This window comes from Streptomyces sp. NPDC050619 (genome assembly GCF_040654815.1).
Classification (GTDB): domain Bacteria; phylum Actinomycetota; class Actinomycetes; order Streptomycetales; family Streptomycetaceae; genus Streptomyces.
On the sequence record NZ_JBFAIR010000024.1, the window covers coordinates 56,686 to 114,356 of the forward strand.

53 protein-coding genes and 1 pseudogene (2 of these 54 only partly in view) are annotated in these 57,671 nt (G+C 70.5%); 14 read left to right on the forward strand and 40 right to left on the reverse strand.

All coding sequences use genetic code 11. From position 1 onward, the window contains the following. Together AB0I77_RS33315 and hisI are read right to left on the reverse strand one after the other, a co-directional pair. Nucleotides 1-839, reverse strand: partial view of an anthranilate synthase component I gene (locus AB0I77_RS33315; RefSeq protein WP_363286470.1) — the 5' portion only. Its footprint begins 640 nt before the window's first position; only the first 839 of its 1,479 coding nucleotides appear in the window; it begins with the start codon at nt 837-839; the stop codon falls past the left edge of the window. Nucleotides 840-850: 11 nt separating this feature from the next. Beyond that, complete coding sequence (hisI, locus tag AB0I77_RS33320; protein ID WP_363286471.1) at nt 851-1,246, reverse strand: phosphoribosyl-AMP cyclohydrolase; 396 nt, start codon at nt 1,244-1,246, stop codon at nt 851-853. 84 nt (nt 1,247-1,330) lie between these two features. On the opposite strand from hisI, the gene AB0I77_RS33325 reads away from it, so the two are divergent. Then, the gene (locus AB0I77_RS33325; protein ID WP_363286472.1) at nt 1,331-1,966 is read left to right on the forward strand and encodes a TIGR03085 family metal-binding protein; all 636 of its coding nucleotides are present in this window, start codon (nt 1,331-1,333) and stop codon (nt 1,964-1,966) included. Nucleotides 1,967-2,042: 76 nt separating this feature from the next. On the opposite strand, the pseudogene AB0I77_RS33330 reads toward AB0I77_RS33325, so the two are convergent. From AB0I77_RS33330 to AB0I77_RS33345, 4 genes and pseudogenes are all read right to left on the reverse strand, one after another. Next, nucleotides 2,043-2,378: pseudogene (locus AB0I77_RS33330) on the reverse strand (MFS transporter); the annotation flags it as partial. 35 nt (nt 2,379-2,413) lie between these two features. Further along, nucleotides 2,414-3,973 carry a hydantoinase/oxoprolinase family protein gene (locus AB0I77_RS33335; protein ID WP_363286473.1) on the reverse strand — a complete coding sequence of 520 codons (1,560 nt, stop codon included), beginning with the start codon at nt 3,971-3,973 and terminating at the stop codon, nt 2,414-2,416. After that, nucleotides 3,970-5,055 (reverse strand): DUF917 domain-containing protein, encoded by a 1,086-nt coding sequence (locus AB0I77_RS33340; protein ID WP_363286474.1) that lies wholly within the window; start codon nt 5,053-5,055, stop codon nt 3,970-3,972. The genes AB0I77_RS33335 and AB0I77_RS33340 overlap by 4 nt, the downstream gene beginning before the upstream one ends. Continuing rightward, nucleotides 5,048-6,484, reverse strand: coding sequence for a cytosine permease (locus AB0I77_RS33345; protein WP_363286475.1), 1,437 nt, complete (start codon nt 6,482-6,484; stop codon nt 5,048-5,050). The genes AB0I77_RS33340 and AB0I77_RS33345 overlap by 8 nt, the downstream gene beginning before the upstream one ends. Nucleotides 6,485-6,642: 158 nt before the next feature. Here AB0I77_RS33345 and AB0I77_RS33350 point away from each other — a divergent pair, with 158 nt between their 5' ends. Next, nucleotides 6,643-7,284, forward strand: a complete 642-nt coding sequence (locus AB0I77_RS33350) for a TetR family transcriptional regulator C-terminal domain-containing protein (protein WP_363286476.1) — start codon at nt 6,643-6,645, stop codon at nt 7,282-7,284. Between the two features lie 233 nt (nt 7,285-7,517). Here the strand turns inward: AB0I77_RS33350 and hisF are convergent, their stop codons facing one another. Genes hisF through hisD form a run of 8 tightly spaced genes read right to left on the reverse strand, consistent with a single transcriptional unit; the run spans nt 7,518 to nt 13,249 of the window. Next, the gene (gene hisF, locus AB0I77_RS33355) at nt 7,518-8,273 is read right to left on the reverse strand and encodes an imidazole glycerol phosphate synthase subunit HisF (protein WP_363286477.1); all 756 of its coding nucleotides are present in this window, start codon (nt 8,271-8,273) and stop codon (nt 7,518-7,520) included. Continuing rightward, nucleotides 8,270-8,683: a RidA family protein gene (locus AB0I77_RS33360; RefSeq protein ID WP_363286478.1), complete on the reverse strand. Its 414-nt coding sequence runs from the start codon at nt 8,681-8,683 to the stop codon at nt 8,270-8,272. The genes hisF and AB0I77_RS33360 overlap by 4 nt, the downstream gene beginning before the upstream one ends. Beyond that, complete coding sequence (gene priA, locus AB0I77_RS33365) at nt 8,680-9,405, reverse strand: bifunctional 1-(5-phosphoribosyl)-5-((5-phosphoribosylamino)methylideneamino)imidazole-4-carboxamide isomerase/phosphoribosylanthranilate isomerase PriA (protein WP_363286480.1); 726 nt, start codon at nt 9,403-9,405, stop codon at nt 8,680-8,682. The genes AB0I77_RS33360 and priA overlap by 4 nt, the downstream gene beginning before the upstream one ends. Beyond that, nucleotides 9,402-10,070, reverse strand: a complete 669-nt coding sequence (hisH, locus tag AB0I77_RS33370; protein ID WP_363286481.1) for an imidazole glycerol phosphate synthase subunit HisH — start codon at nt 10,068-10,070, stop codon at nt 9,402-9,404. The genes priA and hisH overlap by 4 nt, the downstream gene beginning before the upstream one ends. Beyond that, on the reverse strand, nt 10,067-10,231 hold the full coding sequence (locus AB0I77_RS33375; RefSeq protein WP_363286482.1) for a hypothetical protein: 165 nt from the start codon (nt 10,229-10,231) through the stop codon (nt 10,067-10,069). Before AB0I77_RS33375 ends, hisH begins: the two co-directional genes overlap by 4 nt. Next, a complete protein-coding gene (gene hisB / locus AB0I77_RS33380) occupies nt 10,228-10,821 on the reverse strand; it encodes an imidazoleglycerol-phosphate dehydratase HisB (RefSeq protein WP_046261880.1) in 594 nt (197 codons plus the stop codon). Before hisB ends, AB0I77_RS33375 begins: the two co-directional genes overlap by 4 nt. Further along, nucleotides 10,818-11,927 (reverse strand): histidinol-phosphate transaminase, encoded by a 1,110-nt coding sequence (locus AB0I77_RS33385; RefSeq protein WP_363286483.1) that lies wholly within the window; start codon nt 11,925-11,927, stop codon nt 10,818-10,820. Before AB0I77_RS33385 ends, hisB begins: the two co-directional genes overlap by 4 nt. Then, nucleotides 11,924-13,249, reverse strand: a complete 1,326-nt coding sequence (gene hisD, locus AB0I77_RS33390) for a histidinol dehydrogenase (RefSeq protein WP_363286484.1) — start codon at nt 13,247-13,249, stop codon at nt 11,924-11,926. The genes AB0I77_RS33385 and hisD overlap by 4 nt, the downstream gene beginning before the upstream one ends. Nucleotides 13,250-13,440: 191 nt before the next feature. Here hisD and AB0I77_RS33395 point away from each other — a divergent pair, with 191 nt between their 5' ends. The 4 genes from AB0I77_RS33395 to ybaK all read left to right on the forward strand — a co-directional run bounded on the left by AB0I77_RS33395 (nt 13,441) and on the right by ybaK (nt 17,473). Next, complete coding sequence (locus tag AB0I77_RS33395; protein WP_363286485.1) at nt 13,441-15,021, forward strand: oxidoreductase; 1,581 nt, start codon at nt 13,441-13,443, stop codon at nt 15,019-15,021. Nucleotides 15,022-15,170: 149 nt separating this feature from the next. After that, complete coding sequence (locus tag AB0I77_RS33400) at nt 15,171-16,193, forward strand: hypothetical protein (protein WP_363286486.1); 1,023 nt, start codon at nt 15,171-15,173, stop codon at nt 16,191-16,193. Nucleotides 16,194-16,204: 11 nt separating this feature from the next. Then, nucleotides 16,205-16,945 carry an LON peptidase substrate-binding domain-containing protein gene (locus AB0I77_RS33405; RefSeq protein WP_363286487.1) on the forward strand — a complete coding sequence of 247 codons (741 nt, stop codon included), beginning with the start codon at nt 16,205-16,207 and terminating at the stop codon, nt 16,943-16,945. Between the two features lie 27 nt (nt 16,946-16,972). Then, on the forward strand, nt 16,973-17,473 hold the full coding sequence (gene ybaK / locus AB0I77_RS33410) for a Cys-tRNA(Pro) deacylase (RefSeq protein WP_363286488.1): 501 nt from the start codon (nt 16,973-16,975) through the stop codon (nt 17,471-17,473). 24 nt (nt 17,474-17,497) lie between these two features. On the opposite strand, the gene AB0I77_RS33415 is transcribed toward ybaK, so the two are convergent. From AB0I77_RS33415 to AB0I77_RS33430, 4 genes are all read right to left on the reverse strand, one after another. After that, on the reverse strand, nt 17,498-18,232 hold the full coding sequence (locus AB0I77_RS33415; RefSeq protein ID WP_363286489.1) for an AAA family ATPase: 735 nt from the start codon (nt 18,230-18,232) through the stop codon (nt 17,498-17,500). A 34-nt stretch (nt 18,233-18,266) separates the two neighbouring features. After that, nucleotides 18,267-19,088 carry an ABC transporter permease gene (locus tag AB0I77_RS33420; RefSeq protein WP_363286490.1) on the reverse strand — a complete coding sequence of 274 codons (822 nt, stop codon included), beginning with the start codon at nt 19,086-19,088 and terminating at the stop codon, nt 18,267-18,269. An 82-nt stretch (nt 19,089-19,170) separates the two neighbouring features. Then, on the reverse strand, nt 19,171-20,136 hold the full coding sequence (locus AB0I77_RS33425) for an ABC transporter ATP-binding protein (protein ID WP_363286491.1): 966 nt from the start codon (nt 20,134-20,136) through the stop codon (nt 19,171-19,173). 132 nt (nt 20,137-20,268) lie between these two features. Beyond that, the gene (locus tag AB0I77_RS33430; protein ID WP_363286492.1) at nt 20,269-21,501 is read right to left on the reverse strand and encodes an NYN domain-containing protein; all 1,233 of its coding nucleotides are present in this window, start codon (nt 21,499-21,501) and stop codon (nt 20,269-20,271) included. A 224-nt stretch (nt 21,502-21,725) separates the two neighbouring features. On the opposite strand from AB0I77_RS33430, the gene AB0I77_RS33435 reads away from it, so the two are divergent. After that, the gene (locus AB0I77_RS33435; protein WP_363286493.1) at nt 21,726-21,890 is read left to right on the forward strand and encodes a hypothetical protein; all 165 of its coding nucleotides are present in this window, start codon (nt 21,726-21,728) and stop codon (nt 21,888-21,890) included. 99 nt (nt 21,891-21,989) lie between these two features. Here the strand turns inward: AB0I77_RS33435 and dnaE are convergent, their stop codons facing one another. After that, the gene (gene dnaE / locus AB0I77_RS33440; protein WP_363286494.1) at nt 21,990-25,529 is read right to left on the reverse strand and encodes a DNA polymerase III subunit alpha; all 3,540 of its coding nucleotides are present in this window, start codon (nt 25,527-25,529) and stop codon (nt 21,990-21,992) included. Between the two features lie 237 nt (nt 25,530-25,766). On the opposite strand from dnaE, the gene AB0I77_RS33445 reads away from it, so the two are divergent. From AB0I77_RS33445 to AB0I77_RS33460, 4 genes are all read left to right on the forward strand, one after another. Beyond that, nucleotides 25,767-27,101: a DUF2252 domain-containing protein gene (locus AB0I77_RS33445; protein WP_363286495.1), complete on the forward strand. Its 1,335-nt coding sequence runs from the start codon at nt 25,767-25,769 to the stop codon at nt 27,099-27,101. A 68-nt stretch (nt 27,102-27,169) separates the two neighbouring features. After that, nucleotides 27,170-27,862: a hypothetical protein gene (locus AB0I77_RS33450; RefSeq protein ID WP_363286496.1), complete on the forward strand. Its 693-nt coding sequence runs from the start codon at nt 27,170-27,172 to the stop codon at nt 27,860-27,862. Between the two features lie 76 nt (nt 27,863-27,938). Further along, complete coding sequence (locus AB0I77_RS33455) at nt 27,939-28,778, forward strand: thioredoxin domain-containing protein (protein WP_363286580.1); 840 nt, start codon at nt 27,939-27,941, stop codon at nt 28,776-28,778. Nucleotides 28,779-28,872: 94 nt separating this feature from the next. Continuing rightward, nucleotides 28,873-30,534 carry an alkaline phosphatase D family protein gene (locus tag AB0I77_RS33460; protein WP_363286497.1) on the forward strand — a complete coding sequence of 554 codons (1,662 nt, stop codon included), beginning with the start codon at nt 28,873-28,875 and terminating at the stop codon, nt 30,532-30,534. A 7-nt stretch (nt 30,535-30,541) separates the two neighbouring features. On the opposite strand, the gene AB0I77_RS33465 is transcribed toward AB0I77_RS33460, so the two are convergent. After that, nucleotides 30,542-31,111, reverse strand: coding sequence for a dienelactone hydrolase family protein (locus tag AB0I77_RS33465; RefSeq protein WP_363286498.1), 570 nt, complete (start codon nt 31,109-31,111; stop codon nt 30,542-30,544). A 107-nt stretch (nt 31,112-31,218) separates the two neighbouring features. Here AB0I77_RS33465 and AB0I77_RS33470 point away from each other — a divergent pair, with 107 nt between their 5' ends. Next, entirely contained in the window at nt 31,219-32,337 is a 1,119-nt protein-coding gene (locus AB0I77_RS33470) for a mechanosensitive ion channel domain-containing protein (RefSeq protein WP_363286499.1), read from the forward strand. Between the two features lie 45 nt (nt 32,338-32,382). Here the strand turns inward: AB0I77_RS33470 and AB0I77_RS33475 are convergent, their stop codons facing one another. From AB0I77_RS33475 to AB0I77_RS33490, 4 genes are all read right to left on the reverse strand, one after another. Beyond that, the gene (locus tag AB0I77_RS33475; RefSeq protein WP_363286500.1) at nt 32,383-32,850 is read right to left on the reverse strand and encodes a GNAT family N-acetyltransferase; all 468 of its coding nucleotides are present in this window, start codon (nt 32,848-32,850) and stop codon (nt 32,383-32,385) included. Beyond that, nucleotides 32,847-33,791, reverse strand: a complete 945-nt coding sequence (locus AB0I77_RS33480; protein WP_363286501.1) for an RluA family pseudouridine synthase — start codon at nt 33,789-33,791, stop codon at nt 32,847-32,849. Before AB0I77_RS33480 ends, AB0I77_RS33475 begins: the two co-directional genes overlap by 4 nt. A gap of 51 nt (nt 33,792-33,842) precedes the next feature. Beyond that, nucleotides 33,843-34,454 (reverse strand): signal peptidase II, encoded by a 612-nt coding sequence (lspA, locus tag AB0I77_RS33485; RefSeq protein WP_363286502.1) that lies wholly within the window; start codon nt 34,452-34,454, stop codon nt 33,843-33,845. Between the two features lie 70 nt (nt 34,455-34,524). Then, a complete protein-coding gene (locus tag AB0I77_RS33490) occupies nt 34,525-35,562 on the reverse strand; it encodes a TraR/DksA family transcriptional regulator (protein WP_363286503.1) in 1,038 nt (345 codons plus the stop codon). 617 nt (nt 35,563-36,179) lie between these two features. On the opposite strand from AB0I77_RS33490, the gene ileS reads away from it, so the two are divergent. Beyond that, the gene (ileS, locus tag AB0I77_RS33495) at nt 36,180-39,326 is read left to right on the forward strand and encodes an isoleucine--tRNA ligase (protein WP_363286504.1); all 3,147 of its coding nucleotides are present in this window, start codon (nt 36,180-36,182) and stop codon (nt 39,324-39,326) included. A gap of 218 nt (nt 39,327-39,544) precedes the next feature. On the opposite strand, the gene AB0I77_RS33500 is transcribed toward ileS, so the two are convergent. The 16 genes from AB0I77_RS33500 to rsmH all read right to left on the reverse strand — a co-directional run bounded on the left by AB0I77_RS33500 (nt 39,545) and on the right by rsmH (nt 57,336). Continuing rightward, nucleotides 39,545-40,762, reverse strand: a complete 1,218-nt coding sequence (locus tag AB0I77_RS33500; protein ID WP_363286505.1) for a DivIVA domain-containing protein — start codon at nt 40,760-40,762, stop codon at nt 39,545-39,547. 52 nt (nt 40,763-40,814) lie between these two features. Further along, nucleotides 40,815-41,105, reverse strand: a complete 291-nt coding sequence (locus tag AB0I77_RS33505) for a YggT family protein (RefSeq protein WP_363286506.1) — start codon at nt 41,103-41,105, stop codon at nt 40,815-40,817. A 71-nt stretch (nt 41,106-41,176) separates the two neighbouring features. Then, nucleotides 41,177-41,836, reverse strand: coding sequence for a cell division protein SepF (gene sepF, locus AB0I77_RS33510; protein ID WP_363286507.1), 660 nt, complete (start codon nt 41,834-41,836; stop codon nt 41,177-41,179). Between the two features lie 130 nt (nt 41,837-41,966). Beyond that, entirely contained in the window at nt 41,967-42,686 is a 720-nt protein-coding gene (locus tag AB0I77_RS33515; RefSeq protein WP_363286508.1) for a YggS family pyridoxal phosphate-dependent enzyme, read from the reverse strand. 7 nt (nt 42,687-42,693) lie between these two features. Next, entirely contained in the window at nt 42,694-43,434 is a 741-nt protein-coding gene (gene pgeF / locus AB0I77_RS33520; protein ID WP_363286509.1) for a peptidoglycan editing factor PgeF, read from the reverse strand. Continuing rightward, the gene (gene ftsZ, locus AB0I77_RS33525; protein WP_363286510.1) at nt 43,431-44,627 is read right to left on the reverse strand and encodes a cell division protein FtsZ; all 1,197 of its coding nucleotides are present in this window, start codon (nt 44,625-44,627) and stop codon (nt 43,431-43,433) included. Before ftsZ ends, pgeF begins: the two co-directional genes overlap by 4 nt. A gap of 279 nt (nt 44,628-44,906) precedes the next feature. After that, nucleotides 44,907-45,701: a cell division protein FtsQ gene (gene ftsQ, locus AB0I77_RS33530; protein ID WP_363286511.1), complete on the reverse strand. Its 795-nt coding sequence runs from the start codon at nt 45,699-45,701 to the stop codon at nt 44,907-44,909. A gap of 26 nt (nt 45,702-45,727) precedes the next feature. Then, entirely contained in the window at nt 45,728-46,825 is a 1,098-nt protein-coding gene (gene murG, locus AB0I77_RS33535; RefSeq protein ID WP_363286512.1) for an undecaprenyldiphospho-muramoylpentapeptide beta-N-acetylglucosaminyltransferase, read from the reverse strand. Between the two features lie 6 nt (nt 46,826-46,831). Continuing rightward, entirely contained in the window at nt 46,832-48,190 is a 1,359-nt protein-coding gene (ftsW, locus tag AB0I77_RS33540) for a putative lipid II flippase FtsW (RefSeq protein ID WP_363286513.1), read from the reverse strand. A 91-nt stretch (nt 48,191-48,281) separates the two neighbouring features. Then, nucleotides 48,282-49,706 carry a UDP-N-acetylmuramoyl-L-alanine--D-glutamate ligase gene (gene murD, locus AB0I77_RS33545; protein ID WP_363286514.1) on the reverse strand — a complete coding sequence of 475 codons (1,425 nt, stop codon included), beginning with the start codon at nt 49,704-49,706 and terminating at the stop codon, nt 48,282-48,284. Beyond that, nucleotides 49,688-50,761, reverse strand: a complete 1,074-nt coding sequence (gene mraY / locus AB0I77_RS33550; protein ID WP_363286515.1) for a phospho-N-acetylmuramoyl-pentapeptide-transferase — start codon at nt 50,759-50,761, stop codon at nt 49,688-49,690. Before mraY ends, murD begins: the two co-directional genes overlap by 19 nt. After that, nucleotides 50,758-52,152: a UDP-N-acetylmuramoyl-tripeptide--D-alanyl-D-alanine ligase gene (gene murF, locus AB0I77_RS33555; protein ID WP_363286516.1), complete on the reverse strand. Its 1,395-nt coding sequence runs from the start codon at nt 52,150-52,152 to the stop codon at nt 50,758-50,760. The genes mraY and murF overlap by 4 nt, the downstream gene beginning before the upstream one ends. 4 nt (nt 52,153-52,156) lie before the next feature. After that, on the reverse strand, nt 52,157-53,677 hold the full coding sequence (locus AB0I77_RS33560) for a UDP-N-acetylmuramoyl-L-alanyl-D-glutamate--2,6-diaminopimelate ligase (RefSeq protein WP_363286581.1): 1,521 nt from the start codon (nt 53,675-53,677) through the stop codon (nt 52,157-52,159). Between the two features lie 188 nt (nt 53,678-53,865). Continuing rightward, a complete protein-coding gene (locus AB0I77_RS33565; protein WP_363286517.1) occupies nt 53,866-55,842 on the reverse strand; it encodes a penicillin-binding protein 2 in 1,977 nt (658 codons plus the stop codon). Next, entirely contained in the window at nt 55,839-56,345 is a 507-nt protein-coding gene (locus AB0I77_RS33570; RefSeq protein WP_363286518.1) for a hypothetical protein, read from the reverse strand. Before AB0I77_RS33570 ends, AB0I77_RS33565 begins: the two co-directional genes overlap by 4 nt. A 34-nt stretch (nt 56,346-56,379) precedes the next feature. Further along, a complete protein-coding gene (gene rsmH, locus AB0I77_RS33575; protein ID WP_363286519.1) occupies nt 56,380-57,336 on the reverse strand; it encodes a 16S rRNA (cytosine(1402)-N(4))-methyltransferase RsmH in 957 nt (318 codons plus the stop codon). Nucleotides 57,337-57,643: 307 nt separating this feature from the next. On the opposite strand from rsmH, the gene AB0I77_RS33580 reads away from it, so the two are divergent. Further along, nucleotides 57,644-57,671, forward strand: the 5' end (the start) of a protein-coding gene (locus tag AB0I77_RS33580) for a carbonic anhydrase (protein WP_363286520.1). The gene runs 521 nt beyond the window's last position; 28 of the gene's 549 nt are visible here — the first part of the coding sequence; its start codon is at nt 57,644-57,646; its stop codon lies off the right edge, out of view.

Sequence of the window (57,671 nt, forward strand, 5' to 3'; positions counted from 1 at the left end):
AAGCGGAACAGGTACATGTACGGGGAGGGGTTGGTCGCCCTCAGGACCCGGTACACGTCCAACGCGCTTGCCGTGCACGGCGTTTCGAAGCGCTGCGAGGGGACGACCTGGAAGGCCTCGCCCGCGCGGATGCGCTCCTTGATGTCCTCGACGGCCTCCTGGAAGTCGGGGCCGCCCCAGAGCGCGGTGTACTCGGGGAGTTCGGAGGGCGGGAGGACCGCGGGGGGCTGGGCGACCGCGCGCGAGAGGTCGGCCTCCATGGCGTCCAGGCGGGCGACCGCGTCGGCGTGGGCCTCGTCGACGCCCGTGTCGAGGTCGTTGTGGTTGATCGCGTTGGCGATCAGCAGGACGGAGCCCTCCCAGTGGTCCATGACGGCGAGGTCGCTGGTGAGGAGCATGGTCAGCTCGGGGAGCTTCAGGTCGTCCCGCTCGCCGGGGCCGATCTTCTCCAGGCGGCGCACGATGTCGTAGCCGAGGTAGCCGACCATGCCGCCGGTGAAGGGCGGCAGGCCCTCCTGGTGGGGGGTGTGCAGGGCCTCGATGGTGGCGCGCAGGGCGGCCAGCGGGTCGCCGTCGACCGGGACGCCGACGGGCGGGGTGCCGAGCCAGTGGGCCTGGCCGTCGCGCGCGGTGAGGGTGGCGGCGGAGCGGACGCCGACGAAGGAGTACCGGGACCACGAGCGGCCGTTCTCCGCGGACTCCAGCAGGAAGGTGCCGGGGCGCTCGGCGGCGAGCTTGCGGTAGAGCGCGACCGGGGTGTCGCCGTCGGCGAGGAGCTTGCGGGTGACGGGGATGACGCGGCGGTCGGTGGCCAGCTTGCGGAACGTGTCGAGGTCCATGGCGGCTGACCCTACTGATCCGTGGCGCCGGCACCGGAATCGGCGCCGTCCTTGAGGAGCACGTCGGCGTCGAAGCAGGTGCGCGCGCCGGTGTGGCAGGCGGCGCCCACCTGGTCGACCTTGACCAGCACGGTGTCGGCGTCGCAGTCGAGGGCGACGGACCTGACCCACTGGTAGTGGCCGGAGGTGTCGCCCTTGACCCAGTACTCCCGGCGGCTGCGCGACCAGTACGTGCAGCGGCCGGTGGTCAGGGTGCGGTGCAGCGCCTCGTCGTCCATCCAGCCGAGCATCAGCACCTCTCCGGTGTCGTACTGCTGGGCGATGGCGGGCAGGAGGCCGTCGGCGCTGCGCTTGAGGCGCGCCGCGAGCTGGGGGTCGAGGCTGCTGGGCACGGGCGTACTGGTCATGCATGCCATTGTGCCGCGCGCCACTGACAGCGCCGCTGGCCTGTCCGCTGTGCGGACAGGCGGCCCGGCCGTAGGCTGGCTGCCATGTCGACTTTCGCCAAGCGTGAACGACTTCTGCTCGCCGATCTGTTGGAGGCCGAGGGCCCTGAGGCCCCCACCCTCTGCGAGGGCTGGCTCACCCGTGACCTCGCCGCGCACGTGGTGGTGCGCGAGCGCCGCCCCGATGCCGCCGGAGGCATCCTGATCAAGCAGCTCGCGCCCCGTCTGGAGCGAGTGACGGCCGAGTTCACGGCGAAGCCGTACGAGGAGCTGATCCAGCTCATCCGCACCGGCCCGCCGCGCTTCTCGCCCTTCCAGCTCAAGCAGGTCGACGAGATGTCGAACACGATCGAGTTCTACGTCCACACGGAGGACGTCCGCCGGGCCCGGCCCGACTGGACGCCCCGCGAGCTCGACCCGGTCTTCCAGAACGCCCTGTGGTCCCGCCTGGAGCGCACCTCCCGCCTGATGGGCCGCAGCTCCCCGACGGGCCTGGTGCTGCGCCGGCCGGACGGCCAGACGGCGGTCGCCCACCGCGGCACACCGGTCGTCACGGTGACCGGCGCGCCGTCGGAGCTGCTGCTGTTCCTGTACGGCCGCCAGAACGAGGCGGACGTGGAGCTGGACGGCGACAAGGAGGCGATCACCAGGCTGCACCAGGCGAAGCAACTGGGCATCTGACGGGTGGTTCAAGCGCGGGAGCTGGGCATCTGGCACGTGGCTCAGCGCGCCAGCCGGGCATCTGACGGGTGCTTCTTCAGCGCGGCAGCTCGGCCCGGCGCAGGTCGCGGACGCACAGGACCACGACCCCGCCGAGCCCGCAGACGGCCGCGCTGACGACGAACACCGGGCCGGTGCCCCAGGCGCCGACGGCCGCGGCGGACAGCGGCATGCTGAGCGGGGCGAAGCCGAGGCTGACCAGGCCGGCGACGGCGGTGACGCGGCCCAGGTAGGCGGGGTCCGCGTGGGTCTGCGTCAGGGCGCCGCACATCGCGCCGCTGACCCCGGCCAGCAGCCCGACCAGCAGGGCCACTGCGACGGCCGCGAGGACATCCGGGACGAAGGCGAGGGCGCCGATCGCGACCGAACCCGCGAATTGCGCAACTTCTCTTTCTCATCTCCCGGAGCTCAGCGCACAGCCGCCAGCGGCCCGACCGCCTTCACCACGACCCTGATCGAACGCCGCCCGCCATAGCTGAGCGGAACCTCCCGGATGCGGACGACGGCCGTGCCGACGGGATCCGCGCCCGCCGCGACGGCTTTGGCGACCGCTGTCTCGCGGGCCTGCGCCAGGGCGTCCAGGCGGCCCGAGCCGGCCGGGACGACCGTCTCGTGCTCGCCGCTGACCAGGGCGATGGCCGCGCCCACCGCGTTGGCGACGTCGGCGTGGCGGGGCCGTTCGACGCTGTGGCCGTCGACCGTGGCGGGGATCAGCCCGGCCGCGCCGCCCACGGCGACGACCGGCTGGTCGCGGCGGCCGTGGGAGACGAGGCTGACGGCTTCCAAGAGGCTGTGGTCGAAGTCCTCGACGGCGGCCTTCAGCCGGCCGCCCGGCCCGGACCCGAGGCGGGCGCGGTCGCCGAGCGCGAGCCGGCCGGCGAAGACGGCCGCGTCGGTGAGCGTGGGCGTCGAGCCGCCGAAGACCAGGGCCTGCGCCGTGATCGCCCGGTCGACGGATTCGGGTCCCGTGCGGTCCGCGTACACGACGGTGCCGCCGCCGTAGGCGATCGACAGCACGTCGGGCATGGGCAGGTTCGTCCGGACACCGCCGATGACGCTGCCGGCCGCGCTCTCGCGCGCGAAGCCATCGACGAGGACTCCGAGGTCGGTGGTAGTGCCGCCGACATCGGCCACGACGGCGTCGGTCAGGCCGGACAGGAGCGCGGCTCCGCGCAGGGAGTTCGACGGTCCCGATCCGATGGTGAGCAGGGGGAAGCGGTCGGCGTGGGCCGCGTCCATCAAGGTGCCGTCGTTCTGCGTGAAGTACGTGGCGACGTCCAGCCCGTGCTCGTCGAGGGCCTGGGCGAGGGCGGCCGTGACCGCGGCCACCGCCGGCCGCAGGGCCGCGTTGAGGACGGTCGCGTTCTCGCGGGCGAGGAGACCGAGGGCGCCGATCTGATGGCCCATCGACGTGCTGATCCCGGGGCCGAGTTCCGCTCGTACGAGTTCGGCGACCCTCAGTTCGTGCTCCGGGTGGACCGGGCTGAAGACCCCGGTGACAGCGACGGCCTCAGCCCTTCCCGCGATGCCACCCAGGAAGCGTTTGACCGCCTCGACGTCGAGCGGCGCGACCGGATAGCCGTCGATCAGGTGTCCGCCGTCGACCTGGGCCGTGCCCGCCACGGCCGCGCGGCGCAGATCCCCGGGCCAGTCGGCCAGCGGCGGGACCGCGGCGGTGACGGACGCGCCGATCCGCAGGACGCCGACCTTGGCCAGATCGCGGCGTCCGACGACCGCGTTGGTGGCGTGGGTCGTGCCGACCATGACGCTCCGTACGTCACCGGCCCGCGCGCCCAGTTCCGCCAGGACCGCCGCCAGCGCGGCCCGCATACCGGCGGTGACGTCGTCGGAGGTCGGCCGCTTGGCGCGGGCGATCATGCGGTCGTCCCAGTCGAGGGCGACGGCGTCCGTGTTGGTGCCGCCCACGTCGATGCCGATGCGCAGCCATGGTTCTGTACGACGGCTCACCGGCTGTTCCTCTCCAGCAGGGTCTCCACGGGCACGTAGGGGTGCGCGTAACCGAAGGCCGCCGGCCCCGCCGTCTCCAGCCCCCGTGCCGTGCGCCAGAGCGGATCGCACGGCCAGGCGATCACCGTGACCCGCTGGCCGAAGCGCAGCGACTCGGTGGCGATCGGGATGCCGGTGCGCGTGTCGCAGATCGAGATCAGGTCCGGCACGCTCGCCAGGACCGACTCCCCTTCCCGCGCCACCAGGTTCTCGTTCTGGAGGTCGACGCGGAGTTCCCGGCCGAGGTCGAGGCCGCGTCCGGACACGGTCACGCCGCCGCGCACGAACCCCTCGTCCGTGTCCCGGTCCAGGTCCTCGATCGTGCCGGTCAGCAGCCGCCGGGCGCCGAGGGCCGCCACGAGCGCGTCCATGGGTTCGGCGGCGGTGCGGATCACGCGGCCCGCCTCCAGAGCCCGGGACACGGAGCCGTGGACGACCGCACCCTGGTCGGCGGGGGTCAGCAGGTGGTCGGCCAGCAGGGCGGACGAGCCCGAGGCGACGCACAGCGCGCGCCCCCATCGCTCGGCCCAGGCCGCGTCGACCGGCCGGAGCGTGGCGAGGTTGCCGAGCGCGTCGACGAGCACGACGACGGACGGTTCGAGCCCCGCGACATGCATGGACACCATCTGCAGCTCGGGAAAGGCCCGCCCCATGCCGTCCGCGTCGACGAGGGGCAGCCCGAGCTGGGCCGCCCACCCGATGGCCGCCACACCGTTCGCGCCGCCGATCTCCATGGCCATCACCGCGGTGACGGGCCGCCCGGTCAGCCGCTCGACCTCCTCGCGGACGGCCGCCGCCTCCCGGCCGCTGCCCAGCATCTCCTGACTGACCGTCGGCGCCCCGATCATCGACAGGGGCAGGATCAGCCCGTCGGGCGGCAGGCCCGCCATACGTACGAGGGGTACGTCGCCGTGGGCGTGGACGGCGAGGGACGCCGCCAGCAGCTCGCCGGAGACGTCGCCTCCACCGCCGGTGCCGTACACGGCGCAGCCGAGCGCGAGATCCTCCAGATCGGCGGTGGTCAGCACGTGGTGCTCAGACATGACGCCCCTCGCTCCAGCGCCACAGCGCCGCGTACACCGCCACCGTCAGGACGGGCCCGACCAGGAAGCTCACGTCGCCGCCCGCGAGGGCGCCCGAGAGCGGCCCCTGGAAGTCGGTGGTGTTCACGCACAGCAGCGTGCCGAAGGTGCCGACGGCGAGCGCGGCCGTGCCGGCGAGGTTGAAGCCGCCGCGGTACCAGAAGCGGCCGGTGGGCGTCTCGTCGTGCAGGGCGACGCCGTCGTAGCGGTTGCGCCGCAGCACGATGTCCGCGACGTAGAGCGCCATGGAGGGGGCGAGCACGGCCACCGTCACTTCGAGGGCGCGGCTCAGCGAGTCGGTGAAGTCGTGGACGAACAGGGCGTAGGCGGCGAGGGCCATGCTCAGCGCCGCGTCGAGGAACACGGACCGGGCCCGGCTGACCCGCAGCCCCATCGACTGGAGGCACAGGCCCGACGAGTACGCGGTGAGGATGTTGTTCGTGATCGAGCTGAAGACGATGACGAACAGGAACAGCGGATAGAACCAGCCCGGCACGATCTCGGCCAGGTTGGTCTGCGGGTCCGCCATGTCGATCCGCGTGCCGGCCAGGACGCCGAGGACGCCCAGCCCGACCGCCGGGAGGAAGCCGCCGAGGGCGGTGTAGGTCAGCACCCGGGGCAGCGAGACCGTACGCGGCAGATAGCGGGCGTAGTCCGCGCCGTTGGCCCAGGACAGCGGTACGGCGGCGATGATCGCGACGCCGACCGAGAGCGTGGCGAGCAGGTCGCCGCCGTGCAGCGGGGCCTCGGGGACGTAGCCGGTGTCCGTCTCGCGCAGCACGAACACCGCGAGCAGCACCATCACCAGGGCGAGTACGGCGGTGCAGTACGGGCTGATCCGCACGATGGTCGCGTGCCCGTAGACGCTGACGGAGAAGGTCAGCACCGCGGTGACGAGCAGGACGGCCACCTTGACCGGGCCCGAGACGGTCAGCCCCAGGTGGTCGGCCAGCGCGAATCCGGCGAGCGCGCCGAGGGCGAGGTTGACGGCCTCGTACGCGATGGCGACGAGCCAGCCGATGCCCGCGCTGAGCGGACGGTTGCCGCGTACGCCGTACATCGCGCGGGTGACGACCACGCTCGGGGTGCCGGACGGCGGGCCGCTGATGGCAAGCGCGCCCACGCCGGCCCAGTACAGATTGCCCACGACGATCACGAGCACGGACTGCCACACGGTCAGCCCGAGCAGCAGGATCACGCCGCCGAGGATGAAGTAGAGGTAGGTGATCTGGGCGGCGAACCACACCCAGAAGAGTTCGCGCGGACGCCCGTGGCGCTCGGCGTCGGGGATGTGGTCGATGCCGCGGGCCTCGACCCGGCCGGGCAGGTCGCCGCCGGAGTCGGGCGGACTGGTGGCCGTTGCCGGGGCCAGTACCTGCTGAGGGTCCATGGGTTCCACCGCACAAGTTATTGGCCTCATGGCCAACAGAAGGGACGGCGAGGAGTCCACCACGGTACGGGCGGATCGGTCAAGAGTTATTGGCCGGGTGGCCAATAAACAGGTCCGGGGTTTGCCCGGACCGAGCCGCCTGACGTAGGAAGTGCCGTATGAGCGCAACGCAGCCCACCGCCAGGAGCCGACGTCTGTCCCCCGCCGAGCGGCGACAGGAGATCATCGAGGCGGCGGCGGCCCTCGCGCTGGAGGAGGGGCTCGCGGCCGTGACCTACCGCGGCGTCGCCGCCCGGCTCGGCTGCGCGCCGGGCCTGGTCCACCACTACTTCGACGTGGTGGAGGCGCTGGAGGCCGAGGCGTTCACGCATGCCGTCACCACCGACTTCGAGCGCACCTTCCAGGAGGTCGAGGAACTCGGCGACGCGGTGGAGGGCCTACGGCACATGCTGCGCGTGTGGGTCTCGGAGAGCCCGGAGCCGCACAAGACGGTGTGGCTCGACGCCTGGTATCTGGCGGCCCGCAAACCGCGGGTCCACGCGGCCGTCGACCACGCCATGCGCACCACCCACGGCCTGCTGGTCGCGGTCCTGGAGCGGGGCCTGCGCGAGGAACACTTCGCCCCGCACGATCCCGACGCCCTGGCCTGGCAGCTGCTCACGGCGCTGGACGGCGTCATCGTCCACTCCTCGCTCGGAGTGAACCGGGGCATCGTGGACGTCCGCCGGACCATCGCCCGCTTCACGGAGACGGCCCTGGGCCTCGAACGGGACGCCCTGGCCTCGGCGTTCGACGACTGAGCACGGACCCCGCCAGTGCCCCGACAGGCAACGTTCGCCCCGTCGCGACGTCCGGCACGCTCCCCCGCTGCCTCAAGGGCGCGGGAGGTGCCCCCACTCGCCGCACCGGCCGAAAGCCCAAGTACATCCGGTCCATCGACGGGGCCTTCCGGCCGGCACTCCCCCACAGGGGGGACCCCCAGAGCACGCACCGGACGCCGCTCCTCAACGGGCGGACGTTGCCCGCCGGGGCACTAGCGGACCGGCTGCCCAGCCCCCCGCAGCGTGTCCTTCACCTGGCCGATGCGCAGATCCCCGAAGTGGAAGACGGACGCGGCGAGCACGGCGTCCGCGCCCGCGGCGATCGCGGGCGGGAAGTGGGCAAGGCGCCCCGCTCCCCCGCTGGCGATCAGCGGGACGGTGACGTGCTTGCGCACCGCCTCGATCATCTCGATGTCGTAGCCGTCCTTGGTGCCGTCGGCGTCCATCGAGTTGAGCAGGATCTCGCCCGCGCCCAACTCGGCCGCCTGGTGCGCCCATTCGACCGCGTCGATGCCGGTGCCCTTGCGGCCGCCGTGGGTCGTCACCTCGAAGGACCCGGACTCGGTCCTGCGCGCGTCGACCGACAGCACCAGTACCTGCCGCCCGAACCGCTCCGCGATCTCACGGATCAGCTCGGGCCGGGCGATGGCGGCGGTGTTCACGCCGACCTTGTCCGCGCCCGCCCGCAGCAGCTTGTCCACGTCCTCGGCCGTGCGGACACCGCCGCCGACCGTCAGCGGGATGAACACCTGCTCGGCGGTGCGGCGCACCACGTCGTACGTGGTCTCGCGGTTGCCCGACGAGGCGGTGATGTCCAGGAAGGTCAGCTCGTCGGCGCCCTCGGCGTCGTACACCTTGGCCATCTCGACGGGGTCGCCCGCGTCGCGCAGGTTCTGGAAGTTGACGCCCTTGACGACCCGGCCGTTGTCCACGTCCAGGCAAGGGATGACTCGGACCGCCAGGGTCATGACTGCGACTCTCCGTGTTCTCCGCTGGGGCGGAACGCCTCCACCTCGACCTCGACCACCAGGCTGGGGTCCACGAAGCCGGAGACGATGATCATGGATGCGGCGGGCCGGACGGAGTCGAACAGCTCCTTGTGAGCGCGTCCGACGTCGTCCACGTCCCGGGCATGGGTGATGTGCATGCGCGTACGCACGACGTCGTCGCGGCCGAGCCCCAGCTCCTCCAGCGCCGCGAGGGCGACACCGAAGGCGTTGATCGTCTGCTCGTAGGGGCCGCCGCCGGCGATCTCGCCGTCGATGATCGACGTACAGCCGGAGACCAGCACCAGACCGTTCGGCAGCTCCACCGCGCGGGAGTACCCGAAGGTCTCCTCCCAGGGCGCGCCGGTCGCGACACGTCGTACGCCGCTCACTTGGCTACCGCCTCCAGGGCCTCTTCCAGGGTGAACGCCTTCGCATACAGGGCTTTTCCGACGATGGCACCCTCGACACCGAGAGGCACCAGGCCGGAGATCGCCCTGAGGTCGTCCAGCGAGGACACTCCGCCGGAGGCCACGACCGGACGGTCCGTCGCGGCGCACACATTGCGCAGCAGCTCCAGGTTCGGGCCCTGGAGCGTGCCGTCCTTGGCGATGTCCGTCACCACGTACCGCGCGCAGCCCTCCTTGTCGAGGCGCTCCAGCGTCTCGTAGAGGTCGCCGCCGTCGCGGGTCCAGCCCCGGCCGCGCAGGGTCGTGCCGCGTACGTCGAGACCGACGGCGATCTTGTCGCCGTGCTCGGCGATGACCTTGGCGACCCATTCCGGGGTCTCCAGCGCGGCCGTGCCCAGGTTCACCCGGGTGCAGCCGGTGGCCAGGGCCGCCGCCAGCGAAGCGTCGTCCCGGATGCCGCCGGACAGCTCCACCTTGACGTCCATCGCCTTCGCGACCTCGGCGATCAGCTCGCGGTTGTCGCCCGTCCCGAAGGCCGCGTCCAGGTCGACCAGGTGCAGCCACTCGGCGCCCGAGCGCTGCCAGGCCAGGGCGGCCTCCAGCGGGGAGCCGTACGAGGTCTCGGTCCCGGACTCGCCGTGCACGAGCCGGACGGCCTGGCCGTCGCGGACGTCGACGGCGGGGAGGAGTTCGAGCTTGCTCACAGTGTTCCGATCCAGTTGGTGAGGAGCTGGGCTCCGGCGTCGCCGGACTTCTCGGGGTGGAACTGGGTGGCCCACAGGGCGCCGTTCTCGACGGCGGCCACGAAGGGCTTGCCGTGCGTCGACCAGGTGACCCGCGGGGCGCGCATCGCCGGGTTCGCGGTCTGGAGGTTCCAGTCGTGGACCGCGTAGGAGTGCACGAAGTAGAAGCGGGCGTCCGCGTCCAGGCCGGCGAACAGCTCGGAGCCGGCCGGTGCCTCGACGGTGTTCCAGCCCATGTGGGGCACGATGTCGGCCTGCAACGGCTCGACCGAGCCGGGCCACTCGTCGAGGCCCTCGGACTCCACGCCGTGCTCGATGCCGCGCGCGAAGAGGATCTGCATGCCGACGCAGATGCCCAGCACGGGGCGCCCGCCGGACAGGCGGCGGTCGATGATCCAGTCGCCGCGCGCCTCCTTCAGGCCCTTCATGCAGGCGGCGAAGGCGCCGACGCCCGGCACCAGCAGGCCGTCCGCGTTCATGGCCGTGTCGAAGTCACGGGTTATCTCGACCTCGGCTCCCGCGCGCGCGAGGGCACGCTCGGCGGAGCGGACGTTGCCGAAGCCGTAGTCGAAGACGACGACTCGCTTCGAACCAGCGCGTGAACCAGTGCGTGAACCGGTGCTCAATTCCACACCTCCAGCCTCATGACGCCGGCGACGAGGCACATCGCGGCGGCGATGGACAGCAGCACGATGAGGTTCTTCGGCATCTGCTGCTTGACGAAGGAGTAGATGCCGCCGAGCAGGAAGAGGCCGACAACGATCAGGATGCTCGACAGGCCGGTCACAGCGCGCCCTTCGTGGACGGGAGGATGCCGGCCGCGCGCGGGTCGCGCTCGGACGCGTACCGCAGCGCCCGGGCCAGCGCCTTGAACTGGCACTCCACGATGTGGTGCGCGTTGCGCCCGTACGGCACGTGCACGTGCAGGGCGATCTGGGCCTGGGCGACGAAGGACTCCAGGATGTGCCGGGTCATCGTCGTGTCGTACTCGCCGATCATCGGCGCCATCTTCTCGGGCTCGGTGTGCACGAGGTAGGGGCGGCCGGACAGGTCGACGGTGACCTGGGCGAGGGACTCGTCCAGCGGGACCGTGCAGTTTCCGAACCGGTAGATCCCCACCTTGTCGCCGAGCGCCTGCTTGAAGGCGGCGCCCAGCGCGAGGGCGCTGTCCTCGATGGTGTGGTGCGAGTCGATGTGCAGGTCGCCCTCGGTCTTCACGGTCAGGTCGAACAGACCGTGCCGGCCGAGCTGGTCGAGCATGTGGTCGTAGAAACCGACCCCTGTCGACACATCGACCTTGCCGGACCCGTCGAGATCGATCTCGACGAGGACCGAGGTCTCCTTGGTCACGCGTTCCACGCGTCCTACGCGGCTCATGCGCTCTGCTCCTTCTTGAGTTTCCGGACCGCGTCGAGGAACGCGTCGTTCTCTTCGGGGGTTCCGGCGGTCACCCGCAGCCAGCCGGGCACGCCGTTGTCCCGGACCAGGACGCCCCGGTCGAGGATCTGCCGCCACACCGCCTGGGCGTCGTCGAACCGCCCGAACTGCACGAAGTTGGCGTCCGAGGCCGTCACCTCGTAACCGGCCGCCAGCAGTTCGGCGACCAGCCGGTCCCGCTCCGACTTCAGCTGCTCGACATACCCGAGCAGCGTGTCGGTGTGCTCCAGGGCGGCCAGGGCGGTCGCCTGCGTGATCGCCGACAGGTGGTAGGGCAGCCGTACGAGCTGGACGGCGTCCACGACCGCCGCGTGGGCGGCAAGATAGCCGAGGCGCAGGCCCGCCGCGCCGAAGGCCTTCGACATCGTCCGCGAGACGACGAGATTCGGCCGGCCTTCGAGCAGCGGCAGCAGCGAGTCGCCGTGGCTGAACTCGATGTACGCCTCGTCCACGATCACCATCGACGGCTTCGCCGCCTGCGCGGCTGCATGCAGCGCGAGGACCGTCTCCGGGGGGACCGCGGTGCCCGTGGGGTTGTTGGGGGTGGTGATGAAGACGACGTCCGGCTGGTTCTCGGCGATGGCCTTCTCGGCCGCCGCCAGGTCGATCGTGAAGTCCTCGTTGCGCGGACCGGAGATCCAGCCCGTGCCCGTCCCGCGCGCGATGAGCCCGTGCATCGAGTACGACGGCTCGAATCCGATCGCCGTACGGCCCGGTCCGCCGAAGGTCTGCAGCAACTGCTGGATGACCTCGTTGGAGCCGTTGGCCGCCCAGACATTGGCCGGGCCGACCTGGTAACCGGACGTGTCCGTCAGGTACTTGGCGAGCTGCGTGCGCAGCTCCACCGCGTCCCGGTCCGGGTAGCGGTTGAGGTCGCGGGCCGCCTCGCGCACCCGCTCGGTGATCCGCTCGACCAGGGGCTCGGGCAGCGGGTAGGGGTTCTCGTTGGTGTTCAGCCGTACGGGGACGTCCAACTGGGGCGCGCCGTAAGGGGACTGGCCGCGCAGCTCGTCCCGTACGGGGAGATCGTCGATTCCGAAGTTCACTTGCTCGCCGGTACCTTCCACCCGAACCTCGCCTTGACCGCCGCGCCGTGCGCGGGCAGGTCCTCCGCCTCCGCCAGCGTCACCACGTGATGCGCCACGTCGGCCAGCGCGTCCTGGGTGTAGTCGACGATGTGGATGCCGCGCAGGAAGGACTGGACGGACAGGCCCGAGGAGTGGCAGGCGCAACCGCCGGTGGGCAGGACGTGGTTGGAGCCGGCCGCGTAGTCGCCCAGCGACACGGGCGCCCAGGGGCCGATGAAGATCGCGCCCGCGTTGCGCACGCGGTCGGCCACGGCGGCGGCCTCGGCGGTCTGGATCTCCAGGTGCTCGGCGCCGTACGCGTCGACGACCCTGAGGCCCTCGTCGACCCCGTCGACCAGCACGATCGCGGACTGGCGGCCGCTGAGCGCGGGGACGATCCGGTCCTCGACGTGCTTGCTGGCCGCGACCTGGGGCTCAAGTTCCTTCGCGACCGCGTCCGCGAGCCGCACGGAGTCGGTGACGAGCACGGCGGCCGCGAGCGGGTCGTGCTCGGCCTGGCTGATCAGGTCGGCGGCGACGTGCACCGGGTCGGCCGTCTCGTCGGCGAGGATCGCGATCTCGGTCGGGCCGGCCTCGGCGTCGATGCCGATCCGGCCGGTGAAGTAGCGCTTGGCGGCGGCGACCCAGATGTTGCCGGGGCCGGTGACCATGTTGGCGGGCGGGCAGGACTCGGTGCCGTACGCGAACATCGCGACGGCGGTCGCGCCGCCGGCCGCGTACACCTCGTCGACGCCGAGCAGCGCGCACGCGGCGAGGATCGTCGGGTGCGGCAGGCCGTCGAACTCGGCCTGCGCCGGGGAGGCGAGCGCGATCGACTCGACGCCGGCCTCCTGCGCGGGCACCACGTTCATGATCACGGAGGACGGGTAGACCGACCGCCCGCCGGGCGCGTACAGCCCGACCCGGTCGACCGGCAGCCACTTCTCGGTGACCGAGCCGCCGGGCACGACCTGGGTGGTGTGCGTGCTGCGGCGCTGCTCGCGGTGGACGAGGCGGGCGCGGCGGATGGACTCCTCCAGGGCCGCGCGCACGGCCGGGTCGAGCCGCTCGAGAGCGTCGGCCAAAGCATCCGCCGGAACCCTCACCTGGCCGAGCCTGACGCCGTCGAACTTCTCGGCGAAGTCGATCAGCGCCGCGTCGCCCCGATGATGCACGGCCTCGCAGATCGGACGCACCTTCTCCAGGGCGGCCGAGACGTCGAAGTCGGCTCGGGGCAGCAGGTCGCGCAGGGCGGGGCCCTCGGGGAGGGCGTCGCCGCGCAGATCGATTCGGGAGATCACGCTGCTAATTCTCTCAGACCGGGATCGGGCGTCGTTCGCACGTATCAATGGCTGATACAGACCCAGAACGAACCCGGAAGATCCCCTTCACCTCTAGCGTTCGGGACGTCACTCAGCGGGCATGAACAATTGTACGAAACCCATGAGTAACTCACGCGTAGCCCCTGCGTAGCCAGGGAGAAAGGAGCAACGTGACCGAGGGGGCCGGCATCCGGGACGACGGAGTCCTGCCGGACGATCTGACCGCCGCCGAGGCCGGCATGTGGCAGGCCTTCCGCAATGGCAGCGTGTACGACCTGAGCAGCGGCGACACGGTCGTCGACGATCCGCACGGCGGGCACCCCTGGGGGCCCGACCGGACCGTGCGGGCGCGCATCGTGTGCTGGCTGCTGCTGGACGGACCGCCCGCGCTCGCGGGCCGGGTGTCGTCGCTGAAGCTCGTCGGCGTGCAGGTCAGCGGCGACCTGGACCTCGCGGGCGGCACGGTGGTGCCGTACGTGGAGATGCGCGGCTGCCGCTTCGAGCGGGACATCCTGCTGCCGGAGGCCCGCTTCACGACCGTACGCATGGTGGACTGCTCGGTGCCGCGCCTGGAGGCGGCCCGGGTGCACACGGAGGGCGACCTGCACCTGCCGCGCTGCCGCTTCCACAACGGCATCCGGCTCACCGACGCGCAGATCGGCACGGATCTGCTGCTCAACCAGGCGATCGTCTACCGCGACCGCAGCGGACGCTCGATCGCCGCGGACGGCATGACCGTCGGCCAGGACTTCCAGGGCGAGATGCTGGAGTCGCACGGCGAGCTGAGCCTGCGCAGCGCCAGCATCGGCGGCTCCCTGAGCCTGCGCGGCGCCCGGCTGGCCAACCCGTACACGCGGCACGCCCTCAACGCCCCCCAGCTGACCGTGGGGCGCGCGCTGTATCTGACCCCCGCGGGCCTCGGCAGCACGGTGCTGAGCGGGACCACCCCGGCGCGCGGGACCCGGGTCCAGCGGTTCGACTGCCAGGGCGGGGTGCGGCTGGACGACGGGCGGTTCGGGGACGCGGTCGACCTGGAGCGGGCCCGGTTCACCTTCACCGACGAGCAGGAGCTGTCGCTGCGCCGCGCCCAGACGCCCGAGCTGCGCTTCCTCGGGGAGCGGCCGGTGCGCGGCGGTGTGGTGCTGTCCGGGGCGCGGGTCGTCAACCTGATGGACCGGGCGGACGCCTGGCCGGGCCCGGGCCGGCTGCACATGGGCGGCTTCGCCTACGAGAACCTGGTGCCGCGCGGCCCGTTCCCGCTGAACGAGCGGCTGGAGTGGGTGGCGGCGGCGACCGCCGAGTACAACCCGGAGCCGTACGAGCGGCTGGCCACCGTGCTGCGCAACGGCGGCGAGGACGAGGACGCGCGGGAGGTGCTGCTCGCCAAGCAGCGGCGCCGCCGCGAGAGCCTGCCGATCGCCGCCAAGCTGTGGGGGTACGTGCAGGACTGGACGGTCGCCTACGGGTACCGGCCGGGCCGGGCCGCCGTATGGATGGCCGTGCTGTGGGCGGCGAGCTCGGTGGCCTTCGCCCATGCCAGCCATCCGCCGCTCAAGCGGGGCGAGCATCCGGACTGGAGTCCTGCCCTGTTCGCCCTCGACCTGTTGCTGCCGGTGATCGATCTGGGCCAGGTCGGGTTCTGGCAACTGAGCGGCGGCTGGCAGTGGCTGGCCACCGCGATGATCCTGCTGGGCTGGATCCTGGCGACGACGGTGGCGGCGGGGGCGACACGGTTGCTGCGGCGGAACTAGCAGCACTCGCAGAACTGGTGGAACTAGTGGTGTTGGCGTGACGGAAGTTGTTGAAAGGTCGTCATCTTTACCTTCCCTTGACCTTGGGGCGTACAACTTTCCACGACTTGCCCGTTCCCGCTGGCGCACGGTTGACCTGCGGTCCTTCAATGGTCAGCACCATGTCCCTGCTGCCCCCGTTCATCCGCGCCTCCCGGGTGCCCCGGAAGCTCTCGCGCCCCGTCGGCGGTCCGCCCGCCGACGACGAGGTGTTCCTCGACGCGCCCGACGACCGGCTCGGACCCGCCCTGGTCGCGGCGGGCCGGGGCGAGTACCGGCCCGCCGCCGAACTGCTCGCCGCCACCCGCACCTCCGCCGACTGGGAAAACCGCGATCGCTACGCGCGGAGACTCGCGGCCTTCGCCCGCTCGCGCGACGAGTGGTACGAGGCCTGGCGTACAGCTTCCCCGTACGAGCCCGACGCGCTGCTGGTCGGCGCCCAGCTCGCGGTGGACCGCGCCTGGCAGTCCCCGGCGCGGGCCGAACTGCTGCGCCAGGTGAGCCCCTTGATCACGGCTGCCGCGCACGGCGACGACCGCGACCCGGTGCCGTGGCGGATCGCGCTGGACCACGCGCGCGGCGCGCAGGCCGGGCCCAAGTACTTCGAGCAGCTGTGGGAGGCGGCGGTCCGCCGCGCCCCGCACCACTACGGCTGCCATGTGGCGGCCCTGCGCTACCTCGCCTCCTTCTGGCACGGCTCCCACCGCGAGTGCTTCGACTTCGCCGACCTGGCCGCGCAGGACGCTCCGGCCGGCTCGCTCGTCCAGGCACTGCCGGCCCGGGCTGCCTTCGCCTATCTGACCGAGGGCGGCGGCCTGTCGACCCTGCCCCGCGAGCGGCTGGACGCGGCAGCCGACCGGGCGATCGCGCTCTCCGCCCTCTTCCCGGCCGCCGCCCCCTGGCCGGCCGAGGTCCGCAACAAGCTGATGTACGTCCTGGTACGGCTGGAGCGCTGGCCGGACGCCGGAGAACAACTGCGCCTGATCGGCCCGTACGCCACGTCCTTCCCCTGGGACCGGTTCTCGGACGACCCCCTCGGCCGGTTCCTGGAGGTACGCGACGAGGTCCGCCGCAAGGCGGCTTCCCATCCACGGAGTGAGCGCACCGGACGTGCCCGCTCCGGCGACCATTAGGCTTTTGCGTCGTGACCACCGTGCGGCTTCCGCTCTTCCCCCTGAACTCGGCGCTGTTCCCGGGACTTGTGCTTCCTTTGAACATCTTCGAGGAGCGCTATCGCGCCATGATGCGCGAGCTGCTGAAGACGCCCGAGGACGAACCGCGCCGTTTCGCCGTCGTGGCGATCCGCGACGGCCATGAGGTGGCGCCGACCTCACCCGGCCTGCCGGACCAGACGGCCGTACCCGAGCGCGGAGCGGCCGCCGGCTTCGGCGAGGACCCGCTCAAGGCGTTCTACGGCGTTGGCTGCGTGGCGGACGCCGCGACGCTCCGGGAGCGGCCGGACGGCACCTTCGAGGTTCTGGCGACCGGGACGACCCGGGTGCGGCTGCTGTCGGTCGACGCGTCGGGCCCGTTCCTGACGGCGGAGCTGGAGGAGCTGCCGGAGGAGCCGGGCGACGAGGCGGGCGCGTTGGCGGAAGGGGTGCTGCGGTCCTTCCGCCAGTACCAGAAGCGTCTGGCGGGCGCCCGGGAGCGATCCCTGTCCACCGGCGCGGACCTGCCGGACGAACCGTCCGTGGTCTCGTACCTGGTGGCCGCCGCGATGATGCTGGACATCCCGACGAAGCAGCGTCTGCTCCAGGCCCCGGACACCGCGTCCCGGCTGCGCGACGAACTGAAACTCCTTCGCTCGGAGACGGCGATCATCCGTAATCTGCCGTCACTGCCGGCGGCCGAGCTGACGCGCGGCCCGACGAGTCTCAACTGACGCAGCACTTTTGGGGAACAGGCCACGATGGCGAAGAAGTCGAAGAAGCAGCAGTCGGGAGGCACGCCCGCGACGGTCGCCCTGACCTCCGCGGGGGTGCCCTACACGGTCCACTCCTACGACCACGACCCCTCCCACCCCTCCTACGGCGAGGAGGCGGCCGAGGCGATGGGCGTCTCGCCGGAGCGGGTGTTCAAGACGCTGGTGGCGGACGTCGACGGCGCCCTGACCGTGGCCGTCGTCCCGGTGGCGGGCCAGCTGGACCTCAAGGCGCTGGCGGCGGCGGTCGGCGGCAAGCGCGCCGCGATGGCCGACCCGGCCCTCGCCGAACGCACCACGGGCTACGTCCGCGGCGGCATCTCCCCCCTCGGCCAGCGCAAGAAGCTGCCCACGGTCCTCGACGCGTCGGCCTCCGCGCACCCCACGATCTGCGTCTCGGCGGGCCGCCGGGGCCTGGAGGTCGAACTCTCCCCCGACGACCTCACCAAGCTGACGGAAGCCGTCCTGGCGCCCATCGGCCGTGCCTGACCCCTCCGGTGCGGCAGGGCCGTGTCACGCCTGCGGGGATCCGTACCCGTCCTTCGGGACGGGGCCCTGCTGATAGGAGCCGAGCTCTTCCGGATCCCGGGGTCCGAACAACGCCATCAGCCCCATGTACACCACCAGCGCGGCCACAGGCCACGCCAGCAACGCCCCCTTCGCCCCCAACTCCAACGGCGCGGAGAACGTGACCCCCTTGCCGACCTCCTTGGCATGCGCGACCACGTCCCGCGTCGGCCCGAGCCACATCCCGGCCCGCCACGCCAGCAACGCCCCCAGCAGCCCCCCGAGGGTCAGCGCCGCCACCAGCGGCACGCCCCCGCGCCGCCGCACCAGGAACACGCCGAGCGCGCTCACGGCCCCGAAGGCCAACGCCAGCAGAGTGAACGTTCCGTCGACCCCGACGGCCTGCTCCCCCTCGGTGTCCGCGATGTAGACGACCCACTTCTTCTCGACCACGTCGCCCACCAGCGGCACGTGCGGCGCCAGCCACCACCACAGCAGCCCGAGCAGCACGCCGCCGAGCGCCACCGCCACCGTGATCACGGCGGCCTCCCGCACTTCGGTCTTCATCCCGGGACCGTCCTGTCCATACGAACCTTGTCCATACGAACCTTGCCCGTACGAACCGTCCGCGCCGTAGGTCATGTCCGGCGCGGGAGCCACGTACCCGGGGGGCGAACCCTGCCACGCACTGTGCGAGGGCTGTTCATGCGGCGGCGGAGGCGGAGTCAACGGTGCGGTCACCCTGACATCGTGCCAGGCCCACCTGTGCGGCGCGTCATCGGACGGCTGCCCGGCGGTAGGCCCAGGTCGCAACGGCCAGGGACACCACGCCCACCCCGGCGCACACGGCGAGATCACCGAGCACGACGGCCCAGTCGGGATGCGGTCCGAAGGTCCGCGCGAAGGCCTCCACGCCGTACGTCGACGGCAGCAGATCCCGCAGGAACCGCACCGCCTCCGGCATCCGGTCGGCCGGCAGGACCCCCAGCAGCAGCGCCGCCGACATGCCCAGCTGCCCGAGCAGCGTGGCCAGCTCCGGGCGCGGCGCGAGCAGCCCGAACGCCGCCCCCAGCCCGGCGAGTGCGGCACCCGCGAGCGGGATGACGGCCAGCAGGACCCACAGGTGGGCGAGCGGCAGCCCGAACAGCACGCATCCGAACACCGCGGTCGCCACGGTCCCCGGCACGGTGAAGGAGGCGTACGCGCCCGCCGTCCCCAGCACCACCGCCGCCGGCGGCACGGGCAGCGTCGCGTAGTGGTCGAGCCCGCCGCTGGCCCGCAGCTGCCCGAAGTACTGCGCCAGCAGATTGAGCGCGACGAAGGCGACGACGAGCACCGACGAACCGGCCACCACCGCCTCGGCCTCACCGCCGCCGTCCACGACCCCGCGCATCAGGATCATGATCCCGATCGACTGGAAGGTCGCCACGAACAGCAGCGGGATGCGCGCGACCCGCGCCCGGGACAGCTGGGCCCGGTACACGGCCGCCAGCGCCGGCCACAGCCGCGCCCGCGGACCGAGCTCGGCCGCTTCCCGGACCGGCTCCTGAACGGCCAGGGCGCTGCCCGGCAGAACCTCGGCGGGTACGACACTCACGTCGCGCGGCTCCCCTCTCTCGGTTTCACTCGGGCAGTCGTCCTGTTCGGTACGGATACACCGGCCCGGGTACTCAACGTGCTCACGCCTTCACCAGCCCCTGCTGCGCGGCACCGCCCAGCGCCAGGTACACGTCCTCCAGGCTGGGGGTGGCGAGCGTGAAGTCGTCGAGCGCGGCGAACGCGGCCCCGCCGGTGACGGTGGCGACCACCGTACGGGCCTCCTCCGGGGCCAGCCGCAGCGTCCAGCGGCGTCCGGACTGAACGGCCCGGTCCAGCAGCGCGGCGACCTCGGGGACGTGCAGCGGGGCCGTCTCGCGCCACACGAGCTCGACCCGCACCTCGCCGGCGACCTGCTCCTTGAGGCCGGTGGGGGTGTCGCAGGCGATCACGCGCCCCCGGTCGAGCACGGCGACCCGGTCGAGGACGGTCTCGGCCTCGATGACGTTGTGGGTGACGAGCAGGACGGTCGTCCCGTGCTCGGCCCGGCGCCGGTCCACGGCGGACCACACCGCGCGCCGCGCCACGGGGTCCATGCCGCTGGTCGGCTCGTCGAGGACGAGCAACGGCCGCTCTCCGACCAGCGCGGCGGCGAGGCACGCCAGGCGGCGCTGCCCGCCGGACAGCTTCCTGAGCGGCCGCGCGGCGATCGGCGTGAGCCCCAGCTCCTCCAGTACGGCGTCCCGCTCGGCCCGCGCCCGCGCCGCTTCCAGGCCGCGCAGTCGTCCGGTGGTCTCGGCGGCGAGCGACACGGTCAGATCGTCGAGGGCGCTCGACTCCTGCCCCAGGTAGGCGAGGATCCGGGAGGCCCGCTCCGGGTGGCGCACGATGTCGTGCCCGAGGATCTCGACGCTGCCGCGGTCGGGCCGCATCAGCCCGGTCAGCTGCCGTACGAGGGTGGTCTTCCCGGCGCCGTTCGGCCCCAGGAGCCCGAAGATCTCACCGCGCCGGATGTCCAGCCGTACGTCGTCGGTGGCCCTCACCTCGGGTGTTGCCACAACGCCGCGCCGACCTCGTACGGCCGGATAGGTCTTGCTGAGTCCGCGCACCGCGCACACGACATCACCACCGTGTCGAAGTGCCTGTGCCGCGCGCGTACTCACAAGGGAGGAGACTACGGGGTCGGCAGCCGCGGCCGGTTCTCGGGTCGGTCCATAACGGCACATCCGCCGGTAAAGATCTCACTCGCCGACAGGCGCCTGCTCCGCGGCCGTCCGCACATCGATCTCCCGCCAGAACCCGGCCCGGATCGCGTACCGGTCGTGCTCGTCGATCTGGTCGTCCTTGTGGGCGAGCAGCCCGAACCGGGCCGCGTACCGCAGCAGCTCCCCGTCGATGCGGTGCGGAATGCGTGGATACATCCCGGAGAGCTTCTGCACATGGCCCTGGTGGTCCCCGAGCCGCTCCATCCACCGCCGCGCGAAGACCTGCCCCACCTCGAAGGGATCACCGCCGACCGTGGTGATGTCCTCCTCGCGGTCGGCCCACCGCTGCTCGGCCGTGGTCAGCTGGGCGAGCGTGGGCATGGAGGCGACCTCGGGGGGCTCCGCGGCGGCGCCGGGCCGGTCGACCCAGCCCTTGTCGGAGGACCAGCGCAGGGTCGCGGTCGGGGGGTGCGGGGCGGCGGGCTGCGCGGCCTGGACGCCGGGCGCGCGCAGCGCCGCCAGGTCCTTGGGGGTGGGCACGCCCTTGGCCGCGGGCACCCGCTCCTGCGTGCCGTTCTCCGAGGCGGCGGCCGGAGCGTGCTCCCCCTCCTCGGCGGGCCGCTCGCCCGCCCGGGAGAGCGCGGACTCGGGCAGCGGCGCGGACAGGATCGCGGCGATCTCGGGCCGGGGCGCCGGCTGCGGCGCACAGACCCCGCCGAGCTCCTTGGCGCGCACGGCCTTGGTGATCCACGTACGGTCGAGCACCCGCCGCTCGTCCGCCTCGGCGACCAGGTCCTCGGACTGGTTGTAGTCCCCGTCGGCGGCCTGGACGGCCCACAGGTGTACGGCGACGCCGTGCTCCTTGGCGGCCATCATGCCCGGCAGCAGATCACCGTCGCCGGTGACCAGGACGATGTCGGAGCAGGCGCGGTTGCGGGCCAGTTCGGTCAGCTCGGCGTGCATCGCCGCGTCCACGCCCTTCTGGGCCCAGCGGCCGTCACTGCGGGTCAGGGCGCCGAGCCGGACGGTGACCCTGGGCATCACGCGCAGTCTGCGGTGCTCGGGCTGCGGGACGCGGTCGGGGGCTCCGTCGAACCAGTAGATGCGCAGCAGGGGCCGTTCCGTATCGGACTCGGCGCGTTCACGCAGCCCGTGGATGAGGGCGGTGTGGTCGACGGTGATCCGGGATCGCGAGGGCTCTCCGGCGAGGAGACTGGCGGCGGCCCCCAGCAGATACCCGGCGTCCACCAGGACGATGCAGCGGTCCACACGACTCACCCTCTTCCCGGGAGGTTTGCTTCGGGCTTGCTTCGAGTCTGCCCGACCGTGCGGAGGTTAACGGCCGGAACTCGATCTTCGGCGTGGCGTTTCGGGACATCGCGGACCGACATGCCTTGTCACGCACGGTAATTATCCGACATGCGTTCTTTATCAGCCTATGTGAATCTGGTTCCGGACCTGGCCCCTAGATCCCCCACAGGAGGCAGATCACCATGGCCAAGAACAAGAAGAGTGACCGCAAGCAGCCGTCTTCCGAGCGTCGCCAGCAGGAGCCCCAGCGGTCCACGACGGAGACGCAGGCCGAGCAGCGCGCCCCGCAGGTGACCCCTGGCGACATGGCTCGCAAGGGCCGTCAGAAGCGCTTCGGCCACAACTGACTCTGCGTAACGGGCCGTTGAAGCCCAGGTACATGCGAGGGGCGCACCCCGTACGGGATGCGCCCCTCGCGCACGTCAGTTGTCCGGTCGCCCAGCCGCTCAGCCGGCCAGGCAGGACGGACCCAGCAGCACCTTCAGGTCGCCGAACAGCGCCGGGTCCGGCTTCACCCGGTGCCGGTCCAGGCGCAGCACCGTCGTCTTGCGCGGCCCCTGGAGCTTGATCCGGACCTCGCTCTCGCCCTTGTGGTGGCTGAGGATCTCGCCGAGGCGGCTGACCATCGGCGGGGTGACCCTGGTGGCCGGGATGGTGAGGATCACGGGCGCGTTGGTGCCCGCGTTCGACAGGTCGGGGACCTGCATCTCCATCGCGACCAGGCGGGGCACGTCCTCCCGCTTGTCCAGGCGGCCCTTGACGAACACCACGGCGTCCTCGACGAGTTGGGTCGACACCAGCTGGTAGGTGGCCGGGAAGAACATGCACTCGATGGAACCGGCGAGGTCCTCCACGGTGGCGATGGCCCAGGCATTGCCCTGCTTGGTCATCTTGCGCTGGAGGCCGGAGATGATGCCGCCGATGGTGACGATCGAGCCGTCCGAGTAGTCACCCCCGGTGAGCTGCCCGATGCCCGCGTCCGCCTTGTCGGACAGCACGTGCTCCAGACCGAAGAGGGGGTGGTCGGAGACGTACAGGCCGAGCATCTCCCGCTCCTGCGCGAGGAGATAGGTCTTCTCCCACTCGTCGGTGGTGAACTCGACGTCGAGCCCGAAGCCCGGCTCGCTGCTGTCCTCCTCGCCCATCCCGCCGAAGAGGTCGAACTGGCCCTCGGCCTCCTTGCGCTTGACCTGCACCACGTTGTCGATCATCGGCTCGTACTGCGCGGTGAGGCCCTTGCGGGTGTGCCCCATGGTGTCGAACGCGCCCGCCTTGATCAGCGATTCGGTGGTGCGCTTGTTGCAGGCGGCGGCCTCGACCTTGTCGAGGTAGTCGGGGAAGGAGGCGTACTTCCCCTTGGCCTTGCGGCTGCGGATGATCGACTCGACCACGTTCGTGCCGACGTTGCGGACGGCGGACAGTCCGAAGAGGATCACGTCGTCGCCCTGTGCGGCGAAGTTCTGCTCGGACTCGTTGACGTTGGGCGGCAGCACCCTGATGCCCATGCGCCGGCACTCGTTGAGGTAGACCGCCGACTTGTCCTTGTCGTCCTTCACCGAGGTCAGCAGCGCCGCCATGTACTCGGCCGGGTAGTTCGCCTTGAGATACGCCGTCCAGTAGGTGACCAGGCCGTACGCCGAGGAGTGCGCCTTGTTGAACGCGTATCCGGCGAACGGGACCAGGACGTCCCACAGGGCCTGGATCGCCTCGTCGGAGAAGCCCTTCTTCTTCGCGCCTTCCTGGAAGAGGACGAAGTTCTTCGCCAGCTCCTCGGGCTTCTTCTTGCCCATCACGCGGCGCAGGATGTCGGCCTCGCCGAGCGAGTAACCGGCGATGATCTGCGCGGCCTTCTGCACCTGCTCCTGGTACACGATCAGGCCGTAGGTCAGGCCGAGCGTCTCCTTCAGGGGCTCTTCGAGCTCCGGGTGGATCGGCGTGATCTCCTGGCGGCCGTTCTTGCGCTCCGCGTAGTTGATGTGCGAGTTCATGCCCATCGGGCCCGGCCGGTAGAGGGCCGAGACGGCGGAAATGTCCTCGAAGTTGTCGGGCTGCATCTGGCGCAGCAGCGAGCGCATCGGGCCGCCGTCGAACTGGAAGACGCCGAGCGTGTCACCGCGGCAGAGCAGTTCGAAGGTCTTGGGGTCGTCCAGCGGGAGGGCGAGCATCTCCAGGTCGACGCTCTTGTTGGCCTTCACCATCTTGATGGCGTCGTCCATGATCGTCAGGTTGCGCAGGCCCAGGAAGTCCATCTTCAGCAGGCCCAGCGACTCGCACTGGGGGTAGTCCCACTGCGTGATGGTCACGCCGTCCGTGTGCCGTACCCAGATCGGGGCGTGGTCGACGATGGGCTCGCTGGACATGATCACGCCGGCCGCGTGCACACCCATCTGCCGGACCAGGCCCTCGACGCCCTTGGCGGTGTCGATGACCTTCTTCACGTCCGGCTCGTTCTCGTACATCGCGCGGATCTCGCCCGCCTCGCTGTAGCGCGGGTGCGAGGAGTCGGTGATGCCGTTGAGATCGATGCCCTTGCCCAGGACGTCGGCGGGCATGGCCTTGGTGAGGCGGTCGCCCATGGCGTACGGGTAGCCCAGCACGCGCGCGGAGTCCTTGATGGCGTTCTTCGCCTTGATCTTGCCGTAGGTGCCGATCATGGCGACCTTGTCGGCGCCGTACTTCTCCGTCACATACCTGATCACCTCGACGCGCCGACGCTCGTCGAAGTCGATGTCGACATCGGGCATGGAGACACGCTCGGGGTTGAGGAACCGCTCGAAGATCAGCCCGTGCTCGATCGGGTCGAGGTCGGTGATGCCCATCGCGTACGCGACGATCGAGCCGGCCGCGGAGCCTCGGCCGGGGCCGACCGCGATGCCGTTGTTCTTGGCCCACATGATGAAGTCGGCGACGACGAGGAAGTAGCCCGGGAACCCCATCTGGATGATGACGTCCATCTCGTACTCCGCCTGCTTCTGGCGGTCTTCGGGGACGCCGCCCGGGTAGCGGCGGTTCATGCCGACCCGGACTTCCTCCTGGAACCAGGTGACCTCGGTGTACCCCTCCGGGATCTCGAACTTCGGCATGAGGTCGCGCTTCTCGAACATGCCCGTGGTGTCGATCTGCTCGGCCACCAGCAGCGTGTTCGCGCAGCCCTGCTGCCAGGCGTCCGAGGAGTCGATGGCGTACATCTCGTCCGTCGACTTCAGGTAGTAGCCGGTGCCGTCGAAGCGGAAGCGGTCCGGGTCGGAGAGGTTCTTGCCGGTCTGGATGCACAGCAGCGCGTCGTGCGCGGTCGCCTCGTGCGCGTACGTGTAATGCGAGTCGTTCGTCACCAGCGGCGGGATGCCGAGCTTCTTGCCGATCTCCAGCAGACCGTCCCGCACGCGGCGCTCGATCTCGATGCCGTGGTCCATCAGCTCCAGGAAGTACCGGTCCTTGCCGAAGATGTCCTGGTACTCGGCGGCGGCCTTGAGGGCCTCTTCCTCCTGCCCGAGGCGCAGCCGGGTCTGCAGTTCGCCGGAGGGACACCCGGTGGAGGCGATCAGCCCCTCGGACCACTGGGAGATGGTCTCCTTGTCCATCCGCGGCCACTTCTGCAGCCAGCCCTCGGCATACGCGTCCGAGGACAGCTTGAAGAGGTTGTGCAGGCCGGTCGCGTTGGCCGCCCAGATCGTCTTGTGGGTGTAACCACCCGAACCGGAGACGTCGTCCCGCTTCTGGTGCGGCTGACCCCACTGGATCTTGCGCTTGTTGCGCCGCGACTCCGGCGCCACATACGCCTCGATCCCGATGATCGGCGTGACCCCGGCCTTCTCCGCCGAGTGGAAGAAGTCGTACGCCCCGTGCAGGTTGCCGTGGTCGGACATGGCGATGTGCGTCATGCCCATCTCGTTGCACGCGTTGAACATGTCCTTCAGCCGCGCGGCACCGTCCAGCAACGAGTACTGGGTGTGGACGTGCAGGTGCGTGAACGGCGGCTTCGACACGGCTGCGGCCTCCAAGGCAAACGTAGATCGACGAGGGTCCGACCTGCTGCGAACAGTCTGGGGGGACAGCGTCGAAGTCTATGCCTCGGCACTGACACTCCGAGGGCTGCCCCACGTACCTTCATGTGAAGAACACGGGCACTCCCGCACACCGTCGGACGTTGGTGTGAGGGAATGATCCGGCCCGGAAATCCGGCCCACATGTCATGCACCACCTGCACCAGGAGGCACCCAGCGATGTCGGTCCCGAAGCTCAACGACGAGCACCGCGGCGAGGAGATCCTCGCCGTCTTCGACACCGCCTTCGGCGAGCTCCTGGCCGCCGACCCGGCCGCGTTCCGCGTGAAGTTCCGGAAGATGGCGGCCTCGGCGTTCGCGTTCTACCGGGGCACGGCCTGCCTCTTCTACCACGACCTCGAACCTGAGAAGCGAGGCGGCCCGTACCTGGACGAGCGCACCTCGCGCGTGTGGATCCACGGCGACCTGCACGCGGAGAACTTCGGCACGTACATGGACGCCACCGGCCGCCTGATCTTCAACGTCAACGACTTCGACGAGGCGTACGTCGGCCCCTTCACCTGGGACCTCAAACGCTTCGCCGCCTCCATCGCCCTGATCGGGTACGCGAAGGCGCTCGGTGACGACGAGATCACCGAGCTCGTGCAGGTGTACGCGGGCGCGTACCGCGAGCGCATCCACGCCCTGGCCACCGGCGCCAAGAGCGACGAGGTACCGCCCTTCACGCTGGACACCGCCCAGGGCCCGCTCCTGGACGCCCTGCGCGACGCCCGCTCGCTGACCCGCTTCGGCCTCCTCGACTCGATGACGGAGATCCGCGACTTCGAGCGCCGCTTCGCCCCGGACGGCGGCTCCATCGAGCTGGACGCGGCCACGCGCTACAAGGTCCTCGCGGCCTTCGACGGCTATCTGGAGACTCTGCCGGAGACCTCCCTGGCCCGCCCGGACTCCTACCGCGTGAAGGACGTCGTCGGCCGCCGCGGCATCGGCATCGGCTCCGCCGGCCTGCCGTCGTACAACATCCTCCTGGAGGGCCACAGCGACGCCCTGGAGAACGACGTCGTGATCTACATCAAGCAGGCCCAGACCCCGGCCGTCTCCCGCCACATCACCGACCCGGCGATCCGCGACTACTTCCAGCACGAGGGCCACCGCACGGTGATCTCCCAGCGCGCCCTCCAGGCACACGCCGACCCGTGGCTGGGCTGGACCGAACTGGGCGGCAGGGGCCAGCTGGTCGCCGAGGTCTCGCCGTACGCCGTGGACCTCGACTGGGGCGACATCGACGACCTGGAGGAGATCGCCGCGGTCGTCGCCGACCTGGGCCGGGCCACCGCCACCATGCACGGGGCGGCGGACGACCAGTCCGGCGAGTCCCTGGTGCCCTTCTCCACCGAGCGGGCCATCGACGCGGCGCTCGCGGCGGACTCCGACGACGGCGCCGGCTTCGCGGACCTGCTGGTCGACTTCGCGCACGGCTACGGCGCACGCGCGCGTGCCGACCACCAGACCTTCGTGGACCTGTTCCGCAACGGCCGGATTCCGGGTCTGTGACGAAAGGGCCGCTCACAGGGACCCTTTAGGGGTCTCCTACAGCGGTCCGTGACACACTCTCCTCCGCTATGGACATATCCGGGACTCAGCTCAGAGCCGTACGCGCGGCGCTGTTCACGGCACTCGTCGTGACGCTCAGCACCGCGTCGCACGTCCTGCTGTCCCGGGTCCCGCTGCCGTTGAACACGGTGGCCGTGATCGCCGTCGCCGTGTTCGTCATCGCCTACGCCCTGGCCGGCCGCGCGCGCGGCTTCGGCCGGATCGCCGCCTTGCTGATCCCGCTGGAGCTGGCCGCCGACACGGTGTTCACCACCGGTCAGCACGTCTGTTACGGCGCGGCCGGCGGCCCCGTCACCGGCCCCCTGCGCTCCGTCGGCCTCGACGTGCTGTGCGGCGACGGCACCAGTTTCGGCGCCCCGCTGGCCCGGGTGACCGGCACCGACCCCCAGCGGGTCGCGGGCCTGGTCGCCCATGTCGACCCGGTGGCCGCCTGGCTGCTGCTCGGCGCACACGTCGCCGTCGGACTCCTCGCGACCGCCTGGCTGAGCCGCGGCGAGCGGGCGCTGGCCCAGCTGCTGCGCGCGGTGGCCGCGACCACGTTCCGGCCGCTGCTGCTCGCGGTCGCGTCGGTGACGGTACGGCCGACTCCCGCCACGAGCCGCGTACGGCCCACCGGCCGCCGCACGACCGCCGCCCGGGAGCGGTTCCTCGTGCACTCTCTGGGACGGCGTGGACCGCCGTGCTCGGTCGCCTTCCTCTGACAGGCAGCTGAGCACGTGCAGTCCCCCATTCGTATCCCGCACACGAGGTGTGCGCGTCCCCATGGAGATCATCGACATGAGCAAGCGGAACAGCCAGCAGGCGAAGAACGCCGCCCGCGAACGGCTGCGCCAGGAGCGCGAGCGGCAGGCCAAGCGCGCGAAGGTCAAGCGGCAGGTCATCGTGGCCTGTTCGGTCGTCGGCGTCCTGGCGGTGGCCGGCGGCATCGGCTACGCCGTCGTCCAGTCCAACAAGCCCGGCGCGTGGGAGGCCGTGAAGGACGAGAAGGTCGTCGCTCCGGCCAACACCACGGGCACGGACGGCACGACCGTGGTCATCGGCAAGAGCAGCGCGAAGAAGACCCTCAAGGTCTACGAGGACCCGCGCTGCCCGGTCTGCGCCCAGTTCGAGCAGACCGTCGGCTCGACCGTCGAGAAGGACCTCGACGAGGGCAAGTTCAAGATCCAGTACATCGGCGGCACCTTCCTCGACGGCGACTCGCTGGGCAGCGGCAAGATAGGCACCAACGGCGAGGGCTCCAAGAACGCGCTGGCCGCCATGGGCGCCGCGCTGAACGTGAGCGACGACGCCTTCATGGCGTACAAGACCGCGCTGTACTCGACGAAGTGGCACCCCGAGGAGACCGACGACAAGTTCAAGAGCGACGACTACCTCATCGAGGTCGCGAACACCGTTCCGGCCCTGAAGAACAACAAGACCTTCCAGAACGCCGTCACGAGCGGCAAGTACGACGCCTGGGCCCTGGCCATGTCCAAGACCTTCGACACGAACAAGGACAAGGTGACGGGCACCCCGAGCTTCGTCATGGACGGCAAGATGCTCACCACCTCGGGCGGCAACCCGCCGATGTCGGTGGCCGACTTCACCTCGCTGGTCGACGCGGCGCTCAAGGCCTGAACCGGCCTTCGGCAACCGACCTTCAGCCGAAGAGCGGGCGAACTTTTGCGAGTTCGCCCGCTCTGGCGTGTACCGGTCAGTAACCTGACCGTTCGTGACCAGTCGATACAGATCACCCGAGCGTCTCAACTCCCTGTCTCCGCGCCGCCGTACGGTCGTCAAGGCCGCGGCCGCCACCGCCGTGCTGGCCGGTCCGCTCGCCGCCGCCCTGCCGGCCCGAGCCGCCGACGAGACCCCCGCCTTCCCGCACGGCGTCGCCTCCGGCGACCCGCTGCCGGACGGCATCCTGCTGTGGACCCGCGTGACGCCGACCGCCGAGGCGGTACCCGGCTCCGGGCTCGGCCCGGACACCGAGGTCGGCTGGATCGTCGCCAAGGACAAGGCGCTGACGAACATCGTCGCCAAGGGCTCCGTCACCGCGACCGCCGCCACCGACCACACCGTCAAGGCGGACGTGCGCGGCCTGGAACCCGCGACCGACTACTGGTTCCGGTTCTTCGCCGGGGGCACCGACTCCCCCGTCGCCCGCACCCGCACCGCGCCCGCCGCCGACGCGTCCGTCGCGGGCCTGCGCTTCGGCGTGGTCTCCTGCGCCAACTGGGAGGCCGGCTACTTCTCCGCGTACCGCCACCTCGCGGCCCGCGGCGACCTGGACGCCTGGCTGCACCTGGGCGACTACATCTACGAGTACGGCACCGGCGAGTACGGCACCCGCGACACCGTCGTACGGCCGCACGCGCCGGCCCACGAGATCCTCACGCTGGCCGACTACCGCACCCGGCACGGGCGTTACAAGTCCGACGCCGACCTCCAGGCCCTGCACGCGACCGCGCCCGTCATCGCCATCTGGGACGACCACGAGTTCGCCAACGACGCCTGGTCGGGCGGGGCCGAGAACCACACCGAGGGCGCCGAGGGCGCCTGGTCCGCCCGTCAGGCCGCCGCCAGGCAGGCCTACTTCGAGTGGATGCCGGTGCGCACGGCGATCGCTGGCACCACCTACCGGCGGCTGCGCTTCGGCCGGCTCGCCGACCTCTCGCTCCTGGACCTGCGCTCCTTCCGCTCGCAGCAGGCCGCCGTCGGCAACGGCTCCGTCGACGACCCGGACCGTACGCTCACCGGCCGCGCCCAACTCGACTGGCTGAAGGCGGGCCTGAAGTCCTCCGACACCGCCTGGCGGCTGGTCGGCAACTCGGTGATGATCTCGCCGTTCGCGATCGGTTCGCTGACCGCCGATCTCCTCGAGCCGCTCGCCGAGCTGCTGGGCCTGCCGAAGGAGGGCCTCGCCTTCAACACCGACCAGTGGGACGGCTACACGGACGACCGCCGGGAGCTGCTGTCACACCTGCGCTCGAACGCGATCCGCAACACGGTCTTCCTGACCGGCGACATCCACATGGCGTGGGCCAACGACGTGCCGGTGAACGCCGGCACGTACCCGCTGTCCGCCTCGGCCGCCACGGAGTTCGTGGTCTCGTCGGTGACCTCCGACAACCTCGACGACCTCGTGAAGGTGCCCGAGGGCACGATCTCCGCCGTCGCCGCGCCGATCATCAAGGCCGCCAACCGGCACGTCCACTGGGTCGACACCGACCGCCACGGCTACGGCGTCCTGGACATCACCGCCGACCGCGCGCAGATGGACTACTACGTGCTGTCCGACCGCACGAAGCCGGACGCGACCTCCGCCTGGGCGCGTTCGTACCGCACGCGCAGCGGCACGCAGAAGGTGGAGCGGACCTACGACCCGGTCTGAGGCCCCTTCAGAGGCTCTCCAGGAAGCCGAGCGCCACCCGCCAGGTGGCCTCGGCGGCCTCCTCGTCGTAGTCCGGCAGGTCGGGGTCGGTGTAGAGGTGGCCGGCCCCGGCGTATCGGTAGATCTCGACGTCGGCGCCCGCTCTGCCCATCTGTAGATACCAGGCGGTCAGCCAGTCGTCCGTCTCGAAGGGATCCGGTTCGGCCACGTGCAGTTGCACGGGCAGCTCGTCCACGCTCACGCCCGGCGCGATGTCGGACGTGCCGTGCAGGAGCAGCAGCCCGCGCGCCTTCGCGTCGCCGAGCGCGAGCGTCTGCGCGATGGAGGCACCGAGCGAGAACCCGGCGTAGACCAGCCGCCGCTCCGAGTAGGGCGCGGCGGCCAGGACGGCCCGCTTGAGCAACTCGTCCTTGCCGATCTCGTCCTTGAAGGCCATGCCCTCCTCGACCGTCTCGAACGTGCGCCCCTCGAAGAGGTCCGGCGTCCACACCTCATGCCCGGCGGCGCGCAGCCGGTCGGCCGCCGCCCGCACGGCGGGCCTGAGGCCATGGGTCGAATGAAAGAGCATGATGTCCATGAGGCCATGGTGCCAGCCGGGTACGACAGCGCGGCTGCCCGGCCGTATCCAGATTCGCGCCGAGATCACATGTTCATGAGCACCCGCGGGCGGTTACGTTCGTGGGCATGGAGAACGTACTCCGCCCGCTGATCGTGATCGGTGGGTCGGTCGTGCTCACGCTGCTCATCGGCTGGGCCACCGACCTTCTGCTGCGCAAGGCCGACGAACGCCACCGCGAGACCCCGATGTGGGGTTTGCTGCGCCGGGGCCGCATCCCCTACCAACTCGTGCTGTGCGCGGCCATGTTGAGAGGGTCGTACGACGAGGCGGGGATTCTTCAGCAGAACCGGACCGGAATAGGCCGGACGCTCACGCTGATCCTCATCGGGGCCACCGCCTGGCTGGTGATCCGTATCGCCGCGGCGATAGTGGAGACCACGTACACCCGCTACGCGCGCGCCCACCGCGATCCGGCCCGGGTCCGGCGCGTGCGGACCCAGGTGTCCCTGATCATGCGCGTGGTCTCCGCGGCCGTCGGCGTGGTGGCGGTGGCCACGATGCTGCTGACGTTCCCGGCGTTCCGCGCGGCGGGCGCCTCGCTGCTGGCCTCGGCCGGCATCCTCGGCATCGTCGCCGGTGTCGCCGCCCAGTCGACGCTCAGCAACATGTTCGCGGGGCTCCAGATCGCGTTCGGCGACATGGTGCGCATCGGCGACACGGTCGTGGTGGACGGCGAGTGGGGCACGATCGAGGAGATCACACTGACGTTCCTGACCGTACGGACCTGGGACGAACGCCGGATCACGATGCCCGTCTCGTACTTCACGTCCAAGCCCTTCGAGAACTGGTCGCGCGGCACCCCGCAGATGACCGGCATCGTCTACTGGCACGTCGACCACACAGCACCACTGGACGCGATGCGCGAGAAACTGCGCGACATCCTGCGCGGGTGCCCGGCCTGGGACGGCCGCGCCTACGGCCTGGACGTCACCGACACCACCCCGAACACCATGCAGGTACGGGCCCTGATGACGGCCAAGGACGCGGACGACATCTGGACGGTACGGGTCACGGTCCGCGAACAGATGATCCGCTGGCTGTCCCAGGACCACCCGTACTCCCTGCCCCGCGTCAACACGGCGGACGCGGTCCTGCCCGACAGCCGCAGGGACGGCAGCCCGTCCCGCGACGGCGCGAGCCCGCGCCGCGCGAACGAACCGAGGTGGACGGGCCCGGTCCGCTGACGGAAAGCCCGCTAGGCCGGGCGCCGACGGGGGGCCGCGTCGGCGTTAGAGCACGCGCCGCATCGCCCGGTGCGGGATCCCCGCCTCCAGGTACTCCGCGCCGTACGCCACGTACCCCAGCCGCTCGTAGAACCCCAGCGCGTGTGTCTGCGCGTGCAGATCGACCGCCGCGAGCCCACGCGCGCGTGCCGCGTCCTCGATGGCCGCCACGAGGGCGGCCCCGACGCCGAGCCCACGCGCGGCCTGTGTCACCGCGAGCCGGCCCAGCGAGCCCACCGCCGGGTCGCCGTCGGTCTTCGCCGCGGCCGCCTCGCCGTACAGCAGCCGACCGGTCCCGAGCGGTGTGCCGTCCTCGCGGATCGCGAGCACATGCACCGCGCCGGCGTCGTACGCGTCGTACTCCAGGTCCGCGGGGACCCCCTGCTCGCCGACGAAGACCTCCTTGCGCACCGCGAAGCACGCCTCGCGGTCGGCGGGGTCCTCGGCGACACGCACCAGGTACGGCCGGCTCACGCGTACGTCTCCTCCCGGACCTGGTCCAGGGCCTGCTGGAGGTCGTCCGGGTAGTCGCACCCGAACTCCACCCACTGCCCGTCACCAGGGTGCTCGAAGCCGAGCCGAACGGCGTGCAGCCACTGACGGGTCAGGCCCAGCCGCTTGGCGAGCGTCGGGTCCGCGCCGTACGTCAGGTCGCCGACGCAGGGGTGGCGGTGGGCGGCCATGTGGACGCGGATCTGGTGGGTGCGGCCGGTCTCCAGCTTCACGTCGAGCAGGGAGGCCGAGCGGAACGCCTCGATGAGGTCGTAGTGCGTGACGGACGGCTTGCCCTCGGCCGTGACCGCCCACTTGTAGTCGTGGACCGGGTGGCGGCCGATGGGCGCGTCGATGGTGCCGCTGGTCGGGTCCGGGTGTCCCTGGACGAGCGCGTGGTAGCGCTTGTCGACCGTGCGCTCCTTGAACTGGCGCTTGAGCGAGGTGTACGCGTACTCGGACTTCGCCACGGCCATCAGGCCGGACGTGCCCACGTCCAGGCGGTGCACGATGCCCTGGCGCTCGGCGGCGCCGGAGGTCGAGATGCGGTATCCGGCGGCGGCGAGTCCTCCGATGACCGTCGGCCCGGTCCAGCCGGGGCTGGGGTGCGCGGCCACGCCGACCGGCTTCACGATCACGACCACGTCATCGTCGTCGTGCACGATCTCCATGCCCTCGACCGGTTCGGCGACGACCTGCACGGGCGCGGGCGCCTGCGGCATCTCGACTTCGAGCCAGGCCCCGCCGTGCACCCGCTCGGACTTCCCGACCACCGAGCCGTCGACCGTGACCTTCCCCGCCGCGGCGAGCTCGGCGGCCTTCGTACGGGAGAAGCCGAACATGCGCGAGATGGCGGCGTCGACACGCTCGCCCTCCAGGCCGTCGGGCACGGGCAGGTTACGGATCTCGGGAATGGTGCTCACCCGTCGAGTATGCCGGACGGGTCCGACAACGCCGTACGCCAGCCTGCGCGCTCAGTCCTTGTGGACGGTCCCGTCGGGGTCGAGACCCTTGAACGACAGCAGCACGATCAGGACGCCCCCGCACACGATCGCGGAGTCGGCCAGGTTGAAGACCGCGAAGTGCTTGGGCGCGATGAAGTCGACGACCGCGCCCTCGAAGACGCCGGGCGAGCGGAAGATCCGGTCGGTGAGGTTGCCGAGCGCACCGCCGAGCAGCAGGCCGAGCGCGATCGCCCAGGGCAGGCTGTAGAGCTTGCGGGCGAGGCGGGCGATCACCACGATCACGGCCGCCGCGATCATCGTGAAGATCACCGTGAAGGCCTCGCCGAAGCCGAAGGCCGCGCCCGCGTTGCGGATGGCCTCGAACCTCAGCCAGTCCCCGATGATCTCGATCGGCTCGTGGTGCTCCAGCTTGGCGACCACGATCATCTTGCTCACCAGGTCCAGCGCGTACGCGAAGATCGCGACGGCGAACAGGACGGCGATCCGCCGCTTGCCCCTGGGCCGCTCGCCGGAGCTCTCCCGCCCGCCCGAACCGGAATCCGGCCCGGACGACTGCTCCCGCTCGGCCCCCGCTCCGTCCGGGGTCTCCGGCGTACCGATGATGCGCTCCGCCTCTGCCACGTGAGTCCCTCGACCTAGGTACCTGACTGAGGACGAGAGTACGGCACGCCCCTCGGCCCCCGGATACTTATCAGTACCGACGTTCGGTCTTCTGCTTGCACTCGACACACAGGGTGGCCCGCGGGAACGCCTGCATACGCGCCTTGCCGATGGGGTTGCCGCAGCTCTCGCACAGGCCGTACGTGCCCGCGTGGAGCCGTTCCAGGGCGCGCTCGGTCTGGAGGAGCATCTCGCGCGCGTTGGCCGCGAGGGCCAGCTCGTGCTCGCGCGTGATGTTCTTCGTGCCGGTGTCCGCCTGGTCGTCGCCCGCGCCGTCCCCGGAGTCCCGCATCAAGCCCACGAGGGACGCCTCGGAGGACGTGATCTCGTTACTCAGCCGCGTCGCCTCGGATGTCAGTTCGACACGAGCTTCCTCGACCTCTTCCGGGGTCCAGGGGTCCTCGCCGGGGCGCACCGCGAGCTCGCCGGGCTCCGCCGCGGCGGGCCGTGCCTTGGGAACGGCGGTCTTCGCCGCCGTGGCCGTGCCAGGAGTCTTCTTCGCAACCACTGTCGTGGCTCCCGTCTGCTCCGCGGCCTCGGCCGCGCCCGCCTTCTTGGCCGTGCTCTTCTTGACCGTGCTCTTCTTGGTCGCACTGTTCGTAGAGGCGCTCCTCAAGGGGACGCGCTCGTCAACGGCGCCTTTCGAGGCACCGGTCTTCTTGGCTGCTGTCTTCTTGGGTGCTGTCTTTTTCGTAGCCGCCTTTTTCGTGACCGCCTTCTTCGGAGACGCCTTCTTCGCTGCGACCTTCTTGGCCGATGCCTTCTTGGAGAGAGCACCCTTGGAAGCGGTGACCTTCTTCGCAGCGGTCTTCTCGCCAGTGGTCGTCTTCGCGTCGCCAGCGGTCGTCTTCGCGGCAGCCTTCTTCGCCGGCGCCGCTTTCTCCGCCACCGCCTTCTTCACTCCGGTCTTCTTCGCCGCCGTACCCACCGTCTTCACCGCCTTGGCCGCCCGCCTGGCCGACCCCCCCTGCGCGCTCTTCTTCCCGCCCACATCCTTGGCCGCACCGCCGGAGGCCGGTGTGGACCTGCCGGACGCCGACTGCTGTACGGCGGTCTTCTTCGCCACCATGGCCGCGGCCCCTTCACATATTGTGATCTTGCTCGCGAATCGTGCTGGGACGATAAATCGACTTGAGTCCCGCGGCAACGGGGCGCACCGCCCGATTCGCCCGCCTCGCAGATGCCGCGCGGCAAACCTGCATGCGTTGTGCCCAGCTCCCCGCCGGGTAATCCGCCGGGCCGCACGTCCCAGGATCCGAACGCGGGCACCTCGCCATTCGGGTCAGCACGGGCTGCGCCGAACCTCCGCGCCCGGAGCGCGAAAACCGGTCGGCCACTGTCCCCGCGGCGCCGTACACTGGCCGGAGCGAAAAAGCGTGGATGGGGACGAGTAGCGTCGTACGCAGCCCAGAGCGACCCGGGGACGGTGGAAGCCCGGGGGCGAGCGCGACGTGAAGATCACCCCGGAGCCGCCGGAAGAACGCCTTGGACAGTGGGCTCCGCCCACGGGCCCCCAGGTGAGTAGAACCGGCATCGCGACCCCAATGAGGGGGCTCACCGGTGTGCGTGCCGCACCGGGGGCCAAGGAGGGTGGTACCGCGGGAGCGCGCCGAAAGCGGCGCAGGAAAGACACAGCTCTCGTCCCTCCGGACGGAAGGCAGCAAGTCCGCCGGAGGAAGCTCGCTGATGACAACGCCGACATACCGCCAGGTGCCCGCCCAGGTCGACCTGCCCGCGCTGGAGCACGCCGTGCTCGACCTGTGGCGCGAGCAGAAGATCTTCGCCAAGACCCTGGAGCAGTCCGAGGGCCGCCCCGAGTGGGTGTTCTACGAGGGCCCGCCCACCGCCAACGGCATGCCCGGCGCCCACCACATCGAGGCCCGCGTCTTCAAGGACGTCTTCCCCCGCTTCCGCACCATGCGCGGCTACCACGTGGCCCGCAAGGCCGGCTGGGACTGCCACGGCCTCCCGGTCGAGATCGCCGTGGAGAAGGAGCTCGGCTTCAACGGCAAGAAGGACATCGAGGCGTACGGCATCGCCGAGTTCAACGCCCGGTGCCGCGAGTCCGTGACCCGGCACACCGACGCCTTCGGCGAGCTGACGACCCGCATGGGCTACTGGGTCGACCTCGACGACGCCTACTGGACCATGGACCCGGAGTACGTCGAGTCGGTCTGGTGGTCGCTCAAGGAGATCTTCAACAAGGGCCTGCTGGTCCAGAACCACCGCGTCGCCCCCTGGTGCCCGCGCTGCGGCACGGGCCTGTCGGACCACGAGCTGGCACAGGGCTACGAGACGGTCGTGGATCCGTCCGTGTACGTCCGTTTCCCGCTCACCTCCGGTCCGCTCGCCGGCCAGGCCGCGCTCCTGGTCTGGACGACGACTCCCTGGACGCTGGTCTCCAACACGGCGGTCGCCGCGCACGCCGAGGTCACCTACGTCGTCGCGACCAACGGCGAGGAGCAGCTCGTCGTCGCCGAACCGCTCCTCGCCAAGGCGCTCGGCGAGGGCTGGGAGACCACCGGCCAGACCTTCACCGGCGCCGACATGGAGCGCTGGACATATCAACGACCGTTCGAGCTGGTCGAGTTCCCCGCCGGGACCGAGACGCACTACATCGTCAACGCCGACTACGTCACGACCGAGGACGGTACGGGCCTGGTCCACCAGTCCCCCGCCTTCGGTGAGGACGACCTCAAGGTCTGCCGCGCGTACGGCCTGCCCGTCGTGAACCCGGTCCGCCCGGACGGCACCTTCGAGGCGGACGTCCCCCTGGTGGGCGGCATCTTCTTCAAGAAGGCGGACGAAAAGCTCACGGAGGACCTCCAGCAGCGCGGTCTCCTCTTCAAGCACATCCCGTACGAGCACAGCTACCCGCACTGCTGGCGCTGCCACACCGCGCTCCTCTACTACGCGCAGCCGTCCTGGTACATCAGCACGACCGCCATCAAGGACCGCCTCCTCCAGGAGAACGAGGACACCAACTGGTTCCCGGACACGGTCAAGCACGGCCGGTACGGCGACTGGCTGAACAACAACATCGACTGGGCGCTGTCCCGCAACCGCTACTGGGGCACCCCGCTGCCGATCTGGCGCTGCGAGGACGACCACCTCACCGTCGTCGGCTCCCGCGCCGAGCTCACCGAGCTGACCGGCACCGACCAGTCGGGCCTGGACCCGCACCGCCCGTACATCGACGACGTCACCTTCGCCTGCCCGCAGTGCCAGAAGACGGCCACGCGCGTGCCGGAGGTCATCGACGCCTGGTACGACTCGGGTTCGATGCCGTTCGCGCAGTGGGGCTACCCGTACAAGAACAAGGAACTGTTCGAGTCCCGCTACCCGGCGCAGTTCATCAGCGAGGCCATCGACCAGACCCGCGGCTGGTTCTACACGCTGATGGCCATCGGCACCCTGGTCTTCGACAAGTCGTCGTACGAGAACGTCGTGTGCCTGGGCCACATCCTCGCCGAGGACGGCCGCAAGATGTCCAAGCACCTGGGCAACACCCTGGAGCCGATCCCGCTGATGGACCGGCACGGCGCGGACGCGGTGCGCTGGTTCATGGCGGCCGGCGGCTCCCCGTGGGCGGCACGCCGCGTGGGCCACGGCACGATCCAGGAGGTCGTCCGCAAGACGCTCCTCACGTACTGGAACACGGTCGCCTTCCAGGCCCTGTACGCCCGTACGTCTGGCTGGGCACCGTCCGAGGCCGATCCGGCCCCGGCCGACCGTCCCGTCCTCGACCGCTGGCTCCTGTCCGAACTGCACGCGCTCACCGACCAGGTCACCCAGTCCCTGGAGGCGTACGACACCCAGCGCGCCGGCAAGCTCCTGTCGGCGTTCGTCGACGACCTGTCCAACTGGTACGTACGCCGCTCCCGTCGCCGCTTCTGGCAGGGCGACAAGGCGGCGCTGCGCACGCTGCACGAGGTCGTGGAGACGGTCACCAAGCTGATGGCCCCGCTGACCCCGTTCATCACCGAGCGGGTCTGGCAGGACCTGATCGTGCCGGTCACCCCGGGCGCCCCGGAGTCGGTGCACCTGGCCTCCTGGCCGACGGCGGACCTCACGGCGATCGACCCCGAACTGTCGAAGCAGATGGTCCTCGTACGGCGGCTGGTGGAGCTCGGCCGTGCCACGCGCGCGGAGTCGGGCGTGAAGACGCGCCAGCCGCTGCGGCGCGCGCTGGTCGCGGCGACGGGCTTCGACAGGCTCAGCCCCGAGTTGCACACGCAGATCACGGAGGAGCTGAACGTCGAGTCGCTGGCGTCGCTGTCCGAGGTGGGCGGCTCGCTGGTCGACACGACGGCGAAGGCCAACTTCCGCGCCCTCGGCAAGCGTTTCGGCAAGCGCGTCCAGGACGTGGCGAAGGCCGTCGCGAACGCGGACGCCGCCGCCCTGTCCCTGGCACTGCGCGAGGGCACGGCATCGGTGGAGGTCGACGGTGAGACGATCACGCTCGCCCCGGACGAGGTCATCATCACGGAGACCCCGCGCGAGGGCTGGTCGGTGGCCTCCGACTCGGGCGCCACGGTCGCGCTCGACCTGGAGATCACCGAGAAGCTGCGGCAGGCGGGCCTGGCCCGTGACGCGATCCGCCTGATCCAGGAGGCCCGCAAGAACAGCGGCCTGGACGTGGCCGACCGCATCGCACTGCGCTGGACGGCGACGGACCCGGCGGTGATCGCGGCCCTGTCCGAGCACTCCGCTCTGATCGCCGAGGAGGTTCTGGCCACAGACTTCGCCCAGGGCGAGGCGGCGGACGACACGTACGGATCCCCGTTCACCGACGAGGGCCTGTCCCTGACGTTCCGCCTGCGCAAGGCGTAACCGCACCCCCAACCCCCCAGCGCACGCACCAAGGCCTGGGTCTCCGAATCTCCTTCGGTGACCCAGGCCTTCGGCGTTGCGTACCCCTGCCCGAACAGGCATGGCAAAGCAACGGGCACGGCAAAAGGGCGGGGCCCCGGATCTGAAAATCCGGGGCCCCGCCCTGAACGCTGCCGACTTCTACGCCGTATTACCAACCGTCAGTTGGCCACCGACCGTCAGTTGTCATCCTCGTCGATCAAGAAGCCGCGCATCGGCGAGGGAGCCTGCCCCATCGGGGACGGACCCTGCGGCCGAACCGGCGCCATCGGCTGCGTCATCGCGGGCGACATCTGCTGCTGACCGCCGTAGGACGGAGGCGCGGGCGACGGGCCGCCACCCATGCCCTGGTTGCCACCGCCGTACGACGGGGCGCTCGCGCCGGCCGGAGCCATGGAGGGCGCCGGGGACGGCGGCAGCGACGGGGCCGCCGGGGCGCGCGGCGGAGCCAGCGAGTCGTCGGCCTGGGTCTCCAGCTGGCGCAGCTGCGACTCCAGGTACGACTTCAGACGCGTGCGGTACTCGCGCTCGAAGCCCCGCAGGTCCTCGACCTTGCGCTCCAGCGTGGCGCGGGCGGACTCCAGGGAGCCCATCGCGACGCGGTGCTTCTCCTGCGCGTCCCGCTCCAGGGCGTCGGCCTTGGCACGGGCGTCCCGCTCGAGACCCTCGGCACGCGAACGCGCCTCACCGACGATCTTGTTGGCCTCGGACCGGGCCTCGGCGATCGCCTGGTCGGCGGTCTGCTGAGCCAGCGAGAGGACACGGGCGGCGCTGTCGCCACCAGGGCCCTGACCGGGGCCGCCCATCGGACCGCCCATGGGGCCACCCATCGGGCCGCCCATCTGCTGCTGCATGGGGGGCTGGCCGCCCATCGGGCCCTGGCCCATGGGGCCTTGGCCCATCGGACCGTGACCCTGCGGGCCGCCCTGGCCACCACCGGGACCGGCAGGCAGCTGCGGTGCACCGCTCGGCAGCTGGGGCGGGCCACCCATGGGGCCACCCATCTGCTGCTGCGGCGGGCCAGATATGCCGGCGGGCACCGGAGCGCCGGGACCTCGCATGCCCTGCTGGGGCATACCCTGCTGAGGCATCCCTTGCCCCTGCTGGGGCATTCCCTGCCCCTGCTGAGGCATCCCTTGCCCCTGCTGCGGCATCCCCTGCTGTTGCTGCTGGTCCTGTGGCTGTTCGGGAGGCTTGCGCATGTTCTGCTGGTTCTGGGCAGCAGCACGCGTGGCCGCGGCCAACTTGGCGCGCAGGTCCTCGTTCTCGCGGAGCAGGCGGGTCAGTTCGGCTTCGACCTCATCGAGGAAGGCATCGACCTCGTCCTCGTCATAGCCTTCTCGGAGGCGGACGGTCGTGAACTGCTTGTTCCGCACGTCCTCGGGGGTCAACGGCATTTCTTCACCTCAACGTAGTCATCGGCAGTCGGCAAGACCGTATCGTCCACAGTCACCCCGCGAGGTTCCCCACGACGGTGATCAGGATGTAGACGATGATCATCAGGACGAAGAAGGACAGGTCGAGCGCCACGCCCCCGAGACGCAACGGCGGAATGACCCGCCGCAGAAGCTTGAGCGGTGGATCGGTCACAGTGTAGGTGGCCTCCAGAACGACCACCATCGCCTTGCCGGGTTGCCACGAGCGGGCGAACTGGAAGACGTAGTCCATGACCAACCGGAAGATCAGCACGATGAGGAAGCACATCAGCGCGATGTAGATGACCTGCAAGACCACGCTCATGACCCGCGCTTCCCTCTCCCCTGTCCCGTACTGCGATGTACTGCTGGTACTGCCGATTCCGGTAGTGCGTCTCAGCTCTGGTTGAAGAACCCGCCCTCTGCGATGCGGGCCTTGTCCTCCGCCGTGACATCGACGTTAGCAGGCGACAACAGGAACACCTTCTGCGTCACCCGCTCGATGCTGCCGTGAAGACCAAACACCAAACCGGCCGCAAAGTCGACAAGTCGCTTGGCGTCTGTGTCATCCATCTCAGTCAAATTCATGATCACCGGGGTGCCCTCACGGAAGTGTTCCCCGATAGTACGGGCCTCGTTGTAGGTCCGGGGGTGAAGTGTGGTGATCCGGTACGGCTCTCGTTCGGACACGACCTTGGGCATGATCACCGGTGCGTTCTTCTCCAGGCTTGCGCGTTCTTGTGTGATGGATGCCACGGGCGCGATGCGCGCCGGGCGCCCGGATTCCGCGGCGAGCGAAGCGGATCGGGGCATGGGATCGCGTGACACAGGGGGCTGCACCACTCGTACCGGTTCGTCTCTTTCAGACTGATGTGCCTGATGCGACTGGTGCGAGCCATGCGACTGATGGGACGGCTCGTGCCGTCGACGGTCCCGCTCGGGCTCCGGGTCCAGTTCGGGTTCGAAGTCGTCGTCGGGGTCGAAACCGCGGCCGTCGTACCCATCGTCCTCCACGAGGCCGAGGTAGACCGCCATCTTGCGCATCGCGCCGGCCATTGCTCTGAGTCCTCCGCTCTGTGGTGGATCGGCTGACTATTGCCAAGTGCCCGCGATCCACGAGGTCGTTATGCCCGCCAAGTGGCGGTAATGACCATATTTTCTGCTGTGGTCCGACTTCTTGGCGACGTTACCCGAGCCTGGGGCGGACGCCGAGTACCGCAGTGCCGACGCGCACATGTGTCGCTCCGGCCGCCACGGCTTGCTCGAGGTCCGCACTCATCCCTGCCGAGACCATGTTCGCAGCCGGATGGGCTCTGCGCAGGTCCGTCGACAAATCCATCAGCCGCTCGAACGCCGCCTGTTGGTGCCCCGCGTACTCCCCGGTGAGCGGGGCGACGGTCATCAGCCCGTCGAGCCGCAGCCCCGGAGCGTCGGCGACGAGGTCCGCCAACTCCTCGATTCCGCCGGGCCCTACGCCACCTCGCTCTCCCCTTCCGCCCTCACCCGCGTCCAGCGCTACCTGGATGAGACATCCCACTTCGCGCCCGACCCGCACGGCCTCCTTGGACAGAGCTGTGACGAGCTTGGAACGATCGACGGACTGTACGACATCCGCGTAACCGACCACAGATCGCACTTTATTGGTCTGCAATTGACCAACGAAGTGCCAAGCAAGGGGCAGATCAGTACATTCGGCAGCTTTCGGCGCCGCGTCCTGATCGCGGTTCTCGGCGACATGCCGCACCCCGAGTTCGGACAGGATCCGCACATCGCTCGCCGGATAGGTCTTGGTGACCACGATCAGGGTCACTTCTTCACGCTTGCGCCCGGCGGCCACGCACGCTGCGGCGATGCGTTCCTCCACTTTCACCAGATTTGCGGCGAGTTCGCCTTTACGGTCCGTCATGCCCCACTCAGTCCAGCCAGACATAGCCCGCGAGCCGACCCGTGGTGCGGTCGCGGCGGTACGAGAAGTGATCCCCCGACTCCAGCGTGCACACCGGCGACTGCGCCCGGTCGCGCACCCCGAGCCGCTCGAGCTGGGCGTGCACTCCGGCGGTCACATCGACCGCGGGCGTGCCCCAGCTCGTCTCGGCGTGCGCCGCCGGCTCCACGGCGGCCACGTCGGCGCGCATCTCCTGAGGCACTTCATAGCACCGGCCGCAGACGGCGGGCCCGGTGCGCGCGACGATCCGGGACGGCTCGGCGCCGAGTTCCACCATGGCCCGTACGGCGGCGGGGACGACCCCGGCGACCATGCCGGGCCGGCCGGCGTGCGCCGCGGCGGCGATCCCGGCGACGGGATCGGCGAGCAGGACGGGCGTGCAGTCGGCGGTGAGGACGGCGAGGGCGAGTCCGCGCCGGGCGGTGACGACCGCGTCGACCGGCGGGATCCCGGAGGCGGAGTCCCACGGTCCATCCACCACGGCCACGTCCGCCCCGTGCACCTGGTTCATCCAGACCACCTGGGCGGGATCGAGGCCGAGGGACTTGGCGGCCAGCTCGCGATTGGTCCGTACGGCGTCGGGGTCGTCGCCGACCGCTCCGCCGAGGTTGAGCTCCTCGTACGGAACGGCGCTCACCCCGCCCCACCTGTCGGTGAAGGCGAAGTGCGCGCCGTTCGCGGTGCTCGTTGCGGAGCGCTGTCCTATCACTTCAGGAAGTCCGGCACGTCCAGTTCCTCGGCCGAGCTGTCCGTGTAGGACCGCGACGGCGGGACCGGCGGGGAGACCGGAAGGTCGGCCACCGGCTCGGCGGCCGGCTCCGGCTCCTCCTTCGGCGTGACGCTGCCGAGCGAGCCGAAGCTCGGGCGGCTCTCGTTCTGCCGTACCGGAGTGGGCTCCTCGCGTCGGGCCGAGGCGGAGGACGAGCCGAGGACGTTGTCCCGCTTGGAGGGCGGCTGGCCGCCGTCGAAGCCGGCCGCGATCACGGTGACCCGGACCTCGTCGCCGAGGGCGTCGTCGATGACCGCGCCGAAGATGATGTTGGCCTCGGGGTGCGCGGCCTCGCTCACCAGCTGGGCGGCCTCGTTGATCTCGAACAGGCCGAGGTCGGAGCCGCCGGAGATGGAGAGCAGCACGCCCCGGGCGCCGTCGATGGACGCCTCGAGCAGCGGGGAGGAGATCGCCATCTCGGCCGCGGCCACCGCGCGGTCGTCGCCGCGGGCCGAGCCGATGCCCATGAGGGCCGAACCGGCCTCGGACATGACCGACTTGACGTCGGCGAAGTCGAGGTTGATCAGGCCGGGCGTGGTGATGAGGTCGGTGATGCCCTGAACACCGGAGAGCAGGACCTGGTCCGCCGACTTGAAGGCGTCGAGGACCGAGACCTGGCGGTCCGAAATGGACAGCAGCCGGTCGTTCGGGATGACGATGAGGGTGTCGACCTCTTCGCGGAGCTCGGCGATGCCGTCCTCGGCCTGGTTCGCGCGGCGCCGTCCCTCGAAGGTGAACGGGCGCGTGACCACGCCGATGGTGAGGGCGCCGAGCGTGCGTGCGATGTTGGCCACGACGGGCGCGCCGCCGGTGCCGGTGCCGCCGCCTTCACCGGCCGTGACGAAGACCATGTCGGCCCCCTTGAGGACCTCCTCGATCTCCTCGCGGTGGTCCTCGGCGGCCTTGCGGCCGACAGCCGGGTTGGCTCCGGCGCCGAGTCCGCGGGTGAGTTCGCGGCCGACGTCGAGCTTGACGTCGGCGTCGCTCATCAACAGGGCCTGTGCGTCGGTGTTGATGGCGATGAACTCGACGCCCTTGAGACCGACTTCGATCATCCGGTTGATGGCATTGACACCACCGCCGCCGACACCGATGACCTTGATGACTGCGAGGTAGTTCTGCGGTGCTGCCACGTCGAAGGCCTCTCGCCTCGAATTACGTTGCCGCCGCCTCGCGGATGTACCGCGGTCCGACGACAGATGCCGAATGGGACGGTCCGAACGCCGACCCGAACCCTAACGTTGAAGTTTAGGGTTACCAGTGTGTCTGTTCCCTGGAGTCTTCTGAACAGGACACTAAGTCGACAAGTGGCGCACGTTCAACGAACACGCCGAACCTCCCGTTTTTCTTTTCACCCTATGTGATCAGCCGTAGCGCTGCCCAACCAGGGTGCTGGCCTGCGCGGATGTGCGTCAACTCCCTGATGACGCGGGCGCGGTGGGAACGCTGACGTCGAAGTGCCGGGCACCAGGGGCGGCTTTCATGAGAGCCGTGAGAGTACGGGACTTCGCGGCGCCCTGCTCGCCGCTTCCCCATGCGACGGTCCGGCCGTCGATCAACTCCAGTGAGATGTCGTCGTACGAACGCACCTTGACGGCACGGGTGTCACGGGCGACGGCGGCCGGAACGGCACCGGCCACCCGGACCGCCTCGCGCACCAGTCGGTCCTCGCCGAAGCGGCGCAGGCTCGCGGCGCGCGAGTCCGGCTGGGAGAGCGTCAATTCCAGCGCGGGAACGCCTTTCGGGGCTTGCGAAACCGTGGCGAATCGGACACCTTCATCGTCCACTTCGACAAAGTTTCGGCCCTTTTGGACGAGCAGAACCGGCGTGCGTTCGGTCACTTTCAGCCCGATTCCATGAGGCCAGGAACGGACCGCGTCAACCGCGTCAATTCGGGGCAATTTCCGGCGCAGTCGTGCCTCGATCGCATCGGTGTCGACGGAAATCAACGGCGATCCCACCGGCACGTCGGCGGCCTCGCGCACCTGCGCGGGCGTCAGAACCCGGGTACCGGAGACGGCGACACGCTCCACGCGCAGCCAGTTCGAGCCGTACAACAGCCAGACGGAGCCTGCGCCGAGGAGCACCAGCGCCACCGCGAAGATGATGATCGTACGAAGCTCGGGTGGCTTGAGCCTGCGGACGGGCGGCGGGCCGGACGACTCCTGCTGACGTTCACCACGCTCGGCGGTCGTCGATCCGGCCACGCTACCTGCCCTTCTCTCACTTACGCTCAGCGACGTGCACGGCTGGCGGCGATCGCCTCGTACACCATGCCGACGAGCAGGTCGTCGGCGTCCCGGCGGCCGAACTCGGCGGCGGCGCGGGACATCTCGTACAACCGGTGCGGGTCGGCGAGCACGGGCAGGACGTTCTGCTGCACCCACTGCGGGGACAGTTCCGCGTCGTCGACCAGCAGTCCCCCGCCGGCCTTGACCACCGGCTGGGCGTTGAGCCGCTGTTCGCCGTTGCCGATGGGCAGCGGGACGTAGGCGGCCGGGAGCCCGACGGCGGAGAGTTCGGCGACGGTCATCGCGCCCGCGCGGCAGAGCATCATGTCGGCCGCGGCGTACGCGAGGTCCATCCGGTCCACGTACGGTACCGGGATGTACGGGGGCATTCCCGGCATCTGCTGCACCTGCGGCAGTTCGTTCTTCGGGCCGACCGCGTGCAGGATCTGGATCCCGGCCTGCTGGAGGTACGGCGCCACCTGCTGCACCACCTCGTTGAGCCGGCGCGCGCCCTGCGAACCGCCGGAGACCAGCAGCGTCGGCAGGTTCGGGTCGAGTCCGAAGGCGGCGCGGGCCTGGGGACGCATGGCGGCCCGGTCGAGGGTGGCGATGGTACGGCGCAGCGGGATGCCGATGTAGCGGGCCCCGCGCAGCTTGCTGTCCGGGGTCGAGACGGCGACCTGGGCGGCGTACCGCGAACCGATCTTGTTGGCGAGGCCGGGCCGGGCGTTGGCCTCGTGGATGATGATCGGCACGCCCAGGCGCTTGGCGGCGAGGTAACCGGGCAGGGCCACGTAGCCGCCGAAGCCGACGACCGCGTCCGCCTTGGTGCGCTCCATGATCTGCTCGGCGGCCTTGATCGTGCCGCGCAGCCGGCCCGGGACGGTGATCAGCTCGGGGGTGGGCCTGCGGGGCAGCGGTACCGCGGGGATCAGCGCGAGCTCATAGCCCCGCTCCGGTACGAGCCGGGTCTCCAGGCCGCGCTCCGTGCCCAGGGCCGTGATTCCCACGGTCGGGTCCTGCCTGCGCAGGGCGTCCGCGAGGGCGAGCGCGGGCTCGATGTGGCCGGCGGTCCCCCCACCGGCGAGTACGACATGCACCGAAATTCACCGCTCTCCGGACGTACGCGCCGCCGAGGCACGCCGTCGCATCGTGTTCCATCTGCGAGGCCCCCGCACAGGGCCTCCCGCCCGCTTTCTACCAAAGCGGGGTTGCCGCATCGAAAGTGCCATCCGCGCAGCGGGGTCCTCACGCGCGAAGGCGATCAGCAACCCGATGGCGAACATGGTCGGCAGCAGGGCGGAGCCCCCGTAGGAGAACAGCGGGAGGGGGACGCCGGCGATCGGCAGCAGACCGAGCACCGCACCGATGTTGATCACCGCCTGAGCGGTGATCCAGGTGGTCACACCTCCCGCGGCATACCTCACGAAGGGGTCCTCCGTGCGTCCGGCCACGCGGATACCCGCATAGCCTAGAGCCGCGAAGAGGGCGAGCACCGACAGCGTCCCCGCCAGGCCCAGTTCCTCACCGGTGACGGCGAAGATGAAGTCCGTGTGCGCCTCCGGGAGTTGGCCCCATTTTTCCACACTCGCACCGAGCCCGGAACCGAAGAGTCCGCCGGAGGCGAGGGCGTAGATCCCGTGCACGGCCTGCCAGCAGTCGGCCACTCCGGCCTTCGGCTCGGTGGCGCCGATGCACTCGAGGCGGGCCATGCGGTTGGGGCTGGTCTTGATGAGGATCATGCCGAGCGTGGCGGCGATCGACAGCACCCCCACGAACAGCCGCGTCGGCGCGCCCGCCAGCCACAGCAGGCCGAACAGGATCGCGGTGAGGATGATCGCCGTACCCATGTCGCCGCCGAGCATGATCAGCCCGAGCAGCATGAAGGCGGCCGGCACGAGCGGCACCAGCATGTGCTTCCACTGGGCCAGCAGCTTCTTGTCCTGCTTGCGGGCGAGCAGATCGGCGCCCCACAGCACCAGCGCGAGCTTGCCGAACTCACTGGGCTGGATCTGGAAGGAGCCGCCGAGGGAGATCCAGTTCTGGTTGCCGTTGACCGACATCCCTATCCCCGGGATCTGCACCAGGGCCATCAGGAAGACGGCGCCCGCCAGGATCGGGTAGGCGAGCGCCCGGTGCAGCTTCACCGGCATCCGCGCGGCGGCCAGCATCAGCACCCCGCCGATGACGGCGGCCAGGAGCTGCTTGCGAAAGAAGTACGAGCCCGGCAGCGACATCTGCAACGCCGTGATCTGGGAGGCCGAGTAGACCATCACCAGTCCGAGCACGGTGATCAGCAGACTGCCGCCGAGGATCAGGTAGTACGCCGTCAGCGGCCGGTCCCAGGCTCGGCGGGCGCGCGTGTACAGGCGCAGGAAGGGGTTCTCGCGCGGTGTGCGAGGAGCTGCGGGGCGTCGGACGGCGCCCCGCTGCGCGGGCGGCCGACCGGTCCGGCTACCGGGCATCGGCTTCTCCCGCCCGATCGAGCCAGGGCCACATCCGAGTCACGCGTCCCTCCAAGGGTCCCGATACACCCGCCGTGGCCGAGACCCACCGTCAGGTGCCCGCGCCGAGCTCGCGAACGGCCTGAGCGAACGCGTCACCGCGCTGGTTGTAGTTGGCGAACATGTCCATGGAGGCACAGGCCGGGGCCAGCAGTACAGTGTCGCCCTCGACCGCGAGCCGTCGCGCCTCCCGGACTGCCTGGAGCATCGCCCCAGTGTCGGTCCGGTCGAGGTCGACGACGGGTACTTCCGGGGCGTGTCGCGCGAGGGCTTCACGGATGAGCGCGCGGTCCGCGCCGATCAGGACGGCACCACGAAGTCGCTTTGCCGACTTGGCGACCAGTTCGTCGAAGGTCGCGCCCTTCGCCAGACCGCCCGCGATCCACACGATCGACTCGTACGCCGCCAACGAGGCCTCGGCCGCGTGGGTGTTGGTGGCCTTGGAGTCGTCGATGTAGGCGACCTGGTCCACGTCCGCGACGTGCGCGATGCGGTGGGCGTCCGGGGTGAAGGCCCGCAGGCCGTCGCGTACGGCGGTGGGGGGCACCCCGAAGGCGCGCGCGAGGGCCGCCGCCGCAAGGGCGTTGGCGATGTTGTGCGGGGCGGGCGGATTGACGTCGGAGACCTCCGCCAGCTCCTGGGCGTTCTTGTGCCGGTCCGCCACGAAGGCGCGGTCGACCAGGATGCCGTCCACGACGCCGAGTTGGGAGGGCGCGGGCGTGCCCAGCGTGAAGCCGACGGCCCGGCAGCCCTCCTCGACCTCGGCCTCGCGCACCAGGTCCTCGGTGGCCTTGTCGGCGACGTTGTAGACGCAGGCGACGCGATTGCCTTCGTAGATACGGCCCTTGTCGGCGACGTACGCCTCCATGGAGCCGTGCCAGTCGAGGTGATCGGGGGCGAGGTTCAGCACGACCGCCGAGTGCGCCCGCAGGGAGGGCGCCCAGTGGAGCTGATAGCTCGACAACTCCACGGCCAGCACGTCGTACCGCTCCTCGCCCAGCACCGCGTCCAGCAGCGAGACGCCGATGTTGCCGACGGCCGCCGTGCGCAGGCCCGCCGCCTTGAGGATGGAGGCGAGCATCTGGACGGTGGTGGTCTTGCCGTTGGTGCCGGTGACGGCGAGCCAGGGCGCGGCGTCGGGTCCGCGCAGCCGCCAGGCCAGTTCGACGTCGCCCCAGACCGGCACGCCCGCTTCGCGTGCCGCCGTGAACAGCGGCTTGTCGGGCTTCCAGCCGGGTGCGGTGACGATCAGGTCGGTGCCGTCGGGCAGGGTAGCGCCGTCGCCGAGCCGGACAGTGATGCCCAGGGCCTCCAACTCGGCGGCCTGCGCACGGGAGCGCTCGTCGTCGCCGTCGTTGACGACCGTGACGTGGGCGCCGAGGCCGTGCAGCACCTTGGCCGCCGGGATACCGGAGACGCCGAGCCCGGCGACCGTGACGCGCTTGCCCTGCCAGTCGGTCACTTCTCCGCCGCCCATCCCGCGTAGAAGAGGCCCAGGCCGACCATCACACAGATGCCCTGGATGATCCAGAAGCGGACCACCACCAGGACTTCTGACCAGCCCTTGAGTTCGAAGTGGTGCTGGAGGGGCGCCATCCGGAAGACGCGCTTGCCGGTCATGCGGAAGGAGCCGACCTGGATGACGACCGACATGGTGATGAGGACGAACAGGCCGCCCATGATGGCGACCAGCAGCTCCGTGCGGGAGAGGATGGCCAGGCCCGTGAGGACACCGCCGAGGGCGAGCGAGCCGGTGTCGCCCATGAAGATCTTGGCCGGTGAGGTGTTCCACCACAGGAAGCCGAGGCAGGCACCCATCAGCGCCGAGGCGATGACCGCCAGGTCGAGCGGATCGCGTACCTCATAGCAGGCGTTCGGGTTGGTCAGGGTCTGCGCGTTGGCGCAGGACTCCTGGAACTGCCAGACGCCGATGAAGGTGTAGGCGCCGAAGACGAGGACGGAGGCACCGGTCGCGAGGCCGTCCAGACCGTCCGTGAGGTTCACGCCGTTCGACAGCGCGAGGATCATGAACAGCGCCCAGACGACGAACAGCACCGGGCCGATCGACCAGCCGAAGTCCGTGATGAACGACAGCTTCGTGGAGGCCGGGGTGTTGCCGCGGGCGTCCGAGAACTGGAGCGCGAGCACCGCGAAGCTGATGCCCACGAGCAGCTGGCCGGCCAGCTTCGCCTTGGCCCTGAGGCCCAGCGAACGCCGCTTGACGATCTTGATGTAGTCGTCCAGGAAGCCGACCAGGCCCATGCCGACCATCAGGCCGAGCACCAGCACGCCCGAGTATGTCGGGGCCTGGCCGGTGATCACCTTGGACAGGAAGTAGGCGGCGACCGTCGCCAGGATGAAGGCGATACCGCCCATCGTCGGCGTACCGCGCTTGCTGCCGTGCGTGCGCGGGCCGTCGTCACGGATGTACTGGCCGTAGCCCTTGCGTGCCAGGAGCTTGATCAGCAGCGGGGTGCCGATCAGCGTCAGGAAGAGACCGATGACGCCCGAGAACAGGACCTGCTTCATCATCGGGCATCAGCCCCGTCCTCGAGCAGCGCCTGCGCCAGGCTCTCGAGCCCCACGGACCGGGACGCCTTCACGAGTACGACGTCCCCCGGGCGCAACTCGCTGCGCAACAGGTCGATCGCCGCCTGTGCGTCGGACACGTGCACCGACTCCTCACCCCACGAACCCTCGTTATATGCGCCCAGTTGCAGCCAGGACGCTTCCCTGCCCCCGACCGCGACGAGCTTGCCGACATTGAGCCGGACGGCGAGCCGTCCGACCGCGTCGTGCTCGGCGAGCGCCTCGTCCCCGAGCTCGGCCATCTTGCCGAGCACCGCCCAGGTCCGCCGCCCCCTACCCATGGCCGCGAGCGCGCGCAAAGCCGCTCGCATGGACTCGGGGTTCGCGTTGTAGGCGTCGTTGACGACCGTCACGCCGTCCGGGCGCTCGGTGACCTCCATCCGCCAGCGGGAGAGGGAGCCCGCCTCGGAGAGCGCGGTGGCGATCTCTTCCGCGGACATGCCCAGTTCGTGGGCGACGGCGGCCGCGGCGAGCGCGTTCGACACGTGGTGCTCACCGTACAGGCGCATGGTCACTTCACTTGCACCGGAGGGTGTGTGAAGCCTGAAGGAGGGCTGTCCGCTGTCCGTGAGTCGCACGTTCTCGGCGCGTACGTCCGCTTCGCCGGACTCTCCGAAAAGGATCACCTTCGCCTTCGTTCGGGACGCCATGGCCCGTACGAGGGGATCGTCGCAGTTGAGGACCGCCGTACCGTCTTCCGGAAGGGCTTCCACGAGTTCGCCCTTGGCCTGCGCGATCTGCTCGCGGCCGCCGAACTCGCCGATGTGGGCGGTGCCGACGTTGAGCACCAGGCCGAGCTTCGGGGGCGTCAGGTCGGTGAGGTAGCGGATGTGGCCGATGCCGCGGGCGCCCATCTCCAGCACGAGGAACTTCGTCTCCTCGGTGGCGCTGAGCGCGGTCAGCGGCAGCCCGATCTCGTTGTTGAACGAGCCGGGCGTGAACACCGTCGGCGCCTTGTGCCTCAGCACCTGGGCGATCAGGTCCTTGGTGCTGGTCTTGCCCGCGGAGCCGGTGAGGGCGACGAGGGTGGCGCCGAGCCGTCGTACGACATGGCGGGCGAGGGCGCCGAGGGCCGTCTGGACGTCCTCCACGACGATCGCGGGCACGCCGACGGGGCGCGACGCCAGTACGGCGACGGCGCCCCCTTCGATCACCGCCCGCGCGAAGTCGTGGCCGTCCACGTGTTCGCCGACGAAGGCGGCGAACAGGGTGCCGGGCTCCACCTCGCGGGAGTCCCGGACGACCGGTCCGGTGACCTGGACGGACGGATCCGGTATGTCGTAGGTCTGCCCGCCGACGACTGCTGCGATCTCGGCGAGAGAGAGGGCGATCACAAGTTCATCCCTGGGTCTTCTGGATAGCTTCGCGAAGCACCTGGCGGTCGTCGAAGGGACGGACCACACCGGCGATGTCCTGGCCCTGCTCGTGTCCCTTGCCCGCGACCAGCACGGTGTCCCCGGGCCGCGCGCGGGCCACGGCGGCGGCGATCGCGGCAGCCCGGTCCTCGAAGACCTGGACCTCGCCGCGTTCGTGTGCTGGTACGGACGCCGCACCCTGAAGCATGGTTGCGAGGATCGCGAGCGGGTCCTCGGAGCGGGGGTTGTCGGCGGTCAGTACGGCCGTGTCGGCGAGCCGGGCGGCGGCGGCGCCCATCGGCATCCGCTTGGTCTGGTCGCGGTCGCCGCCACAGCCGAGCACGATGTGCAGCCGGCCCTCGGTGACCTTGCGCAGGGCGCGCAGGACCGACTCGACCGCGTCCGTCTTGTGGGCGTAGTCGACGACCGCGAGGTAGGGCTGTCCGGCGTCCACGCGCTCCAGACGGCCCGGCACACCCGGTACGGCGGCGATGCCGTCGGCCGCGGCCTGCGCATCGAGGCCGGCGGCGGCGAGGGCGACGATCGCGGCGAGGGTGTTCGCCACGTTGAAGGGCCCGGCCAGCGGCGACCTGGCCGTGATTCGTTCCTCCTTGGGGCCGATCACGGTGAACGTCGAGTCCATGGGCCCGACTTGGACGTCCTCGGCGCGCCAGTCGGCGTCCGGGTGCCCCTCGGCGGAGAAGGTGACGACGGGGACGGTGGCCTCCTTGGCCAGCCTGCGCCCGTACTCGTCGTCGAAGTTGACGACGCCGAGACGGCTGCGTTTCGGCGTGAACAGCTGTGCCTTGGCCTGGAAGTAGTCCTCCATGTCGGAGTGGAACTCCATGTGTTCCGGGCTGAGGTTGGTGAAGACGCCGATGTCGAAGACACAGCCGTCGACCCGGCCGAGGACCAGGGCGTGGCTGGAGACCTCCATGGCGACCGCCTCGACGCCGCGCTCGCGCATGACGGCGAACAGGGCCTGGAGATCGGTGGCTTCGGGGGTGGTGCGCTCGGACTTGATGCGCTCGTCGCCGATGCGCATCTCGACGGTGCCGATCAGTCCGGTGGACCTGGCCGTCCGCAGGCCGCCCTCGACGAGGTAGGCGGTGGTGGTCTTGCCGGAGGTGCCGGTGATGCCGATCTGGAGCAGATCGGGGCCCGGGTGGCCGTAGATCGTGGCCGCCAGTTCGCCCATCTCCGCGCGCGGGGCGTCGACGACCAGCACCGGGAGCCCGGTGGCGGCGGCCCGCTCGGCGCCCGTCGGGTCGGTCAGCACGGCGACCGCGCCCAGGCCGGCGGCCTGCGTGACGAAGTCGGCGCCGTGCAGGCGGGCCCCGGGCAGGGCGGCGTACAGGTCGCCGGGGCGTACGGCGCGCGAGTCATGGGTGATGCCCGTGACCTCGGCGGCGCTTTTTGGAGCGGTGATACCCAGCTGATCGGCGAGTTCCGCGAGGGGTGTGGCGGAGACCCGGACCGGCCGGGGCGGTCCCGGATATGTCACGGGTGCGCCCTTCTGGGTGGTTTGGGACTGATCGGCGGTTGGCACGGCGGTGAGCGTACCGGGCGCACCCGCCTGGGAGCGAAGCGAGGGGGCGGGCGAGCCCTGGTTGCCGGAATCGGGGGTGATCGTTGTCACGAGCTGGTTCCTGGGTGGTTCCGTGCTGATCAGGGCGGAGGATTCCCTGCTGGTCAGGGTGTGAAGGCGACCGGAAGCCGCGCGGCCTTGGCGCCGGTCGGCGGTACCTGGAGGGACTTCAGGGCGAACTCCATCACCTGCTTGTAGACGGGACCGCAGATCTGGCCGCCGAAGTAGCTGCCCTCGGTGGCGTTCTGGATCGCGCAGTAGACGGTGATGCGCGGCTTGTCGGCGGGCGCGAATCCGGCGAACGACGAGGTGTAGCCCTTGTACTTGCCGGTGGCCGGATCCACACGGTTGGCCGTACCCGTCTTGCCCGCTACGCGGTAGCCGGGGATGCGCGCCTTGGTGCCGGTGCCCTCCTCGTCGTCCACGACGGACTCCAGCATCTGGGCGAGCGTCTTCGCCGTCTTCGCGCTGACGACCCTGGTCTCCTTGGGCTTCGCGGAGGGGGTGAAGGCTCCGTCCGGACCCTGCGTGCCGCGCACGAGCGTGGGTTCGACGCGTACGCCGCCGTTGGCGATCGTCGAGTAGACGGAGGCCGCCTGCACCGCGTTGAGGGAGACGCCCTGGCCGAAAGGAATCGTGTACTGCTGCGAGGTCGACCACTTGTCGGGCGGGGCGAGGATGCCCTTCGTCTCACCGGGGAAGCCGAGCCCGGTGTAGCTGCCGAGGCCGAACTTGCGCAGGTACGAGTAGAGGACCTGGTTGGCCTGCGGCTGCGTCCTGCCGAGCTGGCCGGTGGCCAGGATGGTGCCGATGTTGCTGGACTTGGCGAGCACGCCGTTGAGCGTGAGGTACCAGGTCGGGTGGTTGATGTCGTCCTTGAAGAGCCGGTCGCCGCGCTGTAGCCGGTTGGGCACGATCACGTGCGTCAGCGGGGTGGCGGCCTTCTCCTCCAGTACGGCGGCCATCGACATGATCTTCGCGGTGGAGCCGGGCTCGTAGGCGTCCTGGAGGGCGGCGTTGCCCATGTTCACCGAGCTGGCGGTGGACAGGTCGTTCGGGTCGAAGCCGGGCGAGTTGGCCATGGCGAGAATCTCGCCGGTCCGCGTGTCCTGCACGACCACATAGCCGCGGTCCGCCTTGGACTTCTCGACCTGATCGGTGATCGCGTTCTGCGCGGCCCACTGGATGTCGCGGTCGATGGTGAGCTCGACGTCGCTGCCGGACACGGCGGGCGTCTCGGTGGAGCCCACCGTCGGCACCTGACGGCCCCCGGACTGGGCGTAACGGATCTTGCCGTCCTTGCCGGCCAGCAGGCCGTTGAGCTGCTGCTCGACACCGCCGCCGCCCTTGCCCTCGGCGTTGACCCAGCCCAGTATCCCGGCGGCGAGGTCGCCGTTCGGGTACACGCGCTTGGTGGTGGGGACGGAGAGGACGCCCGCGAGGACGTTGACCGTGCTCTTGTCGGTCCCGGCCTTGGTGGCCAGCGCGGTCTTCAGGTCCTTGATCTGCTTCCAGACCTGCGGGGTCTGGCGATTGGCGAGCACGACGTAGCGGAGGTTCTTGTCCGCGGGCCTGAGCTTCTTGACGACCGTTTCCTGGTCCTGGCCGAGGATCGGGGCGAGCAGGGCGGCGGCCTGTTCGGGCCCGTCGCCGATCTTCAGCTGCTCGCGGGTGAACAGCGTGGGGTCGGCCGTGATGGTGTACGCGTCCACGCTGGTCGCGAGGGCCACGCCGGCGCGGTCGGTGATGCCGCCGCGCTCGGCGGGGAGGGTGTAGCCGACGTAGCGGTTCTGCTCGGCCTTGGCGGCGTACGTGCTCGCGTCGACGGCCTGCACCTGGAGCAGCCGTACGACGAAGGCGATCAGCACCAGGGTCAGCGCGACGCCGACCAGGCGCAGCCGGGGGCGGGGGCTGCCCAGCCGGATGACGCGGGGGGCCGCGGGGCGGGGTGGGGCCGGACGGCGGGCCGTGCGGGCGCCGGGGCCCGGGCGCCGCCGGCCGACCGGGCGGGCGGGCCGCTCGGGTTGTGCGGGGCGGGGCACGCGGCGGCGCGGCGGTTCCCTGTCGGACACTTCCGTCACCTGCCGGGAGTCGGGGTCGTGGTCGTCACGGACGGGGGTGTCGGCGAGGCGGCCGTCGGGGCCGGGGCGGGCAGGTTGGCGAGCGCCTCGGGGGCGAGCACGAGCGGGGTCCTCGCCGAGGTCTGCTGGGTCGGGGCGGCGGGGCTCGGCACACCCTTGACGGTGCCGTCGGGGTTGAGGAAGGCGGGGTCGCCGCCGGGCACCATGCCGAGCTCACGGGCGCGGAGCTGGAGGGCTTCGGGGGCGGAGTAGGCGTCGATGTCCCGCTGGAGAGCCTGTTCCTCGTCGGTGAGGCTCTTCGTCTCCCGCTGTAGGTCGTCGAGTTTGAACGCGCCTTCGCTGAGTGCCGAGTTCAGCACCAGCAGCCCGATGAGGCCGCCGCCGAGGAGAAGGACGACGAGGAGCACGAAGGGAGTGCGGGCGGCCTGTCCGGGGCCGGCCGCGGCCGGGATGAGACGCGCGAGACGGGCGGCCCTGCCCCTCAGTTCAGGTTTCCTGCTCACACGTCCTCCGGTGAGTCCGCTTTCCCCAACTCGCTCACTGGACGTCCTCCCTGATGCGCTGGGCCCCGCGCAGTCGCGCCGGTGCCGCCCGCCGGTTCTCGGCGACCTCTTCCTCGGTGGGAAGTTCGGCACCGCGCGTGAGCAGCTTGAGCCGGGGCTGGTAGCGCTCGGGGACGACCGGCAGCCCGGGCGGCGCGGTGGTCGCGGCGCCGGCCGCGAACACCTGCTTGACCAACCGGTCCTCCAGCGAGTGGTACGACAGGACGGCGATCCGTCCGCCCACGTCGAGCGCCTTCACAGCGGCCGGGATCGCCTGCTCCAGGACGGAGAGTTCGCCGTTGACCTCGATGCGCAGGGCCTGGAAGGTGCGCTTGGCCGGGTTGCCGCCGGTGCGCTTGGCGGCCTGCGGCAGGCTGTCCCGGATCAGCTCGACGAGCCGCGCGCTGTTGGAGAACGGCTCCTTCTCCCGTTCGCGCACGATCGCGGACACGATCCGCTTGGCCTGCTTCTCCTCGCCGTACGCCCTCAGGATCCGGACGAGCTCGCCGGGCGGGTAGGTGTTGAGGACCTCGGCGGCGCTCATGCCGGTCGTCTGGTCCATGCGCATGTCGAGCGGGGCGTCCTGCGCGTAGGCGAAGCCGCGGTCGGCCTCGTCGAGCTGCATGGAGGAGACGCCCAGGTCGAAGAGGACGCCCTGCACGCGCGCGATGCCGAGCCGGTCCAGTACCTCGGGCAGCTCGTCGTACACCGCGTGGACGAGGGTGGCGCGCTCCGCGTAGGGCGCGAGCCGCTCGCCGGACAGGCGCAGCGCCTCCTTGTCGCGGTCCAGGGCGACGAGCCGGGCCTCGGGGAAGCGCGCGAGCAGGGCCTCGCTGTGGCCGCCGAGCCCGAGCGTGCAGTCGACGACCACCGCTCCCGGCCGCTCCAGGGCGGGGGCCAACAGGTCCAGGCACCGCTGGAGCATCACCGGGACGTGTCGACTCTGGCTCAAGTGGCCCTCTCAGGTCCGGCGCGGCGGCTCGTACGCGATGGAGGCCGAGCCGTACGTACGCGCCGCGCACGTGAGGAGATCTCCGGAAAATCGACGAGGTCTCCAGGGTGAATCAGTCCAGCAGGGAAGCCTCGCCTCCCGCTTCGCGTCACTTTAGTCCACGCTGTCTCGCGGTCAATCAACCGGCCTGCGCGTCGCCGCCGCGCTCGCGCCACCCTTGTGGGGTAGCTCACAACAAGACTCAATGACGTTCTTTGTCCTCTCTCACAGCGGGCCTGGAGCGGGCGTGACCAGTACCGTCATAGGTATGACGACTTCCGCATCGGTTCCCGCAG

Coding starts and splice junctions, on each gene's coding strand:
- ileS (WP_363286504.1), top strand. CDS start 36,180: ATGACAACGCCGACATACCGCCAGGTGCCCGCCCAGGTCGACCTGCCC.
- AB0I77_RS33515 (WP_363286508.1), bottom strand. CDS start 42,686: ATGACGGACCGTAAAGGCGAACTCGCCGCAAATCTGGTGAAAGTGGAG.
- mraY (WP_363286515.1), bottom strand. CDS start 50,761: ATGATGAAGCAGGTCCTGTTCTCGGGCGTCATCGGTCTCTTCCTGACG.
- ftsW (WP_363286513.1), bottom strand. CDS start 48,190: ATGCCCGGTAGCCGGACCGGTCGGCCGCCCGCGCAGCGGGGCGCCGTC.
- sepF (WP_363286507.1), bottom strand. CDS start 41,836: ATGGCCGGCGCGATGCGCAAGATGGCGGTCTACCTCGGCCTCGTGGAG.
- AB0I77_RS33400 (WP_363286486.1), top strand. CDS start 15,171: ATGGTCAGCACCATGTCCCTGCTGCCCCCGTTCATCCGCGCCTCCCGG.
- AB0I77_RS33445 (WP_363286495.1), top strand. CDS start 25,767: ATGTCGGTCCCGAAGCTCAACGACGAGCACCGCGGCGAGGAGATCCTC.
- AB0I77_RS33350 (WP_363286476.1), top strand. CDS start 6,643: ATGAGCGCAACGCAGCCCACCGCCAGGAGCCGACGTCTGTCCCCCGCC.
- AB0I77_RS33340 (WP_363286474.1), bottom strand. CDS start 5,055: ATGTCTGAGCACCACGTGCTGACCACCGCCGATCTGGAGGATCTCGCG.
- AB0I77_RS33500 (WP_363286505.1), bottom strand. CDS start 40,762: ATGCCGTTGACCCCCGAGGACGTGCGGAACAAGCAGTTCACGACCGTC.
- AB0I77_RS33345 (WP_363286475.1), bottom strand. CDS start 6,484: ATGGACCCTCAGCAGGTACTGGCCCCGGCAACGGCCACCAGTCCGCCC.
- AB0I77_RS33455 (WP_363286580.1), top strand. CDS start 27,939: ATGAGCAAGCGGAACAGCCAGCAGGCGAAGAACGCCGCCCGCGAACGG.
- AB0I77_RS33470 (WP_363286499.1), top strand. CDS start 31,219: ATGGAGAACGTACTCCGCCCGCTGATCGTGATCGGTGGGTCGGTCGTG.
- hisB (WP_046261880.1), bottom strand. CDS start 10,821: ATGAGCCGCGTAGGACGCGTGGAACGCGTGACCAAGGAGACCTCGGTC.
- AB0I77_RS33505 (WP_363286506.1), bottom strand. CDS start 41,105: ATGAGCGTGGTCTTGCAGGTCATCTACATCGCGCTGATGTGCTTCCTC.
- AB0I77_RS33435 (WP_363286493.1), top strand. CDS start 21,726: ATGGCCAAGAACAAGAAGAGTGACCGCAAGCAGCCGTCTTCCGAGCGT.
- AB0I77_RS33325 (WP_363286472.1), top strand. CDS start 1,331: ATGTCGACTTTCGCCAAGCGTGAACGACTTCTGCTCGCCGATCTGTTG.
- AB0I77_RS33490 (WP_363286503.1), bottom strand. CDS start 35,562: ATGGTGGCGAAGAAGACCGCCGTACAGCAGTCGGCGTCCGGCAGGTCC.
- AB0I77_RS33465 (WP_363286498.1), bottom strand. CDS start 31,111: ATGGACATCATGCTCTTTCATTCGACCCATGGCCTCAGGCCCGCCGTG.
- hisF (WP_363286477.1), bottom strand. CDS start 8,273: ATGACCCTGGCGGTCCGAGTCATCCCTTGCCTGGACGTGGACAACGGC.
- hisI (WP_363286471.1), bottom strand. CDS start 1,246: ATGACCAGTACGCCCGTGCCCAGCAGCCTCGACCCCCAGCTCGCGGCG.
- murD (WP_363286514.1), bottom strand. CDS start 49,706: ATGGGCGGCGGAGAAGTGACCGACTGGCAGGGCAAGCGCGTCACGGTC.
- AB0I77_RS33450 (WP_363286496.1), top strand. CDS start 27,170: ATGGACATATCCGGGACTCAGCTCAGAGCCGTACGCGCGGCGCTGTTC.
- ybaK (WP_363286488.1), top strand. CDS start 16,973: ATGGCGAAGAAGTCGAAGAAGCAGCAGTCGGGAGGCACGCCCGCGACG.